Below are 44,291 nucleotides of genomic sequence, written 5' to 3' on the forward strand. Positions count from 1 at the left end.
CCGCTGGACCCCGTCACCGCCCGCTGGATCCCCTGGGTGGTGGCCATCGCCTTCTTCATGCAGTCGCTCGACGGCACCATCCTCAACACCGCGCTGCCGGCCATGGCTCGCTCCCTGGCCGAGGACCCACTGCGCATGCAGGGGGTGATCATCGCCTACATGCTCACCGTGGCCCTGCTGATCCCGGCCTCGGGCTGGATCGCCGATCGTTTCGGCACCAAGCGCATCTTCTTCAGCGCCATCCTGCTGTTCAGCTTCGGCTCGCTGTTGTGCGCCATGGCCAACAGCCTCGGTTTCCTGATCCTCGCCCGGGTCATCCAGGGCCTGGGCGGCGCGCTGATGCTGCCGGTCGGGCGCTTGGTGGTGCTGCGCGCCTACCCGCGCTCGGAGCTGGTGCGGATCATGAGCTTCATCACCATCCCCGGCCTGCTCGGCCCGCTGCTGGGTCCGACCCTGGGCGGCTGGCTGGTGGAGATCCTCAGCTGGCACTGGATCTTCCTGATCAACCTGCCGGTGGGGGCACTGGGCTGCTACGCCGTGTGGAAGTTCATCCCCGACCTGCGCGGCGCCGAACGCACCAGCTTCGATGGCCCGGGCTTCCTGCTGTTCGGCGCGGCGATGGTGCTGATCACCATCGCCATGGAGGGCCTGGGCGAACTGCACCTGCCGCACCTGCGGGTGATGCTGTTGCTGTTCGCCGGCATGGCCTGCCTGGCCGCCTACTGGCTGCGCGCCGGGCGTGACCCGGAGCCGCTGTTCTCGCCCTCGCTGTTCCGCGTACGGACCTTTGCCATCGGCATCCTCGGCAACCTGTTCGCCCGCCTGGGCAGCGGCGCCCTGCCCTTTCTGGTGCCGCTGCTGCTGCAGGTGGCGCTGGGCTATTCGCCGGCCCAGGCAGGCATGAGCATGATCCCGCTGGCGGCGGCGGCGATGCTCGCCAAGTCCGTCGCCCGGCCACTGATCGAACGCCTGGGCTACCGCATCGTGCTGACCGGCAACACCCTGCTGCTGGGCCTGCTGCTGGCCAGCCTGGGGCTGGTCGACGAGCAGACGCCCTATGCCGTGCTGCTGGTGCAACTGGCACTGCTGGGGGCGGTCAACTCGATGCAGTTCACGGCAATGAACACGGTGACCCTGATCGACCTCGACGATGCCAGCGCCAGCAGCGGCAACAGTCTGCTGTCGGTGGTCGCGCAACTGTCGCTGAGCCTGGGCGTGGCCTGCGCCGGTGCCTTGCTCGGCGGCTTCACCGCGGCCGGCAGCGGCGATGGCGTGGAGAGCACCTTGGGCGCCTTCCAGCTGACCTTCGTCACCATCGGCGTGATGGCCATGCTGGCGGCGGCGATCTTCCTGCAACTGGCGCCGACAGACGGAAGGCGCGCTCGTCGTCCGGAAGAGCACGTCGAGTCGTAGGGCGAATGGCCATGAGGCTGGTAGACTGTGCGACATTTTTCGCTCCAGCCGCAGGCCCGCCTCGTGACCGTTGAAACCACCGCTTTTGCCACCCTACCGCTGTCCGCCGCCATGCTGGCCAACCTGGACGCCCTGGGCTATGCCTCGATGACACCAATCCAGGCCCAGAGCCTGCCGGTCATCCTCAAGGGCCAGGACCTGATCGCCCAGGCCAAGACCGGTAGCGGCAAGACCGCCGCCTTTGGTATCGGCCTGCTCAACCCGATCAACCCGCGCTACTTCGGCTGCCAGGCCCTGGTGCTGTGCCCGACCCGGGAGCTGGCCGACCAGGTGGCCAAGGAGCTGCGCCGCCTGGCCCGCGCCGAGGACAACATCAAGATCCTCACCCTGTGCGGCGGCGTCTCGCTCGGCCCGCAGATCGCCTCGCTGGAACACGGCGCGCACATCATCGTCGGCACCCCGGGGCGCATCCAGCAACACCTGGACAAAGGCACCCTGGTGCTCGACGGGCTCAACACCCTGGTCCTGGACGAAGCCGACCGCATGCTCGACATGGGCTTTTTCGACGCCATTGCCAGCATCATCCGCAAGACCCCGTCGCGCCGCCAGACCCTGCTGTTCTCCGCCACCTACCCGGCCGGTATCGAGCAACTGGCCAAGGACTTCATGCGCCAGCCGCAGCAGGTCAAGGTCGAGGCGCTGCACAGCGACAGCCAGATCGAACAGCGCTTCATCGAGATCGACCCGCAGCAACGTCTTGAGGCCGTGACCCGCGTGCTCGGCCACTACCGCCCGCAGTCCTGCGTGGCATTCTGCTTCACCAAGCAGCAGTGCGAGGACCTGGTCACCCACCTGACCGCTAAGGGCATCGTCGCCCAGGCCCTGCACGGCGACCTCGAACAGCGTGACCGCGACCAGGTGCTGACGATGTTCGCCAACCGCAGCAGCTCGGTGCTGGTGGCCACCGACGTGGCCGCCCGCGGCCTGGACATCGACGGCCTGGACCTGGTGATCAACGTCGAGCTGGCCCGTGACGCCGAGATCCACGTGCACCGCGTCGGCCGTACCGGCCGCGCCGGCGAGAAAGGCGTGGCGATCAGCCTGGTGGCCCCGGCCGAAGGCCACCGCGCCCAGGCCATCGAAGACCTGCAGAACAAGCCGCTGCGCTGGGAACAGCTGGACAACCTCAAGAGCAAGGGCGGCGAGCCACTGCTGCCGGCGATGACCACCCTGTGCATCGGCGCCGGGCGCAAGGACAAGCTGCGTCCGGGGGATATCCTTGGCGCGCTGACCGGCGACGCCGGGCTGCCGGGCAAGCAGGTGGGCAAGATCGCCATCTTCGACTTCGTGGCGTTCGTGGCCGTGGAGCGGGCGGTGGCCAAGCAGGCCATGCAGCGGCTGAACAGCGGCAAGATCAAGGGGCGCGCCCTGAAAGTCCGTATTATCTAGATCCTGCACAGATCCCGTGGGAGCGGGCTTGCCCCGCGATAGCGTCAGGCCAGGCAATGATGTTGCCCCTGCTGGCGCCATCGCGGGGCAAGCCCGCTCCCACGCTGCCCTGACACTCAACTCCAATTGCAAAGGTTCACCCACGTGCACTCCACCGACGTGATCATCCTCGGCGCCGGCGCCGCCGGCCTGATGTGCGCCCAGCTCAGCGCCCGCCGTGGGCGCCGGGTACTGCTGCTCGACCACGCCAACAAACCGGGCAAGAAGATCCTCATGTCCGGCGGCGGGCGCTGCAACTTCACCAACATGTACACCGAGCCGGCCAACTTCCTCTCGCACAACCCGCACTTCTGCAAGTCGGCGCTGGCCCGCTACACCCAGTGGGACTTCATCGAGCTGGTGTGCAAGCACGGCGTGCCGTACCACGAGAAGAAGCTCGGCCAGCTGTTCTGCGACAACAAGTCCAGCGACATCCTCGACATGCTCCTGGCCGAGTGCGACGAAGCCGGCGCCGAGCTGCGCATGAACACCAGCATCGAACGCATCGACAAGACCGAAGGCGGCTACACCCTGCAGACCAGCGCCGGCCCGTTCGCCTGCCAGTCGCTGGTGATCGCCACCGGCGGCCTGTCGATCCCGACCCTGGGCGCCACCGGCTTCGGCTACCAGGTCGCCCGCCAGTTCGGCCATGAGCTGCTGCCGACCCGCGCCGGGCTGGTGCCGTTCACCATTACCGAGCCTCAGCTCAAGGCACTGTGCACCGAGTTGTCCGGCACTTCGCTCGATTGCATCGCCAGCTGCAATGGCTCGAGCTTCCGCGAGAATCTGCTGTTCACCCACCGCGGCCTGAGCGGCCCGGCGATCCTGCAGATCTCGTCGTTCTGGGAGGCCGGCGACACAGTGGAGATCAATCTGCTGCCCGATCGCGACGCGTTGGAGTGGCTACAGGGCCAACAGGTCGAGCGACCCAACAGCGAACTGAAGACCGTGCTGGGCGAGGTGTTCACCCGCAAACTGGCCAACCTGCTGGCCGAGCAGTGGTTCGTTTCGAAACCACTGAAGCAGTACACAGCGGCAGAATTGACCCAGATTGCCGAGCGACTGTCGGCCTGGCAGGTGGTGCCGGCGGGCACCGAGGGCTATCGCACCGCCGAAGTGACCCTCGGTGGCGTGGATACCCGCGAGGTGTCGTCCAAGACCATGGAATCGCTGAAAAGCCCCGGGCTGTACTTCATCGGCGAGGTGCTGGACGTGAGCGGGCACCTGGGCGGTTTCAACTTCCAGTGGGCCTGGGCTTCGGCCAACGCGGCGGCGCAGTTCGTGTAGAGTAGAATCCATTCAGCAGCACGGAACGCTTCTTGCTGGTCTGTGCTCGGAGTGCCATTTTTTGGGGCTGCTGCGCAGCCCTTTCGCGACACAAGGCCGCTCCTACAGAGGGACGCGATCTCCTGTAGGAGCGGCCTTGTGTCGCGAAAGGGCCGCACAGCGGCCCCGAATGGCCTAGAAGGTATTCATTCGATCTCAGCCCAGGGCCATCATGTCACTGACCTCGTTCCGCCATTCATTGCGTCGCCTGTGGGGCCAAGACAAGTTCAGCTACGCCATCCGCGTGACCATCGCCCTCACCGGCAGCATGGCCTGGTGCTGGTACCAGAACGAGATGAGCCTGCTGATCCCGCTGTTCCTCGGCATCATCGCCAGCGCCCTGGCCGAGACCGACGATGGCTGGCAGGGTCGCTTGAGCGCCCTGGCCGTCACCCTGGTGTGTTTCGCCATCGCCGCGCTGTCGGTGGAGCTGCTGTTCCCCTACCCCTGGATCTTCGTCATCGCCCTGGCCCTGGCGGCGTTCTCGCTGACCATGCTCGGCGCGCTGGGCGAACGCTATGGCGCGATCGCCTCGGCCACGCTGATCCTCTCGGTCTACACCATGATCGGCGTGGACCAGCGCGGCGGCGAGGTCAGCGACTTCTGGCACGAACCCTTGCTGCTGGTGGCGGGCGCCGCCTGGTACGGCCTGCTGTCGGTGCTGTGGCAGGCGCTGTTCTCCAATCAGCCGGTGCAGCAGAGCCTGGCCAGGCTGTTCTTCGAGCTGGGCAGCTACCTCAAGCTCAAGGCCAGCCTGTTCGAGCCGGTGCGCACCCTCGATGTCGAGGCCACACGCCTGGAACTGGCCAAGCAGAATGGCAAGGTGGTGGCCGCGCTCAACGCCGCCAAGGAAATCATCCTGCACCGGGTCGGCAACAGCCAGCCCAACTCCAAGGTCAGCCGCTACCTGAAACTGTACTTCCTGGCCCAGGACATCCACGAGCGGGTCAGCGCCTCGCACTACCCCTACAACGCACTGACCGACGCCTTCTTTCACAGCGACGTGATGTTCCGCTGCCAGCGCCTGCTGCGCAAACAGGGATCCTCCTGCCAGGAGCTGGCGCGCTCGATTCGCCTGCGCCAGCCGTTCGTGCTGGCCAGCGGCTACCCCGAGGCCCTGGAGGACCTCAACGCCTCGCTGGAGCACCTGCGCGGCCAGAACAACCCCGCCTGGCGCGGCCTGCTGCGCTCGTTGCGCGCGCTGGCGGCCAACCTGGCCACGCTGGACCGGCTGCTGAGCGCCGCCAGCAACCCCGACAGCCTGGCGGACACCAGCGACAGCAGCCTGCTCGATCGCTCGCCGCACAATATCAAGGATGTGTGGAAACGCCTGCGCACCCAGCTCACGCCCACCTCGCTGCTGTTCCGCCACGCCCTGCGCCTGCCGCTGGCGCTGGTGGTGGGCTATGGCATGGTGCACCTGATCCACCCGAAGCAAGGCTACTGGATCATCCTCACCACCTTGTTCGTCTGCCAACCCAGCTACGGTGCCACCCGGCGCAAGCTGGTGCAGCGGATCATCGGCACCGCCATCGGCCTGACCGTGGGCTGGGCGCTGTTCGACCTGTTCCCCAATCCGTTGATCCAGTCGACCTTCGCGGTGATCGCCGGCGTGGTGTTCTTCGTCAACCGCACCACTCGCTACACCCTGGCCACGGCGGCGATCACCCTGATGGTGCTGTTCTGCTTCAACCAGATCGGCGATGGCTACGGCCTGTTCCTGCCGCGCCTGTTCGATACCCTGGTCGGCAGCCTGATCGCCATCCTCGCGGTGTTCCTGTTCCTGCCCGACTGGCAGGGCCGACGGCTGAACAGGGTACTGGCCAACACCCTGGCCTGCGCCAGCGAGTACCTGCGCCAGATCATGCAGCAGTACGCCCATGGCAAGCGCGACGACCTGGCCTACCGCCTGGCCCGGCGCAATGCGCACAACGCCGACGCGGCGCTGTCCACCACCTTGGCCAACATGCTGATGGAGCCCGGACACTTCCGCAAGGAGGCCGATGTCGGCTTCCGCTTCCTGGTGCTGTCGCACACCTTGCTCAGCTACCTGTCCGGGTTGGGCGCGCACCGCGACACGGCATTGCCGAGCGAGGTCCACGAGCAGTTGATCGACGGCGCCGGCAAGACCCTGGCCACGAGTCTGGACGAAATCGCCAACGGCCTGGCCGCCCGCTTGCCGGTGGCGATCCACAGCGATGCCGAGGAAGCACTGGCCAATGCCCTGGAACAAATGCCCGAAGAACTGGACGAGCACCAGCGCCTGGTGCAGACGCAACTGGCGCTGATCTGCCGTCAGCTGGGGCCGTTGCGCACCTTGGCCGGGCATCTGATCAAGGAAGCCGAGCCGGCGTGAGCTTCAACGCCTTCGCGGATAAACCCGTTCCCACGGGCCTGGCACCGATCCCTGTGGGAGCCTTGCTCAAATTTTCAAACTGACGCGTCACCCTGGGAGCGGGTTTACCCGCGAAGGCGCCAGCGTCAAAACCCATGCTGACGCAACAGACGGTCGTAGCTGCCATCGGCCTTCATCGTGGCGATGGCCTTCTCGAAACGGGCCACGATCTTGCGGTGTTCCGGGTGCTTGAGACTGACCAGTATGTGCAGGCTGTTCTCGCTCAGTGGCGGATCGACGAAGGCCACCCCCTCACGCACCTCCTGTGGCTCACGCTGCAGGTTGTAGCGCGCCACGTACTCGTCCTCCACCGCCAGGTTCACCCGCCCGGCCGCCAGCATGCGTACCGCCGAGGAGAAATTGCGCACCAGCACCTTGTTCAGCCGCTCGTCGCTGTCGAACGCCGGCGAGTAGGCGTAATCGCGCACCACGGCGATGGTGTAGGGGTAAAGGTCGGACTGGCGCTGGTAGGAGAATGGCTCGCCTTGGCGCTTGAGCAGGCGAATGCGATTGACCAGGTAAGCCGAGGAGAACAGCCCGATCCGTTTGCGCTCATCGTTGTACCAGGCGTTGATCAATACATCGTAGCGCCCCTCGCCCACCCCCATCAGGGCCCTGGCCCAAGGCACCTCTTCGAATTCGACGGTGTAGCCGGCGCGGGTCAGCGCGGTGGTGACGATACTGGTGGCCAGGCCGCCGCCCGGCATGCCGGTATCGGTGAACGGCGGCCAGCTGTCGGCCACCAGCCGCAACTTGCCGTGGGCCAGGGCCGGTCCCGCGCACAGCAGTCCCAGCAATCCAAGAACGCAAAGCAGTGGCCGCATGCTCAAATCCTTTCGCAGTTGGGGTCCCACGCTGATGACTGGCGATCTCTACTAGCAACAGACTCCGCAGATTACACAAGCTGCCTGCCGGCGACAGCGGACAATAATGTCAATGTGCCTCTATTTTGGCCTAACGTTTCGTTGCAAGGTCGGCCTCGTTCTCGATGGCGGGATTTGCGATGATCGACCGCCAATTCCAGGAGCCGAAACTCATGTCCATCGAATGGATCTGCAAGCACCACAGCGACCTCGACAAGCAACAACTCTACGCCATCTTGCAACTGCGCACCGAGGTGTTCGTGGTCGAGCAGCGCTGCCCGTATCAGGAAGTCGACGGGCAGGACCTGTGCGGCGATACCTTGCACCTGATGGGCTGGGACGGTGATCGACTGGTGGCCTACCTGCGCTTGCTCGATCCGCAATCGCAGGACGGTGAAGTCGTCATTGGCCGGGTGGTGACGTCCCCCGAGGCTCGCGACATGAAACTGGGCCACCCGCTGCTGCTGAAAGGGCTGGAGGCCGCAGGGCATTGCTGGCCTGGCGTCGCGATCTACCTGTCGGCCCAGGCGCATTTGCAGGGGTTCTACGCTCGGCATGGTTTCGCAGCGGTCGGCGAGCAATACCTCGAGGACGATATTGCGCACATCGGCATGCGTAAAAGCTGAAATTGCCGGGGGCGCTGTGCGCCCCATCGCGGGACAAGCCCGCTCCTACGGGGAGCTGCGGGGTTGGCCGGTGATGAATCTTTTCAGGGGTAGCCCAACACTTCGCGCAACTGGCGCAGGTGCTGGATGATCCACTGCTTGTCGATCGCCCCCCAGTCGCGAATGCGGTAATGCCCGGCGTGGTTGCGCGCCCCGGCCTGCTGCTCGAACTCGCAGACGATATCCAGGTCGGCCAGCGCAGCGATGGTGTCCTGCGCCGTGCGTCGGGGCATGCCGGTGGCCTCCATCAGCGCCGGCACGCTGGTGGCGGTCTGGCTGTCGATCAGCCAGGCCACGTACAGGCGGCGGTAGAAGCTGCTGCGGGTCTTGCTCACTTCCGTGATCATGGGGTGCTTGTCCCTCAGGTGTTGCCCGGCAGCTCCCGATAGGTCAGGTAGACGCGCAGGTCGAATTCCAGTTGATGGTAGTCCGGCTCCATGTGCTGGCAGAGCTGGTAGAAAGCTTTGCTGTGATCGCGCTCTCTCAGGTGCGCCAGCTCGTGCACCACGATCATGCGCAGGAACTGCGGCGCGGCATCCTTGAACAGCGAGGCGACGCGGATTTCCTTCTTCGCCTTGAGATTGCCGCCCTGCACTCGCGACACCGCCGTGTTCAGGCCAAGGGCCCGGTGGGTAAGGTCCAGGCGGTTGTCGAACAGCACCTTGTCCAGTGGCGGCGCACTGCGCAGGAACTGCTGCTTGAGGTCCTGAGCATAGGTGTAGAGCGCCTTGTCGCTCTGCACCGCATGGCGCTCGGGATAGCGCTGGCGCAGATAGTCGCCCAGACGCTGGTTGGCGATCATCTGACGCACCTGCTCCTGCAGGTGCGGTGGGTAGGCTTGCAAGTAGCGTAAGGCGGTCATGGCAGGCAGATCGGCACAAGGAAACGCGAGTTTAGCCAATCAGCTCGCCCAAGGGAAAACCACCGGGAAGCGGCCGGCGTCGACGGCAGTCATCGGCCGGGCGACCAGGAAGCCCTGCACATAGGCGCAACCGCTGCGCTTGAGCCATTCGGCCTGGGCCTGGGTCTCCACGCCCTCGGCGATCACGGTGATATCGTAGGCCGCGCACAGATCGAGCACACTGCGTGTCAGGGCAATGTCCGCCGCGCAATCCGGCAGGCGAGCCACCAGATGGCGGTCGAGCTTGAGCGTGTCGATGGGCAGGTCGCGCAGCATGCGCAGCGAGCAGTCGCCGGCGCCGAAGTCGTCCAGCGCCACGCGGATGCCCAACCCCCGCAGCCGGTGCAGTTGCTTCACCGCCGCGTCGATGTTGTACATCAGCGAGGTCTCGGCCACCTCCACTTCCAGCTGGGTCGGCTGCAGCTGATGTTCATCGATCACCCGCGCCAGCTCGTCGACCAGCCCAGGCATGGTGAACTGGGCACGGCTCAGGCTGATACCCAGCACCACCTGGGGAGCGAAGCGTTCAGCCCAGGTCCTGCGCTGCGCGGCGCCCTTGCGGTAGATCCAGCTGGCCAGGCGATTGATCAGGTGCGCCTCCTCCAGCAAGGGGATGAACAACCCCGGCGGCACATCACCGACACTCGGGTGCTGCCAACGCAACAACGCCTCGAAGCCACGCAATCGGCCATCGGCGAACGCTACCTGAGGCTGGTAGACCAAGGTGAAGTCGTTCTGCTCGATCGCCGCGCGCACGCTGTCCTCCAGCATCAGCCGCGAGCGGGCCCGGCCGTTGAGCTCCTGATCGTAGAACCGGTACTGCTGTCGGCCGGCTTGCTTGGCCGCATACATCGCCACGTCCGCGGCACGCAGCAGGCCCTCCACCGTGGCGCCGCAATCGGGATACGTGGCGATACCGATGCTCACCCCCAGGTTGACCTCCAGGCCATCCACCTGCTGAAAGCTCGACATCCGCCCCAGCAGCGTCTCGGCATGACGTCCCGCCTGCTCGGGGTAGGGCAATCCATCGAACAGGGCGGTGAACTCGTCACCGCCCATGCGCGCCAGCAGCGCCTCGCTGCCCAGGCACTCCCTGAGCTGGTCGGCCACCCAGCGCAGTACCTTGTCGCCCGCCTCGTGGCCGAGCAGGTCGTTGATCCGTTTGAAACCGTCCAGATCCATATACATCAGGGCCTGGGCCTTGTCCGAATGCTCACTGCGCAACAGCACGCTTTCGGCGGCCTGGTAGAAACCACGGCGATTGAGCAGGCCGGTCAATGGATCGGTCACCGCCTGATACTCCAGCTGCTGGTGCAGGCTATGCACCACCGACATGTCCAGCACCGTCACCACCATGGATTTCTGCTCGGCCGGCAAAGGCGCGCAGGACAGCGCCACCGGCACCAGCTCGCCGCCGAGGGTGCGCAACTGGGCATCGTGGACGCGGAAGATCTGCCGCCCCAGGTAAGCCTGATAGAAGTCCGACTCATGCCATAGGTTGGCACAGGGCAGCTGGATCAGATCCAGCACGTGAGCGCCCCGCAGTCGGTCCACCGGAGCATCGAGCAGGCGCGAGATGGCCGGGTTGGCGAAGCCGATGGTGCCCGACTCGTCCACCACCAGGATGCCCTCGGCGGCGTTCTCCAGGATCGAGGCATTGAACGCCCGCGCCGACTCCAGCTCACGGGTCAGGCGCTGCAGCATGCGTCGGTTGCGCTGCTGCTCCAGCAATGCCTGGACCTTGGGCTTGAGAATCTGCGGGTCGAAGGGTTTGAACAGGTAATCCACCGCGCCGCTGGCATAGCCCTTGAGCACGGCGGCGTCGGACTGCTCGTTGGCGGTGAGGAAGATGATCGGCGTCAGCCGCGTGCGCTGGCTGCCGCGCATCAGGCGGGCGACTTCGAAGCCGTCCATCTCGGGCATCTGCACATCCAGCAAGACCAGGTCGACCTCGTGTTCGAGCAACGCGCTCAGGGCTTCCGTCCCTGAACTGGCCGTCAGTACCTGCCAATCCTGGCGAGCCAGCAAGGCCCGCATGCTGATGAGGTTCTCCGGATAATCATCGACCACCAGCAGCACCGAGCTGCTTTCCGGGGTTTGTGAATAAGCGCCATCCATGCTGCTTCTCTTGTAAGTCCGACTGCGACCTGCGATTGGATCCGATTGTTACTCTAGTCCCGACAGACAAAGACGCAATGGCTGCGGATGGCTATAAGCCATCCGTGAGGACGTTAGCCGACTAACGGTAGAACCGAGAGAAATGGCAGCTTGTGAGCAACTGTCTTGCCCGGTTACCTCGATCACGCACGCGCCTCCCGTAAAGACGCCCAGCAGATCGCAGGCACAAAAAAACCCGCATCGCTGCGGGTTTCTTCGTAAGACGGCGTCGGATCAGTTGATCTTGGCCGCCAGCTCGCCCTTGGCGTAGCGCTGGAACATGCCTTCGAGGGAGATCGGCTTGATCTTCGAGGCGTTGCCAGCGGTGCCGAAGGCTTCGTAGCGGGCGATGCACACGTCACGCATGGCCTTGACGGTTTCACCGAAGAACTTGCGTGGGTCGAACTCGCTCGGGTTCTGCGCCATCAGGCGACGCATGGCGCCGGTGGAGGCCAGGCGCAGGTCGGTGTCGATGTTGACCTTGCGCACACCGTACTTGATGCCTTCGACGATCTCTTCGACCGGCACGCCGTAGGTCTCTTTGATGTCGCCACCGTACTGGTTGATGATCGCCAGCCACTCTTGCGGCACCGAGGACGAACCGTGCATCACCAGGTGAGTATTGGGGATGCGCTTGTGGATTTCCTTGATGCGGTCGATCGCCAACACGTCACCGGTCGGTGGCTTGGTGAACTTGTAGGCGCCGTGACTGGTGCCGATAGCGATGGCCAGGGCGTCCACTTGGGTTTTCTTGACGAAGTCGGCCGCTTCTTCAGGGTCGGTCAGCATCTGGCTGTGATCCAGCACGCCTTCGGCGCCGATGCCGTCTTCTTCACCGGCCATGCCGGTTTCCAGCGAACCCAGGCAACCCAGCTCACCTTCCACCGAAACGCCGCAGGCGTGCGCCATGGCAACGGTCTGCTGGGTGACGCGAACGTTGTATTCGTACTCGGTCGGGGTCTTGCCGTCTTCACCCAGCGAGCCGTCCATCATTACCGAGCTGAAGCCGAGCTGGATCGAGCGCTGGCACACGTCCGGGCTGGTGCCGTGGTCCTGGTGCATGCACACCGGGATGTGCGGGAACTCTTCGATGGCCGCCAGGATCAGGTGGCGCAGGAAGGGGGCACCAGCGTACTTGCGGGCACCGGCGGAGGCCTGGACGATGACCGGAGAGTCGGTCTTGTCGGCGGCTTCCATGATGGCGCGCATCTGCTCGAGGTTGTTGACGTTGAAAGCTGGGACGCCGTAACCGAACTCGGCGGCGTGGTCCAGCATCTGGCGCATGCTAATGAGTGCCATGGTGTATCTCTCTCCCGACAAGCGTCGTTTGTTTCGTGCAAGCCTGCCGCAGGGGCGGTTGCTGTTCAAGTAGTGTGGGCCACCTTGGCGGCCCGGCCAGTCACGGTGCCTTGCAGCCCCGCCCAATCAGATCGTTGGTCGCCACCCAGTACACCAGGCCTTCGTCGCCCTTGGTGTGCAAGGCCAGCATGCCATCGCTGTACAGCGCGCCCGAGGCACCCGGCTCGGCCTTCAGCCGATGGACCTGGTCGCCGCCGCCAAGGCGTACATCGACCGCATCCTGCTGCGCATCGGCGAAACGCCACAGCACTTCGGCCTGGCTGTCGCAGACCCAGCGGGTCCAGTTGTCCGCCGGGGCGGGTTGGGCCGACTGCAGCAGCGAGCAACCTGCCAGGGTCGCCAGGGCCAGTGCGGCCAGAAGCGCTTTCATCCTAAAACCTCGTCATGGGTCCGCTGCGCGGCCCTTCGCGGGTAAACCCGCTCCCACAAGGTCAGTGCATTCCCTGTGGGAGCGGCGGTTCGCCGCTGCGATTTACCCGCGAAGGGCTGCGCAGCAGCCCCTCTTCCAAGACCACAAAACCCAGGCGTGGTTGCCAGCCGCCCGATCAAGGGCAGCCAGGCGCCTTGCGCTGGTGTTCGTCGTCGTACTTTTCCAGGCCGTCCGGGCCCAGGCGCTTGTTGATCACCGGCACCGTCTCGGCCTGCCACTGGGACTGGTAGCAGCCGCCCTTGGGCGGCTGCGCCGGATCGGCCTCGCTGCCCTTGTTGCTGGAACAGGCGCCCAGCAGCACGGCCACGATCATCACAGGCAATTGCTTGACCATCAGGTCGCTCCCTTTGCCAGGCGCCTTCACGCTCAGGCCTTGGCCCGTTCTTCCAGGATTGCCACGGCAGGCAGGACCTTGCCCTCGACGAACTCGAGGAACGCGCCGCCACCGGTGGAAATGTAGGAGATATCCTTGCTGACGCCATACTTGTCGATGGCCGCCAGGGTGTCACCGCCACCGGCAATGGAAAACGCGGCGCTGTCGGCGATGGCCTTGGCCAGTACCCGGGTGCCGTTGCCGAACTGGTCGAACTCGAACACGCCGACCGGACCGTTCCAAAGGATAGTCTTCGAGGTCTTCAGCAGCTCGGCGAACTGCTCGGCGGTTTTCGGGCCAATATCCAGGATCATGTCGTCGGCGGCGACGTCGGCAATCGCCTTGACGGTGGCTTCGGCGCTTTCGGCGAATTCCTTGGCGACCACCACATCCACCGGCAGCGGCACGCTGACCTTGGCGGCGATGGCCTTCGCGGTGTCGATCAGGTCAGGCTCGTACAGCGACTTGCCTACCGGGTGACCAGCAGCGGCGAGGAAGGTGTTGGCGATGCCGCCACCGACGATCAGCTGGTCGCAGACCGCGCTCAGGCTGTTCAGCACGTCCAGCTTGGTCGACACCTTGGAACCGGCGACGATGGCCGCCATCGGCTTGGCCGGGGCCTTCAGGGCCTTGCCCAGGGCATCCAGCTCGGCGGCCAGCAGCGGGCCGGCGGCGGCGACCTTGGCGAACTTGGCGACACCATGCGTCGAACCCTCGGCGCGGTGGGCCGTGCCGAAGGCGTCCATCACGAACACATCGCACAGGGCGGCGTATTTCTGCGCCAGCTCGTCGGCGTTCTTCTTCTCGCCCTTGTTGAAGCGCACGTTCTCGAACAGCACCAGGTCACCGGCCTTCACCTCGACGCCATCGAGGTAGTCAGCGACCAGCGGCACGTCGCGGCCCAGGGCCTTGCTCAGGTAGTCGGCGACCGGCTTGAGGCTGTTCTCGGCGGAGAACTCGCCTTCGGTCGGGCGGCCCAGGTGCGAGCAGACCATCACCGCCGCGCCCTTCTCCAGGGCCAGCTTGATGGTCGGCAGCGCTGCCAGGATGCGCGCGTCGCTAGTTACCACACCGTCCTTCACAGGGACGTTGAGGTCTTCGCGGATCAGTACGCGCTTACCTTGCAGGTCGAGGTCGGTCATCTTCAACACGGTCATGAATGCAGTCCTTCAGGGCTGTTTGCTGCGGGTTGGGTGAACGACGTGCAGATAGTGTTCGGCAACGTCGAGCATACGGTTGGCGAACCCCCATTCGTTGTCGAACCAGGCCAGCAGGTTCACCAGGCGAGGGCCTGAGACACGGGTCTGGCTGGCATCGACGATGGCCGAATGCGGGTCATGGTTGAAATCACAGCTGGCGTGGGGCAGCTCGGTGTAGGCCAGCAAGCCTTTCAGCGGGCCGTCCAGGGCGGCCTCGCGCAGCACCCGGTTGACCTCCTCGGTGCTGGTATCGCGGGAAGTCTGCAGGGTGATGTCCAGGCACGAGACGTTGACGGTCGGCACGCGTACCGCTTTGGCCTGGATTCGCCCGGCAAGTTCCGGCAGCAGACGCTCGATGCCACGGGCCAGGCCCGTGGACACCGGGATCACCGACTGGAACGCCGAACGGGTGCGGCGCAGGTCCTCGTGGTGGTAGGCGTCGATCACCGGCTGGTCGTTCATCGCCGAGTGGATGGTGGTGATCTGCACGTACTCGATGCCGAACGCCTGATCCAGCACCCGCAGCAGCGGCACGCCGCAGTTGGTGGTGCAGGAGGCGTTGGATACCAGCAGCTCGCTGCCGGTCAGACAATCCTGGTTGACGCCGTAGACCACCGTGGCGTCGATGTCCGCCTCGCTGGCCATGGGCTGGGAAAACAGCACCCGTGGCGCGCCGGCGTCGAGAAAACGCTGGCCATCGGCACGGGTGTGGTAGGCGCCGGAGCACTCCAGCACCAGGTCGATGTCCAGGGCGGCCCAGTCGATGCCTTCCGGGGTGGCGCTGCGCAGCACTTTCACGCAGTCGCCATTGATATGCAGACAATCGCCGTCGACCTTCACCTCGCCGGGAAAGCGCCCGTGGGTGGAGTCGAAGCGGGTCAGGTATTCCAGGCTGGCCTGGTCGGCCAGGTCGTTCAGCGCGACGATCTCGAAACCGGCCTTCGCCCCCCGCTCGAACAGTGCGCGCAGGACACAGCGGCCGATGCGGCCGTAACCGTTGAGTGCAACTTTGTAGGGACGCGGGTGGGGCATTCGATGGCTCGCTAACGCATGATGGCTTTGGGGGCCGCGTTGCGGCCCATCGCGACGCAAGGCCGCTCCCACAGGGTACGGTGTACGTCATACCTTGTAGGAGCGGCCTTGTGTCGCGAAACGAGGGCAACGCCCTCGCCTCGCACAGTCTGAATCAGTCTTCCAGCAGTTCTTCGGCGGTGCCCAGGATGTTGTCCAGGGTGAAGCCGAACTCCTCGAACAGCGCGGGGGCCGGGGCCGACTCACCGTAGGTGGTCATGCCGATCACGCGGCCTTCGAGGCCGACGTACTTGTACCAGAAGTCGGCATGAGCGGCTTCGATGGCGATACGCGCGCCGACTTCCAGCGGCAGCACCGACTGCTTGTACGCGGCGTCCTGGGCATCGAACACGCTGGTGCTCGGCATCGACACGACGCGGACCTTGCGACCTTCAGCGCTCAGCTTGTCGAACGCCTGGACGGCCAGGCCCACTTCGGAACCGGTGGCGATCAGGATCAGCTCAGGCTCGCCGGCGCAGTCTTTCAGCACGTAACCGCCACGGGCGATATCGGCGATCTGCTGGGCGTTGCGCTGCTGATGCTGCAGGTTCTGACGCGAGAAGATCAGCGCCGACGGGCCGTCCTTGCGCTCCAGGGCGTGCTTCCAGGACACGGCGGACTCCACCGCGTCGGCCGGACGCCAGGTGTCCAGGTTCGGCGTGCTGCGCAGGCTGGTCAGCTGCTCGATCGGCTGGTGGGTCGGGCCGTCTTCGCCCAGGCCGATGGAGTCGTGGGTGTAGACGTGGATCACGCGCTGCTTCATCAGCGCCGACATGCGCACGGCGTTGCGGGCGTATTCCATGAACATCAGGAAGGTGGCGCCGTAAGGCACCAGGCCGCCGTGCAGGGCGACACCGTTCATGATCGCGGTCATGCCGAACTCGCGCACGCCGTAGAACACGTAGTTGCCGCTGGCGTCATTGGCTTCGACGCCCTTGCAGCCTTTCCACAGGGTCAGGTTGGAGCCTGCCAGGTCGGCCGAGCCGCCGAGGAACTCAGGCAGCAGCGGGCCGAAGGCGTTCAGGGTGTTCTGGCTGGCCTTGCGGCTGGCGATGGTCTCGCCCTTGGCAGCGACTTCGTTGATGTAGGCCTGGGCCTTCTCGGAGAAGTCCGCTGGCAGCTCGCCGGCGGTACGACGCTTGAACTCGGCCGCCAGCTCCGGGTAGGCAGCGGCATAGGCCTCGAAGCGCTGGTTCCACTGCGCTTCGACCTTGGCGCCATTGGCCTTGGCATCCCACTCGGCATAGATGTCGGCCGGGATTTCGAACGGGCCGTGGTTCCAGTTCAGCTCTTTGCGGGCCAGGGCGATTTCGTCGTTGCCCAGCGGTGCGCCGTGGCAATCTTCCTTGCCCTGCTTGTTCGGCGAGCCGAAGCCGATGATGGTCTTGCAGCAGATCAGGGTCGGACGGTCGCTCTTGCGCGCGGTGTCGATGGCCATCTTGATCTCGTCGGCATCGTGACCGTTGACGTTGCGGATCACTTGCCAGTTGTAGGCTTCGAAGCGCGCCGGGGTGTTGTCGGTGAACCAGCCGTGGACTTCGCCGTCGATGGAGATGCCGTTGTCGTCGTAGAAGGCGATCAGCTTGTTCAGGCCCAGGGTGCCAGCCAGCGAGGCGACTTCGTGGGAGATGCCTTCCATCATGCAGCCGTCGCCGAGGAACACGTAGGTGTTGTGGTCGACGATGTCGTGGCCTTCACGGTTGAACTGGGCGGCCAGCACTTTTTCCGCCAGGGCGAAGCCCACGGCGTTGGCGATGCCCTGGCCCAGCGGGCCGGTGGTGGTCTCGACGCCCGGGGTGTAGCCGTACTCCGGGTGGCCCGGGGTGCGGCTGTGCAGCTGGCGGAAGCCCTTGAGATCGTCGATGGTGACGTCGTAGCCGGTCAGGTGCAGCAGCGAATAGATGAGCATCGAGCCATGGCCGTTGGACAGCACGAAGCGATCACGGTCGGCGAAGCTTGGGTTGCTCGGGTTGTGCTTCAGATAGTCACGCCAAAGTACTTCGGCGATATCCGCCATGCCCATGGGGGCACCTGGGTGGCCGCTGTTGGCCTTTTGCACGGCATCCATGCTGAGGGCACGAATGGCGTTGGCGCGTTCACGACGGCTGGGCATCGCTGAGTCTCCTGAGGCTTGAAATAGGTGGTGAAGCGAAAAAGGCGGCCATTTTCGCCCACTGGGGGGGCCGGGGGCAAACTTTTAAGCGGCAAGCGGCAAGCTTCAAGCTGCAAGCCACGATAGACGGGCACCGATCTGCTCTTTCTCTTGCCGCTTGCCGCTTGCCGCTTGCCGCTTGCCGCTTGCAGCCCATCGGCAATATCAAAACTTTTTGATATTGGTCTTGCTAGGGCAACGATGCCTGTCTAGACTCCCGCCCCATGAACCTCAATGCGCCCATCACCCCGCAACGCAGCGACGAGCTGTCCGCCCTGTGCAAGGCCGGCGGCGATCCTCTGCGTCTGAACGTGCTGCGCGCATTGGCCAGCGACTCGTTCGGCGTGCTGGAGCTGGCGCAGATCTTCGACATCGGCCAGTCGGGCATGAGCCACCACTTGAAGGTGCTGGCCCAGGCCGACCTGGTGGCGACCCGTCGCGAAGGCAATGCGATCTTCTACCGCCGCGCCCTGCCCGACAGCCAGCGTCTCGGTGGCCGCCTGCACTCGGCGCTGCTCGAGGAAGTCGACGACCTGGCGCTGGCGCAGGACGTGCAAGCGCGCATCGCCCAGGTCCAGCAGCGCCGCGCGGCGACCAGCCAGGACTTCTTCCTGCGCGTGGAAGAAAAATTCCGCGCCCAGCAAGACCTGATCGCCGGGCTGCCACAGTACCGCGAAAGCCTGCTGGCGCTGCTCGACAAGCTCAGCTTCGACGACGGCGCCAGCGCCCTGGAGGTAGGCCCAGGCGACGGCGGCTTCCTGCCCGACCTGGCCAGGCGCTTCGAACAGGTCACGGCGATGGACAACAGCCCGACCATGCTCGAGCTGGCCCGCCAGGTCTGCGAGCGCCATCAACTGAACAACGTCAACCTGCAGTTGGCCGATGCACTGGGTGCAACGGATGTACAAGCCGACTGCGTCGTGCTGAACATGGTCCTGCACCATTTCAGCGACCCGGCCCTGGCCTTGCGCCTGCTGGCCAAACGGGTGAAGGCAGGCGGCAGCCTGCTGGTCACCGAGCTGTGCAGCCATGACCAGGGGTGGGCGCGCGAAGCCTGCGGCGATCTCTGGCTCGGCTTCGAGCAGGACGACCTGGCCCGTTGGGCCAACGTAGCGGGATTGGTCCCCGGAGACAGCCTCTACGTGGGCTTGCGTAACGGTTTCCAGATCCAGGTCCGGCATTTCCAGCGGGCCGCTGGCGACATACAACATCGGTAAATTTCAGGAACCCATCGAGATGAGCGAATACTCCCTTTTCACCTCCGAGTCCGTGTCCGAAGGGCATCCGGACAAGATCGCCGACCAGATCTCCGACGCGGTGCTGGACGCCATCATCGCCCAGGACAAGTACGCCCGCGTGGCCTGCGAGACGCTGGTCAAGACCGGTGTCGCCATCATCGCCGGTGAAGTCACCACCTCGGCCTGGGTCGACCTGGAAGAGCTGGTGCGCAAGGTCATCATCGACATCGGCTACAACAGCTCCGACGTCGGCTTCGACGGCGCCACCTGCGCCGTGATGAACATCATCGGCAAGCAGTCGGTGGACATCGCCCAGGGCGTCGACCGCTCCAAGCCGGAAGACCAGGGCGCCGGCGACCAGGGCCTGATGTTCGGCTACGCCAGCAACGAGACCGACGTGCTGATGCCGGCGCCGATCTGCTTCTCGCACCGCCTGGTCGAGCGCCAGGCCGAAGCGCGCAAGTCCAAGCTGCTGCCGTGGCTGCGCCCGGACGCCAAGTCCCAGGTCACCTGCCGCTACGAGAACGGCAAGGTAGTCGGCATCGACGCCGTCGTCCTGTCCACCCAGCACAACCCTGAAGTGTCGCAGAAAGACCTGCAGGAAGCGGTGATGGAGCTGATCGTCAAGCACACGCTGCCGGCCGAACTGCTGCACAAGGACACCCAGTACCACATCAACCCGACCGGCAACTTCATCATCGGTGGCCCGGTGGGCGACTGCGGCCTGACCGGTCGCAAGATCATCGTCGACTCCTATGGCGGCATGGCCCGTCACGGTGGTGGCGCGTTCTCCGGCAAGGACCCGTCCAAGGTCGACCGCTCCGCCGCCTACGCCGGCCGCTACGTGGCCAAGAACATCGTCGCCGCGGGCCTGGCCGAGCGTTGCGAGATCCAGGTGTCCTACGCCATCGGCGTGGCCCAGCCGACCTCCATCTCGATCAATACCTTCGGCACCGGCAAGGTTTCCGACGAGAAGATCGTGCAGCTGGTACGCGAGTGCTTCGACCTGCGTCCGTACGCCATCACCACCATGCTCGACCTGCTCCACCCGATGTACCAGGAAACCGCTGCGTACGGTCACTTTGGCCGCACCCCGCAGCAGAAGACCGTGGGTGACGATACCTTCACCACCTTCACCTGGGAGCGCACCGACCGCGCCGCCGCCCTGCGCGACGCCGCAGGCCTGTAAGCGTCCTACAGCGTCACAGGAAAGCCCCTGCCGAGTGATCGGCAGGGGCTTTTTCATGACATATCGCCTGACAATCCGCCGCCACGCGCAGCGGCGGCAGTGCCTAGGCTGAGCATTCCCTTTCGCCTAGCAAGGATGCCGGCCATGCCGTTCGGGCTACTGTTGTTGCTGTTGTTTGCGTGGTCACCCGCCAGCGCTCGAGCCTGCCCCGACTGGTCAGGGCAACGCGCCCAGGCCGAGGTGCAGCAGCTGCGCCAGACCCTCGCCGACTGGGACGATCACTACCATCGCCAGGGCGTGGCGCTGATTGACGATGAACTCTACGACCAGAGCCGTCAGCGCCTGCAGGACCTGCTGGCCTGCTTCTCCTACCCCGACGACGCTGACAATCCGCTGGCTGGCGCCCGCGGCACGATAGCCCACCCCGTCGCTCATACCGGTGTCGCCAAGCTGGCCGATGAACAGGCCGTGCGCCGCTGGCTGCAAGGCCGCCAGGGCGTCTGGATTCAGCCGAAAGTAGATGGCGTCGCCGTCTCGCTGATTTACCGGCAAGGGCGCCTGACCAGCGTGCTCAGCCGCGGCGACGGGGAACGCGGGCACGACTGGAGCAGGCACATCACCGTGCTGAGCGGCATCGTGCGCCAGCTGCCGCAGCCGCTGGACACCGTGTTCCAGGGCGAGCTGTACTGGCGCCTGGACGATCATGTGCAAGCCAAGGACGGCAGCGCCAACGCCCGCGGCATCGTCGCCGGGCTCCTGGCACGCAAGCAGCTGAGCGAGGCACAGGGCGCGGGCATCGGCCTGTTCGTCTGGGACTGGCCGGACGGACCGAACAACCAGGCCGAACGCCTCGCCCGTCTCGACACCCTGGGTTTCAGCGACAGCCAGCGGCTGAGCGTGGCCATCGAAAGTTTCGACGACGCTGCACGCTGGCGTCAGCACTGGTACCAGCATGCACTGCCCTTCGCCACCGACGGCGTGATCCTGCGCCAGGACCACCGCCCACCCGCGCGGCGCTGGCAGGCCCAGGCACCCTACTGGATCGCGGCCTGGAAGCACCCTTTGCGCCAGGCACTGGCCGAGGTTCGCGACGTACGCTTTCGCATCGGCCGCACCGGGCGCATCACACCATTGCTGCAACTGGAGCCGGTGACCCTGGACGACCGCCGGATCGGCCGGCTGAGCCTGGGTTCGCTGGCCCGCTGGCAGTCCCTGGATATCCGCCCGGGCGATCAGGTCGCGGTGAGCCTGGCCGGGCTGGCCATCCCACGCCTGGAGCGCGTGGTTCATCGAAGCCCCGTGCGCGCCGCCGTGCCGGCGCCGGACCCGGCAGCGCATCACGCCTTGAGCTGCTGGACGGCCAGCACTGCCTGTCGGCCGCAGTTCCTTGCCCGCCTGGCCTGGTTGAGCGGCAAGCATGGCCTGGACATGCCCGGCACCGGCCCGGGCCTGTGGAAAACCTTGGTGGACAGCGGACGGGTCACCACCTTGGCCGACTGGTTGAAACTGGACCGCGACGACCTGCTCGGCGTGCCAGGCATTGCCCAGGCACGCGCGGATCGGCTGCTGCAAGCCTTCGAGCAGGGACGCCGGCAGCCGTTCCAGCGCTGGCTGCGCGGCATCGGTCTACCCGCGCCGGCCAACACCAGGCTAGAGGCGGACTGGTTCGCCCTGACTTCCAGAAACATCGAGCAATGGCTTGCCGAACCCGGCGTCGGACCCGGACGGGCCGGCCAGTTGCTGGCGTTTTTCGCCGATGACCAGGTGCAGGCATTGGCCCTGCAACTACGTACCCATGCAATCGAGGGTTTCTAATTTGCGCGGATCAGGGCAGCATTTCGCTTTCTGCCGCCCCGCCCCGAATGGAGCCCCCGATGAAACTGCTTTCGTCCCTCGCCCTGTCCACCCTGCTCGGCTTCGCCGCCAGCCCGCTGCTGGCCGCCGAAGAGCAGCCGGGCCTGACCGGCTGCGCGGCCAAGCGCCAGGCCATCAGCGAACAGATCGAACAAGCCCGCGCCCATGGCAACAGCGACCAGCAGGCCGGCCTGGAAAAGGCCCTGAGCGAAGTCACCGAGCACTGCACCGACGCAGGCCTGCGCAAGGAGCGCGAGCAGAAGGTGCTCGACGCCCGTCACGAAGTGAACCAGCGCACCAAGGACCTGGACAAGGCCATGAAGAAAGGTGACGCGGAGAAGATCAACAAGCGCAAGGACAAGCTGGCCGAGGCGAAGAAGGAGCTGCAGGAGGCCGTGGACGAGCTCGAACGCTAGCCTGACAGCCTCATGTGTGCGAACGCTTGTGGGAGCGGGCTTGCACTCACAACAGCCCATTCGCTCAGTGATTGCGAAACTCGCTATGACAGGCCTTGCACGCCGCCTCGACCTTGTCCATCGGCGCCTTCACCTGCGCCGCGTCCAGTGGCTGGGTACGGGTGACCGCGACCAGCTCGCCGGTAACGCCTTCCAGTTGCCGTGCCAGGTCCTGGAACCGCGCCTGGCGCTCCCAGACCTCGGCCCGCGCACTGCTGTCACCGTTGTCGCGGACCTGTGGGAAGTGCTGCCAGGGCTCCTGGGCCAGGGTATCGAGCTTCACCGCACCATCGGCGAACCTGACTCCGTCGAACGGCAGGCGACCGCGCAGCATGCCGCCCATGTCCTCGCTGGTCTTGAGCATCTGCTTGAAGATCGCCTTGCGCTGGCCCAATGGCGAGTTGGGGTCGACGCCGTCACAGGCACTCAAGGCCAGGGCGGCGAGCAGTACTACGGTCAATCGCTTGAACATCACGGTCTCTTCGGCCAGGAAAACGGGCGGCCAGTATCGCCGCGTCCTGGACAAAGACCAATAGCCACACAGAAAACAGGGGTGAATCTTCATCCTTCCCCCCTTACAGGATCGACGACATGAAATCTGCATTGCGCCATCTCGCCTGGGCGCTGCCCACCCTGGTGCTGCTGGCCGGCTGCAACGGCGGCGAGAGCACCAAGCCCGAGCCGCACGCCATCGCCACCTACGCCCCGGCCACCTGGAAGGACCTGCCCCAGGTCAGCGACGAAGACCTGCTGGCCGGCTTCTACGCCTGGCGCAACGGCTGCCAGAAGCTCACCCGCGACCCGGTCTGGGCCGCCACCTGCGAAGCAGCGGGGTCGGCAACGGCCAGCGCCGCCCAGGTGCGCACCTTCCTCGAGCACAACCTCGAGGTCTACGGCCTGCGCTCGGCGCAAAACAGCGCCAGCGGCCTGATCACCGGTTACTACGAGCCGGTCTACCCAGGCAGCCTGGAACGCAGCGACAGCGCCCACGTGCCGGTGTACGGCGTGCCTGACGACATGATCGTGGTCGACCTGGCCAGCGTGTACCCCGAGCTCAAGGGCAAGCGCCTGCGCGGGCGCCTCGAAGGGCGGGTCCTCAAGCCCTACGACACCGCCGAGGTGATCAACCGCGATGGCGCCAAGGCACCGGTGCTGGCCTGGCTGACCGACCCGATGGACCTGCAGTTCCTGCAGATCCAAGGCTCGGGGCGCATCCAGCTGGAAAACGGTCGCCAGTTGCGCCTGGGCTATGCCGACCAGAACGGCCATCCTTACCGGCCAATCGGTCGCTGGCTGGTGGAGCAGGGTCAGTTGCCAAAGGAAGAGGTGACCATGGGCAGCATCCACGCCTGGGCCCAGGCCAATCCGCAACGCGTTCCGCAGTTGCTGGCCAGCAACCCGAGCTACGTGTTCTTCAGCACTCGTCCAGACAGCAACGAAGGCCCGCGTGGCTCGCTGAACGTACCGCTGACCGCCGGCTACAGCGTGGCCATCGACCGCAAGGTGATTCCGCTGGGCAGCCTGCTGTGGCTGTCCACCACCCGCCCGGATGGCTCGCCCGTGGTACGCCCGGTGGGGGCGCAGGACACCGGCGGCGCGATCACCGGCGAGGTTCGCGCGGACCTGTTCTGGGGCACCGGGCCCGAGGCCGGCGAGCTGGCAGGGAACATGAAACAGCAGGGGCAGATCTGGATGCTGTGGCCCAAGGGCCAGGCGCTGCCAGAAGTACCTAAGGTGCCTTGATCGACGCTGGAGTCTTCGCGGGTAAACCCGCTCCCACAGATTGGCGGCAGCGCCCCTGTGGGAGCGGGTTTACCCGCGAAACAGGCGACTCGGCCTCAGATGGACACCACGAAGAACGACACGATCAGCGCCAACCCGGCGAACCACACCAGCGAGCGCAATGCCGCCCAGTCCGCCAGGTAGCAGATGATGTAGAGCAGGCGACTGGTGATGTACAGCACCGCCAGCACATCCTGGGTCACCTGCTCGGCATTGCCGACGACATCGGCCACCAACACCGCCGCCGCGAACGCCGGAAATGCCTCGAAGCTGTTCTGCTGCGCCGCGTGCGCGCGCCTGGGCAGGCCGGACAGCGTTTCCAGGAACGCCCGCGGGTCGTGGTTGTCACGCAGGCCGAAGCGCCCACTGCTGACCTTGGCGATCAGCGCGCACAGCGGCGCCAGGCACAGGGCGATGAGAATGCACCACAGGGCAACGGTCATGGACAGGACTCCTTGTTCGCAGAGGATCGGTTCAGAGCTTCATCACCAGCATGCCTGCCAGGACCAGCCCGCAAGCTAGGAGTCTCGGCCCACCAAAAGGTTCTTTGAGGTAGCGCATGCCCAGCAGCACCACCAGGATCACGCTCAGCTCGCGCAGCGCCGCCGCCTCGGCCACCGACCCCAGGTGCATGGCCCACAGCACCAGAGCGTAGCTGAACAGTACGCACAGCCCCACCGCCAGGCCCAGGCGCCACTGCGTGCGCCAGAACGACACGAACGGCGCCCGCCGCGCCACGCTGGCCACCAGCGGGAACGGCCAGGCACTGAGCAGGGTCAGCCACACCAGGTAGTCCCACGGTTTACCCCACAGCCGCACGGCCTGGCCGTCGAACCAGGTGTAGCAGCCGATGCACAGGCCGATCAGCGCCACCACCGGCAGCATCGACCAGGGCAGGCGATCGCCGCCCCCGCCCTGCCACAGCAGGCAGGCCATGCCGCAGGGGATCAGCAGGATGCCGACGATCTGTTGCTGGCTCAGCGACTCGCCGGCAAAGGCCAGGGTCAGGCCGAGCACGACCAAGGGCGACAAGCCACGCATCAGGGGATAGACCAGGCCCAGGTCGCCGACCCGATAGGCCTTGATCAGCAGGTAGCGGTACAGCTGCTCGGCCAGCGCCGAGGCCAGCAGCCAGGGCCAGATCCGTGCGGGAGGGAAATCGACGAAGGCCACCGCCAGCACGGCGAACACCAATGCCACCAGATCCATGCTGGCAATCACCAGCAGGCGTTCGCCGCTGAATTTGATGAGGGTGTTCCAGGTGGCGTGCAGCAGGGCTGCGACCAGTACCAGGGAAGTTGCCAGCACGCCGTCTTATCCTTGTGACTGTCCAAGGCTGTGAATATATAGCGTTTGGAAAAGCTCTGCGGGAGCAGTTGCTCGCGAAGAATGCGACTGGGTAGATGGCACCGGCTGCGCCGCTGTTCGCGGGGGAACCCGCTCCCACAGGGTATGCGGTGTACCCACTGAATGGGAACGATTTGGACTGATTCGGTCAAAGCCTGTGTCCCGAGCACCGCGCCAGATCATCCAAGAACTGCCCGAGTCACTCGGGAAACGACTTGGAAGCCACTGTTACAGGATTCGGGATGCTTGAATTAGTTGCCGCGTTTATCTGCCTCACCACCCTTCTCACCTATGTGAATTACCGCTTCATCGGCCTGCCGCCGGCCATCGGCGTGATGGTCACCGCACTGTTGTTCTCCCTGATCCTGCAGGGCCTGAGCCTGATCGGCTTCCCCGGCCTGGAAGAACGCGTCGAAGGCCTGATGAACCAGATCGACTTCAACGACCTGCTGATGCACTGGATGCTGTCGTTCCTGCTGTTCGCCGGCGCCCTGCACGTCAACCTCAGCGACCTGCGCAGCTATCGCTGGCCGATCGGCCTGCTGGCCACCCTTGGTGTGCTGATCGCCACCGTGGTGATTGGCTACCTGGCGCACTGGGTGTTCGCGCTGTTCGGCTGGAACGTGCCGCTGATCTACTGCCTGCTGTTCGGCGCGCTGATCTCGCCGACCGACCCGATCGCCGTGCTCGGCGCGCTGCGCACCGCCAACGCCTCCAAGCCGCTGAAGACCACCATCGTCGGTGAGTCGCTGTTCAACGACGGCACCGCGGTAGTGGTGTTCACCGTGCTGCTGGGCATCATCCAGCTGGGCGAGACGCCGAGCGTCGCCGACACCGCCCTGCTGTTCGCCCGCGAAGCCATCGGCGGGGTGGTGTTCGGCGGGGTGATCGGCTATGCCACCTATCGCATGATCAAGAGCGTCGAGCAGTACCAGGTAGAGGTGATGCTGACCCTGGCCCTGGTGATCGGCGGCTCGGCCATGTGCTACGAGCTGCACGTCTCGGCGCCGATCGCCATGGTGGTGGCCGGTCTGATCATCGGCAACCTGGGGCGCAACCTGGCGATGAACGACATGACCCGCCGCTACATGGACGGTTTCTGGGAACTGATCGACGACATGCTCAACGCCCTGCTGTTCGCCTTGATCGGCCTGGAACTGTTGCTGCTGCCGTTCAACTGGCTGCACTTGGCGGCGGGCGGCGTGCTGGCGGTGGCGGTGCTGGCTTCGCGCCTGCTCACCGTGGCGCCGGCGATCATGCTGCTGCGCCGCTGGCGCGCGGTGCCGCAAGGCACCATTCGCGTGCTGACCTGGGGTGGCCTGCGCGGCGGCGTGTCGGTGGCCCTGGCGCTGTCGCTGCCGCAGGGCGACGAGCGCGACCTACTGCTGTCGATCACCTACATCGTGGTGCTGTCGTCGATCCTGGTGCAGGGACTGTCGATCGGCAAGGTGGTCAAGGGCGTAAGCCAACAAGCCTGATGCATCGAGCTGGCTGCTTCGCGGGCAAACCCGCTCCCACAGGATGGCAGGACCTGTGGGAGCGGGTTTGCCCGCGAAGGGCGAACGCCGGTCTCACTCCACCGCGCTGTCCGGGAACTGGTCCTGGATGTACTTGATCTCGGTACGCCCGTGCGGCGCTGGCTGGCCATCCTCGCCCAGGTTGACGAAGACCATCTTGTCGACGGTGAGGATCGCCTTGCGGCTGATCTTGTTGCGCACTTCGCACTTGAGGGTGATCGAGGTGCGGCCGAACTCGGTGGCGGTGATGCCCAACTCGATGATGTCGCCCTGGCGCGAGGCACTGACGAAGTTGATCTCCGAGATGTACTTGGTCACCACGCGCTGGTTGCCCAGCTGGACGATGGCGTAGATCGCCGCTTCTTCGTCGATCCAGCGCAACAGGCTGCCGCCGAACAACGTGCCGTTGGGGTTGAGGTCTTCGGGTTTTACCCATTTGCGGGTGTGAAAATTCATCTGTACTCCTGACCGGCTTGGCTGACGTGCGGTAATGATGGCAGACCGCTCGCGCGCCCTCCATTGAACATCGACTATCGTCTCGATTAATCGACAGAAAGTCTTGGGTGTGTCACACGGCCCTGGCTATAATCTCGCCGTTTCACCTGGCCACCCGCAGTGGCGGCCATCCCGCCACCCGACCGAGGGGCGCTGCAGCAGGTTCACCCTGTCAGGCTCGGTCGGGGCGTTGTCCGCGCAAGCGGACGCTCAACGCACAACGGCGCCCATTCGCACACTACGAATGGAGGCTCTCGATGAGCGCTGTAAACACGCCTGCAGGTTTTTCCGACTTCAAGGTCGCCGACATCTCTCTGGCCGACTGGGGCCGCAAGGAAGTCATCATCGCCGAATCGGAAATGCCGGCACTGATGGGCCTGCGCCGCAAGTACCAAGCCGAGCAACCGCTCAAGGGCGCGAAGATCATCGGCTGCATCCACATGACCATCCAGACCGCCGTGCTGATCGAGACCCTGGTCGCCCTGGGCGCCGAAGTGCGCTGGTCGTCGTGCAACATCTTCTCCACCCAGGACCAGGCCGCCGCCGCCATCGCTGCCGCCGGCATCCCGGTGTTCGCCTGGAAAGGTGAAACCGAGCAGGAATACGAGTGGTGCATCGAGCAGACCATCCTGAAAGACGGTCAGCCATGGGACGCCAACATGGTGCTGGACGACGGCGGTGACCTGACCGAAATCCTGCACAAGAAATACCCGGCCATGCTGGACAAGATCCACGGCGTGACCGAAGAGACCACCACCGGCGTGCACCGCCTGCTGGACATGCTGGCCAAGGGCGAGCTGAAAGTCCCGGCGATCAACGTCAACGACTCGGTCACCAAGAGCAAGAACGACAACAAGTACGGCTGCCGCCACAGCCTGAACGACGCCATCAAGCGCGGCACCGACCACCTGCTGTCGGGCAAGCAGGCCCTGGTGATCGGCTACGGCGACGTGGGCAAGGGCTCGGCCCAGTCGCTGCGTCAGGAAGGCATGATCGTCAAGGTCACCGAAGTCGACCCGATCTGCGCCATGCAGGCCTGCATGGACGGCTTCGAAGTGGTCTCGCCGTTCAAGGACGGCATCAACACCGGTACCGAAGCCGGCATCAACAAGGACCTGCTGGGCCGCATCGACCTGATCGTCACCACCACCGGTAACGTCAACGTCTGCGACGCCAACATGCTCAAGGCCCTGAAGAAGCGCGCCGTGGTCTGCAACATCGGCCACTTCGACAACGAGATCGACACCGCCTTCATGCGCAAGAACTGGGCCTGGGAAGAGGTCAAGCCACAGGTGCACAAGATCCACCGCACCGGCGCCGGCACCTTCGATCCGCAGAACGACGACTACCTGATCCTGCTGGCCGAAGGCCGCCTGGTGAACCTGGGCAACGCCACCGGCCACCCAAGCCGCATCATGGACGGCTCGTTCGCCAACCAGGTCCTGGCGCAGATCTTCCTGTTCGAGCAGAAGTTCGCCGAGCTGCCAGCCGCGAAGAAGGCCGAGCGCCTGACCGTGGAAGTGCTGCCGAAGAAGCTGGACGAGGAAGTGGCCCTGGAAATGGTCCGCGGCTTCGGCGGCGTGGTCACCCAGCTGACCCCGCAGCAGGCCGAGTACATCGGTGTGACCGTCGAAGGTCCGTTCAAGCCGGACGCCTACCGCTACTAAGCGGCAAGCTTGCAGCTGCAAGCGGCAAGATACGGCAGACCGTGTCGTTGCTGCTTGCGACTCAGCCTTGGAAGCTCTTGAATGTACCCAAGCCAGATCGGCCATCACCGGTCTGGCTTTTACTTGCAGCTTGCCGCTTGAAGCTTGCTGCTTGAGGAACGAGTGATGTCCCAGGAACGCCGCTACAGTTTCGAGTTCTTCCCCACCAAGACCGACGCCGGTCACGAAAAGCTGATGGGCGTCGCCCGCCAGCTGGCCAGCTACAACCCCGACTTCTTTTCCTGCACCTACGGTGCCGGCGGCTCGACCCGCGACCGCACGCTGAACACCGTGCTGCAACTGGAAAGCGAAGTGAAGGTCCCCGCCGCTCCGCACCTGTCGTGCGTGGGTGACAGCAAGGACGACCTGCGCGCCCTGCTCGCCGAATACAAGGCCGCCGGCATCAAGCGCATCGTCGCCCTGCGCGGCGACCTGCCATCCGGCATGGGCATGGCCAGCGGCGAGCTGCGCTATGCCAGCGACCTCGTCGAGTTCATCCGCCAGGAAACCGGCGATCACTTCCACCTGGAGGTGGCCGCCTATCCCGAGATGCACCCACAGGCGCGCAACTTCGAGGCGGATCTCGCCAACTTCGTGCACAAGGTCAAGGCCGGTGCCGACAGCGCCATCACCCAGTACTTCTTCAACGCCGACAGCTACTTCTACTTCGTCGAGCGCGCGCAAAAGCTGGGCGTGGACATCCCGGTGGTGCCCGGCATCATGCCGATCACCAACTACAGCAAGCTGGCGCGCTTCTCCGATGCCTGCGGCGCCGAGATCCCGCGCTGGATCCGCAAGCAGCTGGAAGCCTATGCCGACGACAGCGCCAGCATCCAGGCGTTCGGCGAGGAAGTGATCACCCGCATGTGCGAACAGCTGCTGCAAGGCGGCGCGCCGGGGCTGCACTTCTATACCCTCAACCAGGCCGAACCGAGCCTGGCGATCTGGAACAACCTGAAGCTGCCACGCTGATGGCCATGGACAAGGCTTTGGCCCAGATCAAAGCCTTGTCCATTTGCGTTGCCGGCCTGCTTCGCGGCGACCATGGGTCACTGGCGCCCGCCAGAGCGGCAGCGTACTCTGCCGCCATGCGCACGCTCATTCCCTCCTTTCTGCTGTTGCTGCTCGCCTGCCTGGGCTCGCCTGCCCACGCCGAGCGCCTGCGCATCGTCAGCGATGACTGGGCCCCCTACATCTATCAGCACAACGGCCAGCCCAAAGGCATCGACTACGAAGTCGCCAGCGAGGTGTTCAAGCGCCTGGGTGTCGATGTGCAGTGGGAATTCCTGCCCTGGAAACGCTGCCTGGCCATGATCGAGCAAGGCCTGGCGGATGCCGTGATGGATATTTTCACGGTCGAGTCGCGGCGCTCATTCATGATCTATCCGGACGAACCCATGTCGCCGGTCGAGTTCGTGCTCTACCAGGCCCGCGCCCGTCCGCATCCGGTCGAACGGCTGGAGGACCTGGCCGGGTTGCGCGTGGGCACCTCGCCTGGCTACGTCTATGGCGACGGCTTCGCCGACTCGCCGCTGTTCCAGCGCGAACCGGCACCCAACCACGAGGCCAATTTCGGCAAACTGCTGCTCGGGCGCATCGACCTGCTGGTGACCGATCGCCGGGTTGGCCGCTACCTGAGCCGACAACTGGGGCTGGAGCACGAAGTCGAGGAGCTGCCACTGCTGATCAGCCATCGCCAGCAATACCTGGGATTGGCCCGCAAACCCGGCCGCGAGCACCTGGCCCAGGCGTTCAGCGACGAACTGCGGCGCTTCAAGCAGGAGCCGGCCTACGCCGCGATCAACGCCCGCTACCTCGGCGATCAGGTTTTTCCTTTCGCCGTTGAGCAGCAGGAACACAGCACACGCTGATTGCTCTGTTATACTCGGGCCTTCCCGCCCGGCTCACGCCCGGACGCTCGGCCTCGCAACAGGCATCTCGACCCGCTGCCGCGCACCTTCGGTGCCCGCCCACCGGGCCCCCGGATGCGCCGTGAACGCCCAGCTGGACCGGACGCGATCGCATCCCTCCGATGCCCGTCGCGCCAGGCAGAACACCCCATCGGGCCCAGCCCCCACGAGAACAGGATTGCCCATGTCCTTTGCTTCCCTCGGTCTCTCCGAGGCTCTTGTCCGCGCTATCGAGGCAGCGGGCTACACCCAGCCCACTCCGGTGCAACAGCGGGCCATTCCCGCCGTGTTGCAAGGTCGCGACCTGATGGTCGCCGCCCAGACAGGTACTGGTAAAACCGGCGGCTTCGCGCTGCCGATCCTCGAGCGCCTGTTCCCGGGCGGCCACCCCGACAAGTCGCAACGTCACGGCCCGCGTCAACCGCGCGTGCTGGTGCTGACGCCGACCCGCGAGCTGGCTGCCCAGGTGCATGACAGCTTCAAGATCTATGCCCGCGACCTGAACTTCATCAGCGCCTGCATCTTTGGCGGCGTCGGCATGAACCCGCAGGTCCAGGCCATGGCCAAGGGCGTCGACGTGCTGGTCGCCTGCCCGGGTCGACTGCTCGACCTCGCTGGCCAGGGGAGCGTCGACCTCTCGCACGTCGAGATCCTGGTATTGGACGAAGCCGACCGCATGCTCGACATGGGCTTCATCCACGACGTCAAGAAGGTACTGGCGCGCCTGCCGGCCAAACGCCAGAACCTGCTGTTCTCGGCGACCTTCTCCAAGGACATCACCGATCTGGCCGACAAGCTGCTGCACAACCCCGAGCGTATCGAGGTCACGCCGCCGAACACCACCGTCGAGCGCATCGAGCAGCGCGTCTACCGCCTGCCGGCCAGCCACAAGCGCGCCCTGCTGGCGCACCTGATCACCCTGGGTGCCTGGGAACAGGTACTGGTGTTCACCCGCACCAAGCACGGCGCCAACCGTCTGGCCGAGTACCTCGAGAAGCACGGCCTGACTGCCGCGGCGATCCACGGCAACAAGAGCCAGAACGCCCGCACCAAGGCCCTGGCCGACTTCAAGGCCAACACCGTGCGCGTGCTGGTGGCCACCGACATCGCCGCCCGTGGCCTGGACATCGACCAACTGCCGCATGTAGTCAACTTCGAGCTGCCCAACGTCGAGGAAGACTACGTTCACCGCATCGGCCGCACCGGTCGTGCCGGACGCTCGGGCGAGGCCATCTCGATGGTCGCACCGGACGAAGAGAAGCTGCTCAAGAGCATCGAGCGTGTCACCCGCCAGAAAATCCCGGATGGCGACCTGATGGGCTTCGACGCCTCCAAAGTCGAGGCTGAAAAGCCTGAAGTCCGCGAGCGCCCGCAGAACAGCGGCCGCGGTGGCCGCAACCAGCAACCTCGCGGCGAAGGCAGCAAGGAAGGCAGTGGCGGGCGCAAGGACAAAGGCAAGGACAAAGGCCGCAACAAGCCTGCGGGCGAAAAGCCGGCCGACAAGGAAAAGTCCGGCGAGAAACAGCAGCAAGGCCAGCAGCAGCGCAAGCCGCGTGACAAGAAACCACGTCAGCAGCAGGCCGCGCAGGGCCAGAAAGCCATCCCGTCGGCCCCCGCCGATCGTGATCCGGAAGAGTTCCTGGATGACGATGTGGATAACTTCGGCAACCGCGCCGACTACGTCAGCCCTTACCAGAACGCCAAGAACCAGGGCCGCAATCGCCGTCCAGGTGGTAATGGCGGACAAGGCCAGGGCCAGCGTAGCGGCGGCGGCCAGAACCAGGGTCAGGCCCAGGGCCGTGGCAATGGCCAGCAACGCCAGGGGCAGGGTTCCGGCGAGAAGCGCCCGCGCAACGCTGGCGGCAGCAACGGAGGCGCCCGTCGCGACAACAACGGTGGTCGCAACCGCCGCGACGAATCGGCTCGCCAGGAACCGGCCGTGCGCAACCCGCGCGAATCGCAGAGCGCGCCGGTGATCATCCGCAAGGAGTCCAAGCTCGACCGTTACCCGACGCCCGAGCAGCTGGACGACCTGCCTAGCCGCCCACGGGGCGAGCGCCCGGCGCTGCTGACCCGCAAGGGCTGAGCAGAACCGCAGCCAATGAAAACGCCGCCCTCTGGGCGGCGTTTTCATTGGTCTTGATTAAGGCTGACCTCTTCGCGGGTAAACCCGCTCCCACAAGACGCAATGCTTGAACTGTGGGAGCGGGTTCACCCGCGAATGGATCTTGAGGCTTACTTCTGCTTCACGCCTTCGACACTGATATCCAGGTCCAGGGTCTGGGAGGTCGGGCCCGGGCCCTTGATGCCGAAGTCGTTCAGGTTCAGGGTGGTCTTGGCGTTGAAGCCGGCACGCTCGCCGCCCCACGGGTCCTTGCCCTCGCCGTTGAACACGGCCTTGAAGGTGACTGGCTTGGTCACGCCGTGCATGGTCAGGTCGCCGGTGACGTCAGCGGTCTTGTCGCCAGTCGACTTGACGCTGGTGGAGACGAACTTGGCATCCGGGTACTTCTTCACATCGAGGAAGTCGGCGCTGGCGATGTGCTTGTCACGCTCGGCGTGGTTCGACCACAGGCTGGCGGTCTTCAGGTCGACGCTGATCTTGCTGGCTTCGGGCTTGGCGCTGTCCCAGGTGAAGTTGCCGTCGAAGTCCTTGAAGGTGCCGTGGATGAAGCTGTAGCCCAGGTGGCTGATCTTCCAGTCGACGAACGCGTGCTGGCCTTCCTTGTCGATCTTGTACTCGGCGGCCATGGCCTGGCCGGCGGAGATCAGGGCGGTACCGAGCGCCAGAGCGGCAAAAGTCTTTTTCAACATCCTTTCTTCCTTCCTATGCAATTGAGGGTGAGAGTCAAGCTTTGCGGCCCAGCATGCGGGTGAGGGTCGCGTCACGGTCGATGAAATGGTGCTTGAGCGCCGCCAGCCCGTGGAGCACGGCGAAGATCACCAGGCCCCAGGCTAGCCACAAGTGGATCACCCCGGCCGTATCGGCCTGGTCCGGCAGGTCGCTGACCAATGCCGGCACTTCGAACAGCCCGAACACCGGGATGCCGACACCGTCGGCGGTGGAAATCAGATAGCCCGCGATCATCACCGCGAACAGGCCCAGGTACAGCGCCAGATGACCCAGCTTGGCGGCCAGGCGAGTCACCTTGCCGTGGTTGGCCGGGGCCGGCGGTGGCGGGCTGGCCAGACGCCACAGTACACGCAGCAGCATCACCGCCAGCAACACCAGGCCAATGCTCTTGTGCAGGTCGGGGCCGGACTTGCGCCAGGGGCTGTAATAATCCAGACCGACCATCCACAGCCCAAGGCCGAACAGACCGAAGACCGCCAGCGCCACGCCCCAGTGCAGGACGATGCTGACCAGGCCATAGCGAGAAGATGAGTTGCGCAGTTGCATGTTGGCGTATTTCCCCGTGAAAGCTGTGCACAAGACTAACGCGTAACGTATCGAATAAAAGCACAAAAAATTGCTTTGGATTATCGAAAAATCCGATATTTAGTGTGAAAGCTTCCTATTAAGCAAACATTAACGATAGACGTTAGGGATGAGCTTGCCAGCACCGTCGCTTCGGCAAGCCTGTGTGAGCAACTGTCTTGCTGAGATTTCTTAACTGGCGTGATCTCTGTAGGAGCGGGCTCGCCCGCGAACACCGGCAAAGCCGGTGCCAAGCACCGCGGTGCCTGCTTGGCGGCGGGTTCAGCGCACCGCCAAGCTCGCTCCCACAAGAGACAGGGCAATTGCCTGTGGAAGGGTCAGCCGGCCTTGGCCTGGCTATTGGCCGCCGGCTTCTTGGCCGGTTCCGACTTGGCGGTGGCCTTCTTCACCGGAGCCGGTTTGGCTGCGGGCTTGTGTGCCTGCTTGACCGCAGGCTTGGCTGGCGCTGGCTTGGTGGCGGCCGGTTTCACCGGTTCCTCCTTGGCCACAGGCGCCGGAGCGACCGGTGCTGGGGCAGGCACGGGTGCTACCTCCTCGGCCTTGGCGATCGGCGCCGCCTTGGCCTCGGGCTTGTCACCACCCCCGAACAGGCGCGAGAAGAAGCCCGGCTTGTCCTGCTTGGCCTCCTCGACCTTCACTGGCTCAGGCTTGGCCGGGGCCTTGTCGGCGGAGCCACCGAACAGGTTGGAGAAGAATCCGCCCTTGTCCTTCGCTGCGGCTGCACCTACCGCTCCGGCAGCGGCTGCGGCGGCAACCGGCGCGGCCTTGACCGGGTCGAACGACTTGCCTGCGGCCAGGTCCTGGACCTGGCTCGCGGCGCGCTGGCCGCTGCGCAGGGCACCTTCGAGGGTGCCTGGGTACAGCGCGTCGGTGTGCTCGCCGGCAAAGGCGATGCGCTGCACCGGGCGCTCCCACAGCCGCCAGTACTTGCTGATCTGGCCCGGCCCATAGGCCAGGTAGGCACCGCCCATGCCGGCATCAGTGCTGTAGCGGCGCACTTCGTAGCCAGTGAAGGCACCACGGGCCTGCGGATAGAAGGCGTGCAGGCGGATCAGCACCTGGTCGACCATCTGCTTGTCACCGAAGGCTTGCAGCAGGCGCGCATTGTCGCCGGACAGGTTGATCACCACGTTGGCGCCGCCCTTGAGCGCCGGCTCGATCCACAGCATGCCCAGGCCGGTGTTGCTGAAGATCTCGCCGGACATGCGCGCACGGCTCTCCCACACCGGGTTCTTGAACTTGAGCATCAGCTGGTCGCGCCAGCCGTAATTGGTGCCCTTGAGGGCGGCCAGGCGCTGGCCGTCCAGGCCTGGGGTCATCTGGATCCTGGCCAGGGCACGCAGCGGCACGGCCATGACCAGGTAATCGGCCTGGTAGCCGACGGCGCCGACCTTGACCGTCACCCCATCCTTGTCCTGGATGATGGCAGTGACCGGCGAGCTGGTCTTGATGGTCTTGAGCTGCTTGACGAAGGCCTGGGCCAGCACCGGGCTGCCACCTGGCAGGCGCGCCGCGCGCAGGTCGCGGTCGCTGACGTTGCGGTACACGCGGCTCTGCTGGGCGAAATACAGCAGCGACAGGCGCGACGGCTCGTCATAGCGGGTACGGATCTGCTGGTTCACCAGCTGACGGGCGGTAGCCGGCAGTTGCAGCTTGTCGAGCCAGGTGGAGACGTTCATCTGGTCAAGGGCGAACAGGGTGCTGTTGGCCGCGGGGTTGAGCGGATCGTCGATGGAACGGGCCAGATCGTCCAGGGTTTTCTCGTAGCGCTTGAGCGCCTCGGCCGTCGCCGGCTGCTTGGTGGCGAGGTCAGCGGCGCTGAAATATTCGCCGTCGATCAGGTAGCCGGGGGTGCGCACGAACTCGGGCGCCGGCAGGGTGCCGACCTTGAACTGCTCGAGGTACTGATTGAGCACCGGCTGGGTCTTGCTGTTGCCGACCCACTCACTGGTGGCCAGGCCCGAACGCCCGCCCATGCCTGACTTGGCCTCCAGCAGGGTGACCTGCCAGCCCTTGCTTTGCAGCTCGTAGGCCGCGGTCAGGCCCGCCAGGCCGCCACCGACGACGATCGCCGTCTTGTCCTTGGCCAGCGCGGCACCGCTGGACACCCCGATCAATACCAACGCGCACAGGCGCACCCAAGCAGCAGCCATGATGGCGAACTCCGGTTAGAGAAGCGATAGAAGAGACGGGGAAGAATGCCCCGGGAGAGATGCGTTAAGAATACGTCACCTCCGCCCACCCTGCCACCGCAGTGACATCAAGTGCTTTTGGCAACTGGTATTTTTGTCAGTAGCGAGCAGGCGCAAGACCGTTCAGGCTTGGCAGGCACTCCAGAGGCAGGCCGGGGACCCGACGGTGATCTACACAGAGGATTTTGCCAAGTGGACGCCGTCAGCGCCGATGCCCGAGGTCATCTGGCACACGCCAACCGGCCTGAGCATCGTGACCAACGGCATCGCCTACAGCGCGCGCTACGAATCCGACGAAGGGTACGTCGGCACGGAGCTGATCGTGCTCGGCCAGAGCGATATCGAAATCAGCTTTGGCCAGACGATCGATTGCCTGCTGCTCGAAGTGGACATCAAGACGCTCGGCAAGGCGGCCTCGACGTCCTACTGGCTGACCCTGCACGAGGGCGCCTACATCGAGTTCACCCCTGGTCCGTGCAGCCTCGGCCCCTTCTGGCACGACGTGCCCGGTCCGCTCGACCGCCTGACCCTGTCGACCCTGCCCCAGTGCAGCGTGCATATCCGTCAGCTGGAGTGGCGCCCGGCCTGGCGTCATTGAGCGGTTGTCCTGCCCCCCGGCATTGCTTAGGCTTACGCGGTCAAACCGAGCCGTAACGCCAGGAGAAGTGCCCATGGGCCTCAACGATCAGTGGATGCAGCGCGACCTCAAGGTCCTGTGGCACCCCTGCACCCAGATGAAAGACCACGAGCAGCTGCCGCTGATCCCGATCCGCCGCGGCGAGGGCGTATGGCTCGAGGACTTCGAGGGCAAGCGCTACCTGGACGCCGTCAGCTCCTGGTGGGTCAACGTGTTCGGCCACGCCAACCCGCGTATCAACCAGCGCATCAAGGATCAGGTCGACCAGCTGGAGCACGTGATCCTCGCCGGTTTCAGCCATCAGCCGGTGATCGAGCTGTCCGAGCGCCTGGTCGCCATGACGCCCACCGGCCTGGACCGGGTGTTCTACGCCGACAACGGCTCGTCGTGCATCGAAGTGGCGCTGAAGATGAGCTTCCACTACTGGCAGAACACCGGCAAACCGCAGAAAAAGCGTTTCGTCACCCTGACCAACAGCTACCACGGCGAAACCATCGCGGCGATGTCGGTGGGCGATGTGCCGCTGTTCACCGAGACCTACAAGGCCCTGCTGCTGGACACGATCAAGGTGCCCAGCCCCGACTGCTACCTGCGCCCCGAAGGCATGGGCTGGGAGGAACACTCGCGGAACATGTTCGCTGCCATGGAGCAGACCTTGGCCGAACACCACGCCAGCATCGCCGCGGTGATCGTCGAGCCGCTGATCCAGGGCGCCGGCGGCATGCGCATGTACCACCCGGTGTACCTCAAGCTGCTGCGCGAAGCCTGCGATCGCTACGACGTGCATCTGATCCACGACGAGATCGCCGTGGGCTTCGGCCGCACCGGCACGATGTTCGCCTGCGAGCAGGCCGGCATCCGCCCGGACTTCCTGTGCCTGTCCAAGGCCCTGACCGGCGGCTACCTGCCATTGGCCGCCTGCCTGACCACCGACAAGGTGTACCAGGCTTTCTACGACGACTACCCGACCCTGCGCGCCTTCCTCCATTCGCACAGCTACACCGGCAACCCGCTGGCCTGCGCCGCAGCCCTGGCGACCCTGGACATCTTCGAGCAGGACAACGTGATCGAGGCCAACAAGGCTTTGTCGGCGCGCATGGCCAGCGCCACCGCGCACCTGGCCGACCATGCCCATGTCGCCGAGATCCGCCAGACCGGTATGGCCCTGGCGATCGAGATGGTCCAGGACAAGGCAAGCAAGGCCGCCTACCCCTGGCAGGAACGTCGCGGCCTGAAGGTCTTCGAACACGCCCTGACCCGTGGCGCGCTGCTGCGTCCGCTGGGCAGCGTGGTGTATTTCCTGCCGCCTTACGTGATCACCCCGGAGCAGATCGACTTCCTGGCCGAGGTGGCCACGGAAGGGATCGACATTGCCACCCGCGATAGCGTCAGCGTGGCGGTGCCGGCCGACTTCCACCCCGACTTCCGCGATCCGGGCTAGCCTGCGGAGCAAAGCACATACCCTTGCAGGAGCGGCCTTGTGTCGCGAAAGGGCCGCAAGGCGGCCCCAGCAATCTATGCGTCGTCGCTAAAATCCTGGGGCTGCTTCGCAGCCCTTTCGCGACACGAGGCCGCTCCTACAGAAGTCGAGTTAATCCTTTCAATGAGCCCCCCATGAGACTCTCCCGCTTCTTCATCGACGCCCCTCTGGCCCTCGGCGAGCACGACCTCCCCGAAGCCCAGGCCCACTACATCGGCCGCGTGCTGCGCATGGCCCCCGGCGACGCCGTGCAGCTGTTCGACGGCAGCGGCCAGGAATACCTCGGCCAATTGCTCGAAGTCGGCAAGAAAAGCGTGCGCGTCAGCCTCGACCAGGCCCTGCCCGGCCAGGCCGACTCGCCGCTGCACATCCATCTTGGCCAGGGCCTGTCCCGCGGCGAGCGCATGGACTGGGCAATCCAGAAGGCCACCGAACTGGGTGCCAACGAAATCACCCCGATCGTCAGCGAACGCTGCGAAGTGCGCCTGAAGGACGAGCGCGCCGACAAGCGCCTGGCGCACTGGCGCCAGGTGGCGATCAGCGCTTGCGAGCAATGCGGCCGCTCCACCCTGCCGGTCATCCACCCGCCGCTCACCCTGGCCGAGTGGCTCAAAGACACCGAGGCCGATCTCAAGCTGGTGCTGCACCCGGTGGCCGAACCACTGAGCAGCCATGACAAGCCGGCGAAGCTGGCCTTCCTGATCGGCCCCGAAGGCGGCCTGAGCGAGACGGAAGTCGAGCAGGCCAAGGCCAGCGGCTATCACGCCGCCCGCCTCGGCCCTCGGGTGCTGCGCACCGAGACCGCGCCGGTGGTGGCGCTGTCGGTGGCCCAGCAGCTGTGGGGCGACTTCTAGCGGACGTAGAAGAACACCGCGACGAAGTGCATCAGGCTGCCGGCGATGACGAACAGGTGCCAGATGCCGTGCCAGTGGCGAAAGCGGCTGTCGAAGGCGAAGAAGATGATGCCGACGGTATAGAACACTCCGCCGGCCGCCAGCCAGGCGAACCCCGCGGCCCCCAGGCTGGACAGCAGCGGCTTGACCGCCACCAGCACGATCCAGCCCATCACCGCGTAGATGACGATCGACAGGATCCGCGCCTCCGAGCGCGGCTTGATCTCTTGCAGCATGCCGATCAGCGCCAGCCCCCAGACCACCCCGAACAGGCTCCAGCCCCACGGCCCGCGCAGGCTCACCAGGCAGAACGGCGTATAGCTGCCGGCGATCAGCAGGTAGATGGACAGGTGGTCGAGCTTGCGCATGACCCGCTTCGCCCGCCCACGGGTGCTGTGGTAGAGGGTGGAGATGCTGTAGAGCAGCAGCAGGGTGAAGCCGTAGATGGAGAAACTGACGATCTTCCAGGGATCGCCTTGCAGGCCGGCCGCGACGATCAGCCAGACCGCGCCAATGCAGGCCAGGACCGCACCGACCAGGTGGGTCCAGGCGTTGAAACGTTCACCGTAGTACATGCAAGCACAGACCTCCCCCGCGGCCTCAAGTTTCAAGCTGCAAGCTGCAAGCTGCAAGCTGCAAGCTGCAAGCTGCAAGCTGCAAGCCTCAAGCCTCAAGCCTCAAGCCTCAAGCCTCAAGCCTCAAGCCTCAAGCCTCAAGTGAAAAGCAGATTGCACCAACCTGGGCCCGATTCAAATGGCGAGCCCACCACTAATCAGCTTGCCGCTTGCAGCTTGCAGCTTGCAGCTTGCAAAGCTCAGCTTCGCGTACCAACCTTTCCAACCCCGCCAGGTCAGGCACCCGCGCCACCTGCTCGCCCACCTGCACCGCCGCCAGCTCCAGCGCGGCCAGCGGCACATCCACATAGTTGAGCTGGCTATCGAGCTTGCACGAGCGCGGAATGCCCTGCAGCAGCACCGCCAGGTAGCGCAAGCCGGTATCGCCCAGCGCGTTGAGCACGACGATCCGCGCCCGCTCGCCACACACGGTCTGGCCGCCACAGGCCGCCTCGAAGCCGATCAGCGGCAAGCGCTGCTGGCGCCAGTCGACCCACCCCAGATGCCAAGCCGGATCGCCCGGCTCGCAGGCCAGGGCGCGATGGCCGATCAGCTCGGCCACCGCCACATTGGGCAGCACCAGGGTACGGTCGCCCAAGGGCAGCAGCAACCCGGTCAGGCTGCTGCGCTGGCCGGCGATATGCTCAAGCATGAGGCTGGCTCCAGTGGGCGATGCTCTGCAACAGGACCGACTCCTGATAAGGCTTGCCAAGGTATTCGTTGACGCCGATGGCCATGGCCCGGTCGCGATGCTTCTGCCCGGTGCGCGAGGTGATCATGATGATCGGCAGCTGCTTCAGGCGCTCGTCGCGACGGATCCGCGTGGCCACCTCGAAGCCGTCCATGCGCGGCATCTCGATGTCCAGCAGCAGCACATCCGGGCGATGCTCCTCCAGCTGGGCCATGGCATCGACGCCATCCTTGGCGGTCAGCACGCTCATGCCGTGGCGTTCGAGCAAGCGGCTGGTAACCTTGCGCACGGTCACCGAGTCGTCCACCACCATCACCAGCAACGGCCGCCGCGGCGCCGGCCCGGTCAGCGCGTGCTGGCCGTCGGCTGCGCCCGGCAGCCGCGCCAGGCGCCGTTGCTGGCCACGCAGTTGGCCGAGCAGGTCGAGAATCAGCACCACCCGGCCGTCACCCAGCAAGGTTGCGCCCGACAGCCCCGGCACCGCGGCGAACTGCGGGCCGAGGCTCTTGACCACGATTTCGCGGCTGGGCGACAGGCTGTCGACCTGGATGGCAAACGACTGTTCGTGGGAATGGGTCAGCAGCACCGGCAGCGGCACGCTCTGGCCCAGCAGGCTGGAGTGGCCGCTGCCCTGCAGCAGCTCGCCCAGATAGCGCAGCGCGTAGTCGTGCCCGGCGTAGGTGTAGCGCGGCGGATCGAGCCGGTAGCAGGCCTCGAGTTCCGCCGGCGGCACGCGCACGATCCCCTCGATGGTGTTCAGCGGGATGGCGTACTGCTCATCCTCGACATGAACCATCAGCGCCCGGTTCACCGACACGGTGAACGGCAGGCGGATCAGAAAACGCGCGCCTTTGCCCGGGCTGGACTCGATGCTCATGGCACCGCCCAGCTGCTTGACCTCCTCGTGGACCACGTCCATGCCCAGGCCGCGCCCGGAAATCTGGGTGATCTTCTCGGCGGTGGAAAACCCCGGGCGCAGGATGAACTGCAGGATCTCGTGGTCGCTCAGGCGCGCCTGCGGATCGAGCAGGCCGCGCTTGATCGCTTTGTTGCGCACCGCCTCCAGCGGCACCCCGGCGCCGTCGTCGCTCATCTCGATGACGATGTCAGCGCCTTCGTGCAGCAGGTTCAGGTGGATGGTGCCCTGCTCCGGCTTGCCTGCCGCCAGGCGCGCCTCGCGCGATTCCAGGCCGTGGTCGACGGCGTTGCGCAGCATGTGCTCGAGCGGCGCGACCATGCGCTCCAGCACGCTGCGGTCCAACTCGCCCTCGGCGTTGCCGACCACCAGCTCGACCTGCTTGCCCAGCTCGCTGGCCACCTGCCGCACCACCCGCTGCAAGCGCGGCACCAGGCGCTCGAACGGCACCATCAGGGTGGCGGTCAGGCCTTCCTGCAGCTGGCTGTTGACCCGTGCCTGCTGCTGCAGGAGACCGTGCGCTTCCTGGGCGCGCTGGAGCAGGGTCTCCTTGAGGTCGAGCAGGTCCGAGGTCGACTCGAACAAGGCGCGGGACAGCTGCTGCAACTGCGAGTGGCGATCCATCTCCAGCGGGTCGAAATCGTCGTAGGTGTCGCCTTCGAGCTGCTGGCGGCTGGAGATCCGCCCCTGGGTCTCGATGTCCAGGCGCAACAGCTGGTCGCGCATGCGCTCCAGCGTGGTCTCCATCTCGTTGAGGGCGAACTGGGCGTCGTTGACCTGTTGCTCGATGCGTCCGCGGATCACCGAGTGTTCGCCGGCCAGGTTGCCCAGGTCGTCCAGCAGCTCGGCATCGACCTTGACCATGTCCCCGGTCCGCTCGGGGGCGGCGGCGGGCGCTTCGGCGGGGGCCGACTCGGCCTGGGGCTGGCCAGCGACACTGTCGGTCAGCGCGGCGCTGGAGAAATTGCGGATATAGTCGATCAGCGCCGTCGCCGCGTGCAGCGGCTGGCCCAGCCGCGCGGCATCGAGCATGTGCGCCAGACGGTCATGGCAGTTCTGCAGCAGGCTGAACAGCGGCGCGGTCGGTGGCAGGCGCCCGGCGGCCAGCAGCTCGTAGAGGAACTCCAGCTCGTGCGCCAGGTCGCCGATCGCGGCGATCTCGACCATGCGCGCGCCACCCTTGAGGGTATGCAGGTCGCGCAGCAGGTTCTCCACCTCGACCGTGCCACGCGGATCGGCCTGCCAGCGCGCCAGGGACTCGGCGGCGCTTTCGAGAATGTCCGAGCTCTCCTCGAGGAACACCTCGAGCAGCTCCTTGTCACTGGCGGCCTCTTGCTGGTCGCCCGGCGACTCGACCACGCCGGGAGGCGGCGCGCCGTGGCGGAATTCACGCAGCTCGCCGAGCAACGCCGCCGCCGATACCGGTGGCTGCCCCTGGCGCAGGCTCTGCAGCATCTCGGCCAGGGCGGCATGGCTACGCCCGAGCAGCTCGAACAGTGCCGGGCTGGCGCCCAGGCGGCGGTCCACCAGCGCTTCGTAGAGCAGCGCGAGTTCCTGGGCCAGCACCTCGACCGCGCCGATCGCCGCCATCTGCGCGCCGCCCTTCAGGGTCAGCATGTCGTGCTGCAGCACGGACAACGCCGAGACACTGTCCGGGTCCTGCCGCCACTGGTGCAATGCCTGGTTGGCGCCATCGAGAATGTCCCCGGCTTCCTCGAGGAACAGCTCGACGACGGCAGGGTCAGGCAACTCGCCCGCGACGATCAGCGGCGTCACCGCGTCGGCGCCGACCAAACCCATGGCGGCCGGGTCTAGGGCATCGTCGAGCAGGCCGTAGAGGGCCGCCAGGCATTCCGGGCGGGCGCTGGGGTCCTGCCCGGCGGCGATCTCGTCGAACAGATCGAGCAGCGCTTCGTGGGCCTGCCGGGCGACGTCGAAGAAGCGCGGCGTCACCGCCAGGCTGCCCTCCTCCACCGCGCCGTACAGGTCCAGCAGGCCTTCGCAGACCTCGTCCACCTGCCACAGCTCGGCCTGGTGCGCGCCGTGGCCCAGGGTGGTCATTTCATCGAGCAGCAACTGCAGTTCGTGGTGCTGCGTGGGATCGCCCTGCCAATGCGCCAGGCGGGCCTCGGCGTCGAGCAGGA

The 44,291-nt window shown here is 65.5% G+C and carries 38 protein-coding genes and 1 riboswitch; of the genes, 18 read left to right on the forward strand and 20 right to left on the reverse strand.

Annotated elements, in window-relative coordinates:
• The 4 genes from mdtD to yccS form a co-directional block, all read left to right on the forward strand.
• The coding region (gene mdtD / locus N5D48_RS11965) for a multidrug transporter subunit MdtD (protein ID WP_279884359.1) at window positions 1–1,413 on the forward strand (1,413 nt) is incomplete at its 5' end.
• Between the two features lie 111 nt (window positions 1,414–1,524).
• Entirely contained in the window at window positions 1,525–2,862 is a 1,338-nt protein-coding gene (gene dbpA / locus N5D48_RS11970; protein ID WP_279884423.1) for an ATP-dependent RNA helicase DbpA, read from the forward strand.
• Between the two features lie 144 nt (window positions 2,863–3,006).
• Window positions 3,007–4,188 (forward strand): NAD(P)/FAD-dependent oxidoreductase, encoded by a 1,182-nt coding sequence (locus N5D48_RS11975; RefSeq protein ID WP_279884362.1) that lies wholly within the window; start codon window positions 3,007–3,009, stop codon window positions 4,186–4,188.
• A gap of 211 nt (window positions 4,189–4,399) precedes the next feature.
• Window positions 4,400–6,583 (forward strand): YccS family putative transporter, encoded by a 2,184-nt coding sequence (yccS, locus tag N5D48_RS11980; protein WP_279884364.1) that lies wholly within the window; start codon window positions 4,400–4,402, stop codon window positions 6,581–6,583.
• A gap of 125 nt (window positions 6,584–6,708) precedes the next feature.
• Here the strand turns inward: yccS and N5D48_RS11985 are convergent, their stop codons facing one another.
• Window positions 6,709–7,446, reverse strand: a complete 738-nt coding sequence (locus N5D48_RS11985; RefSeq protein WP_279884366.1) for a transporter substrate-binding domain-containing protein — start codon at window positions 7,444–7,446, stop codon at window positions 6,709–6,711.
• Window positions 7,447–7,658: 212 nt separating this feature from the next.
• Here N5D48_RS11985 and N5D48_RS11990 point away from each other — a divergent pair, with 212 nt between their 5' ends.
• On the forward strand, window positions 7,659–8,111 hold the full coding sequence (locus N5D48_RS11990; protein WP_279884368.1) for a GNAT family N-acetyltransferase: 453 nt from the start codon (window positions 7,659–7,661) through the stop codon (window positions 8,109–8,111).
• 83 nt (window positions 8,112–8,194) lie between these two features.
• Here N5D48_RS11990 and N5D48_RS11995 read toward each other — a convergent pair whose 3' ends face one another.
• From N5D48_RS11995 to tkt, 9 genes are all read right to left on the reverse strand, one after another.
• The gene (locus tag N5D48_RS11995) at window positions 8,195–8,497 is read right to left on the reverse strand and encodes a winged helix-turn-helix domain-containing protein (RefSeq protein ID WP_279884370.1); all 303 of its coding nucleotides are present in this window, start codon (window positions 8,495–8,497) and stop codon (window positions 8,195–8,197) included.
• Between the two features lie 14 nt (window positions 8,498–8,511).
• Window positions 8,512–9,012 carry a M48 family metallopeptidase gene (locus N5D48_RS12000; RefSeq protein WP_279884372.1) on the reverse strand — a complete coding sequence of 167 codons (501 nt, stop codon included), beginning with the start codon at window positions 9,010–9,012 and terminating at the stop codon, window positions 8,512–8,514.
• Window positions 9,013–9,051: 39 nt separating this feature from the next.
• Window positions 9,052–11,169 carry an EAL domain-containing protein gene (locus N5D48_RS12005; RefSeq protein ID WP_279884373.1) on the reverse strand — a complete coding sequence of 706 codons (2,118 nt, stop codon included), beginning with the start codon at window positions 11,167–11,169 and terminating at the stop codon, window positions 9,052–9,054.
• A 273-nt stretch (window positions 11,170–11,442) separates the two neighbouring features.
• Window positions 11,443–12,507, reverse strand: a complete 1,065-nt coding sequence (fba, locus tag N5D48_RS12010; RefSeq protein WP_011536013.1) for a class II fructose-bisphosphate aldolase — start codon at window positions 12,505–12,507, stop codon at window positions 11,443–11,445.
• Between the two features lie 100 nt (window positions 12,508–12,607).
• The gene (locus tag N5D48_RS12015; protein WP_279884376.1) at window positions 12,608–12,937 is read right to left on the reverse strand and encodes an MliC family protein; all 330 of its coding nucleotides are present in this window, start codon (window positions 12,935–12,937) and stop codon (window positions 12,608–12,610) included.
• A 175-nt stretch (window positions 12,938–13,112) separates the two neighbouring features.
• Window positions 13,113–13,331, reverse strand: coding sequence for a hypothetical protein (locus N5D48_RS12020; protein ID WP_279807962.1), 219 nt, complete (start codon window positions 13,329–13,331; stop codon window positions 13,113–13,115).
• A 32-nt stretch (window positions 13,332–13,363) separates the two neighbouring features.
• Window positions 13,364–14,527, reverse strand: a complete 1,164-nt coding sequence (locus N5D48_RS12025; protein WP_279884378.1) for a phosphoglycerate kinase — start codon at window positions 14,525–14,527, stop codon at window positions 13,364–13,366.
• A gap of 12 nt (window positions 14,528–14,539) precedes the next feature.
• Window positions 14,540–15,601 carry an erythrose-4-phosphate dehydrogenase gene (epd, locus tag N5D48_RS12030; RefSeq protein ID WP_050707217.1) on the reverse strand — a complete coding sequence of 354 codons (1,062 nt, stop codon included), beginning with the start codon at window positions 15,599–15,601 and terminating at the stop codon, window positions 14,540–14,542.
• Window positions 15,602–15,755: 154 nt separating this feature from the next.
• Entirely contained in the window at window positions 15,756–17,753 is a 1,998-nt protein-coding gene (tkt, locus tag N5D48_RS12035) for a transketolase (RefSeq protein ID WP_279884380.1), read from the reverse strand.
• Window positions 17,754–18,016: 263 nt separating this feature from the next.
• On the opposite strand from tkt, the gene N5D48_RS12040 reads away from it, so the two are divergent.
• The 4 genes from N5D48_RS12040 (at window position 18,017) to N5D48_RS12055 (ending at window position 22,489) form a co-directional block, all read left to right on the forward strand.
• Window positions 18,017–19,009 (forward strand): metalloregulator ArsR/SmtB family transcription factor, encoded by a 993-nt coding sequence (locus N5D48_RS12040; protein WP_279884382.1) that lies wholly within the window; start codon window positions 18,017–18,019, stop codon window positions 19,007–19,009.
• A gap of 19 nt (window positions 19,010–19,028) precedes the next feature.
• Window positions 19,029–20,219: a methionine adenosyltransferase gene (gene metK / locus N5D48_RS12045; RefSeq protein WP_279884384.1), complete on the forward strand. Its 1,191-nt coding sequence runs from the start codon at window positions 19,029–19,031 to the stop codon at window positions 20,217–20,219.
• A gap of 144 nt (window positions 20,220–20,363) precedes the next feature.
• Window positions 20,364–22,034, forward strand: coding sequence for an NAD-dependent DNA ligase LigB (gene ligB, locus N5D48_RS12050; RefSeq protein WP_279884386.1), 1,671 nt, complete (start codon window positions 20,364–20,366; stop codon window positions 22,032–22,034).
• A gap of 59 nt (window positions 22,035–22,093) precedes the next feature.
• The gene (locus N5D48_RS12055) at window positions 22,094–22,489 is read left to right on the forward strand and encodes a DUF1090 domain-containing protein (RefSeq protein WP_186733341.1); all 396 of its coding nucleotides are present in this window, start codon (window positions 22,094–22,096) and stop codon (window positions 22,487–22,489) included.
• Window positions 22,490–22,553: 64 nt separating this feature from the next.
• On the opposite strand, the gene N5D48_RS12060 is transcribed toward N5D48_RS12055, so the two are convergent.
• Entirely contained in the window at window positions 22,554–23,000 is a 447-nt protein-coding gene (locus tag N5D48_RS12060; RefSeq protein ID WP_279884388.1) for a cytochrome c, read from the reverse strand.
• A gap of 119 nt (window positions 23,001–23,119) precedes the next feature.
• Between N5D48_RS12060 and N5D48_RS12065 the strand changes: the two genes are divergently transcribed.
• Window positions 23,120–24,271: an MltA domain-containing protein gene (locus N5D48_RS12065; protein WP_279884390.1), complete on the forward strand. Its 1,152-nt coding sequence runs from the start codon at window positions 23,120–23,122 to the stop codon at window positions 24,269–24,271.
• A 95-nt stretch (window positions 24,272–24,366) separates the two neighbouring features.
• On the opposite strand, the gene N5D48_RS12070 is transcribed toward N5D48_RS12065, so the two are convergent.
• Together N5D48_RS12070 and N5D48_RS12075 are read right to left on the reverse strand one after the other, a co-directional pair.
• A complete protein-coding gene (locus tag N5D48_RS12070; RefSeq protein WP_279884392.1) occupies window positions 24,367–24,753 on the reverse strand; it encodes an MAPEG family protein in 387 nt (128 codons plus the stop codon).
• A gap of 31 nt (window positions 24,754–24,784) precedes the next feature.
• Window positions 24,785–25,618, reverse strand: a complete 834-nt coding sequence (locus N5D48_RS12075; protein WP_279884394.1) for a DMT family transporter — start codon at window positions 25,616–25,618, stop codon at window positions 24,785–24,787.
• 281 nt (window positions 25,619–25,899) lie between these two features.
• Here N5D48_RS12075 and N5D48_RS12080 point away from each other — a divergent pair, with 281 nt between their 5' ends.
• Window positions 25,900–27,135: a sodium:proton antiporter gene (locus N5D48_RS12080; RefSeq protein WP_279884396.1), complete on the forward strand. Its 1,236-nt coding sequence runs from the start codon at window positions 25,900–25,902 to the stop codon at window positions 27,133–27,135.
• Between the two features lie 93 nt (window positions 27,136–27,228).
• On the opposite strand, the gene N5D48_RS12085 is transcribed toward N5D48_RS12080, so the two are convergent.
• Complete coding sequence (locus tag N5D48_RS12085; RefSeq protein ID WP_125465821.1) at window positions 27,229–27,630, reverse strand: hotdog domain-containing protein; 402 nt, start codon at window positions 27,628–27,630, stop codon at window positions 27,229–27,231.
• Between the two features lie 178 nt (window positions 27,631–27,808).
• Window positions 27,809–27,905, forward strand: a riboswitch (S-adenosyl-L-homocysteine riboswitch).
• A 21-nt stretch (window positions 27,906–27,926) separates the two neighbouring features.
• Between N5D48_RS12085 and ahcY the strand changes: the two genes are divergently transcribed.
• From ahcY to N5D48_RS12105, 4 genes are all read left to right on the forward strand, one after another.
• On the forward strand, window positions 27,927–29,336 hold the full coding sequence (gene ahcY, locus N5D48_RS12090) for an adenosylhomocysteinase (RefSeq protein ID WP_186656321.1): 1,410 nt from the start codon (window positions 27,927–27,929) through the stop codon (window positions 29,334–29,336).
• Window positions 29,337–29,501: 165 nt separating this feature from the next.
• Window positions 29,502–30,347 (forward strand): methylenetetrahydrofolate reductase [NAD(P)H], encoded by an 846-nt coding sequence (gene metF / locus N5D48_RS12095; protein WP_279884399.1) that lies wholly within the window; start codon window positions 29,502–29,504, stop codon window positions 30,345–30,347.
• Window positions 30,348–30,463: 116 nt separating this feature from the next.
• Window positions 30,464–31,246, forward strand: coding sequence for a transporter substrate-binding domain-containing protein (locus tag N5D48_RS12100; protein ID WP_279884401.1), 783 nt, complete (start codon window positions 30,464–30,466; stop codon window positions 31,244–31,246).
• A gap of 223 nt (window positions 31,247–31,469) precedes the next feature.
• Window positions 31,470–33,371 (forward strand): DEAD/DEAH box helicase, encoded by a 1,902-nt coding sequence (locus tag N5D48_RS12105; protein ID WP_279884403.1) that lies wholly within the window; start codon window positions 31,470–31,472, stop codon window positions 33,369–33,371.
• Window positions 33,372–33,520: 149 nt separating this feature from the next.
• On the opposite strand, the gene N5D48_RS12110 is transcribed toward N5D48_RS12105, so the two are convergent.
• The 3 genes from N5D48_RS12110 to N5D48_RS12120 all read right to left on the reverse strand — a co-directional run bounded on the left by N5D48_RS12110 (window position 33,521) and on the right by N5D48_RS12120 (window position 36,877).
• Window positions 33,521–34,099 (reverse strand): YceI family protein, encoded by a 579-nt coding sequence (locus N5D48_RS12110; protein WP_279884405.1) that lies wholly within the window; start codon window positions 34,097–34,099, stop codon window positions 33,521–33,523.
• Window positions 34,100–34,133: 34 nt separating this feature from the next.
• Window positions 34,134–34,685 (reverse strand): cytochrome b, encoded by a 552-nt coding sequence (locus tag N5D48_RS12115; protein WP_279884407.1) that lies wholly within the window; start codon window positions 34,683–34,685, stop codon window positions 34,134–34,136.
• A gap of 356 nt (window positions 34,686–35,041) precedes the next feature.
• Window positions 35,042–36,877 carry an FAD-dependent oxidoreductase gene (locus tag N5D48_RS12120; protein ID WP_279884409.1) on the reverse strand — a complete coding sequence of 612 codons (1,836 nt, stop codon included), beginning with the start codon at window positions 36,875–36,877 and terminating at the stop codon, window positions 35,042–35,044.
• 205 nt (window positions 36,878–37,082) lie between these two features.
• Here N5D48_RS12120 and N5D48_RS12125 point away from each other — a divergent pair, with 205 nt between their 5' ends.
• The 3 genes from N5D48_RS12125 (at window position 37,083) to N5D48_RS12135 (ending at window position 39,887) form a co-directional block, all read left to right on the forward strand.
• Complete coding sequence (locus tag N5D48_RS12125; RefSeq protein ID WP_279884411.1) at window positions 37,083–37,514, forward strand: hypothetical protein; 432 nt, start codon at window positions 37,083–37,085, stop codon at window positions 37,512–37,514.
• Window positions 37,515–37,587: 73 nt separating this feature from the next.
• Window positions 37,588–38,994, forward strand: a complete 1,407-nt coding sequence (locus tag N5D48_RS12130) for an adenosylmethionine--8-amino-7-oxononanoate transaminase (protein WP_279884413.1) — start codon at window positions 37,588–37,590, stop codon at window positions 38,992–38,994.
• A gap of 173 nt (window positions 38,995–39,167) precedes the next feature.
• Window positions 39,168–39,887: a 16S rRNA (uracil(1498)-N(3))-methyltransferase gene (locus tag N5D48_RS12135; RefSeq protein ID WP_279884415.1), complete on the forward strand. Its 720-nt coding sequence runs from the start codon at window positions 39,168–39,170 to the stop codon at window positions 39,885–39,887.
• Here the strand turns inward: N5D48_RS12135 and N5D48_RS12140 are convergent.
• The 3 genes from N5D48_RS12140 to N5D48_RS12150 all read right to left on the reverse strand — a co-directional run.
• A complete protein-coding gene (locus N5D48_RS12140; RefSeq protein WP_279884417.1) occupies window positions 39,884–40,501 on the reverse strand; it encodes a hemolysin III family protein in 618 nt (205 codons plus the stop codon). The genes N5D48_RS12135 and N5D48_RS12140 overlap by 4 nt on opposite strands.
• A gap of 193 nt (window positions 40,502–40,694) precedes the next feature.
• Window positions 40,695–41,192 carry a chemotaxis protein CheW gene (locus N5D48_RS12145; protein WP_279884419.1) on the reverse strand — a complete coding sequence of 166 codons (498 nt, stop codon included), beginning with the start codon at window positions 41,190–41,192 and terminating at the stop codon, window positions 40,695–40,697.
• Window positions 41,185–44,291, reverse strand: a 3,107-nt coding sequence (locus N5D48_RS12150) for a response regulator (RefSeq protein WP_279884421.1), incomplete at its 5' end; no start/stop codon positions are given. The genes N5D48_RS12150 and N5D48_RS12145, both read right to left, overlap by 8 nt.

The sequence above is a fragment of the Pseudomonas sp. GD03858 genome, from assembly GCF_029840925.1.
Classification (GTDB): Bacteria; Pseudomonadota; Gammaproteobacteria; order Pseudomonadales; family Pseudomonadaceae; genus Aquipseudomonas.

Excerpts from the sequence above, each read along its gene's own strand:
- N5D48_RS12000 (WP_279884372.1), bottom strand. The coding sequence starts at position 9,012 with ATGACCGCCTTACGCTACTTGCAAGCCTACCCACCGCACCTGCAGGAG.
- N5D48_RS12085 (WP_125465821.1), bottom strand. The coding sequence starts at position 27,630 with ATGAATTTTCACACCCGCAAATGGGTAAAACCCGAAGACCTCAACCCC.
- N5D48_RS12110 (WP_279884405.1), bottom strand. The coding sequence starts at position 34,099 with ATGTTGAAAAAGACTTTTGCCGCTCTGGCGCTCGGTACCGCCCTGATC.
- N5D48_RS12060 (WP_279884388.1), bottom strand. The coding sequence starts at position 23,000 with ATGTTCAAGCGATTGACCGTAGTACTGCTCGCCGCCCTGGCCTTGAGT.
- N5D48_RS12025 (WP_279884378.1), bottom strand. The coding sequence starts at position 14,527 with ATGACCGTGTTGAAGATGACCGACCTCGACCTGCAAGGTAAGCGCGTA.
- N5D48_RS11990 (WP_279884368.1), top strand. The coding sequence starts at position 7,659 with ATGTCCATCGAATGGATCTGCAAGCACCACAGCGACCTCGACAAGCAA.
- ligB (WP_279884386.1), top strand. The coding sequence starts at position 20,364 with ATGCCGTTCGGGCTACTGTTGTTGCTGTTGTTTGCGTGGTCACCCGCC.
- N5D48_RS12140 (WP_279884417.1), bottom strand. The coding sequence starts at position 40,501 with ATGTACTACGGTGAACGTTTCAACGCCTGGACCCACCTGGTCGGTGCG.
- N5D48_RS12100 (WP_279884401.1), top strand. The coding sequence starts at position 30,464 with ATGCGCACGCTCATTCCCTCCTTTCTGCTGTTGCTGCTCGCCTGCCTG.
- yccS (WP_279884364.1), top strand. The coding sequence starts at position 4,400 with ATGTCACTGACCTCGTTCCGCCATTCATTGCGTCGCCTGTGGGGCCAA.
- N5D48_RS12105 (WP_279884403.1), top strand. The coding sequence starts at position 31,470 with ATGTCCTTTGCTTCCCTCGGTCTCTCCGAGGCTCTTGTCCGCGCTATC.
- fba (WP_011536013.1), bottom strand. The coding sequence starts at position 12,507 with ATGGCACTCATTAGCATGCGCCAGATGCTGGACCACGCCGCCGAGTTC.
- N5D48_RS12130 (WP_279884413.1), top strand. The coding sequence starts at position 37,588 with ATGGGCCTCAACGATCAGTGGATGCAGCGCGACCTCAAGGTCCTGTGG.
- metF (WP_279884399.1), top strand. The coding sequence starts at position 29,502 with ATGTCCCAGGAACGCCGCTACAGTTTCGAGTTCTTCCCCACCAAGACC.
- N5D48_RS12145 (WP_279884419.1), bottom strand. The coding sequence starts at position 41,192 with ATGCTTGAGCATATCGCCGGCCAGCGCAGCAGCCTGACCGGGTTGCTG.
- metK (WP_279884384.1), top strand. The coding sequence starts at position 19,029 with ATGAGCGAATACTCCCTTTTCACCTCCGAGTCCGTGTCCGAAGGGCAT.
- N5D48_RS12005 (WP_279884373.1), bottom strand. The coding sequence starts at position 11,169 with ATGGATGGCGCTTATTCACAAACCCCGGAAAGCAGCTCGGTGCTGCTG.
- N5D48_RS12020 (WP_279807962.1), bottom strand. The coding sequence starts at position 13,331 with ATGGTCAAGCAATTGCCTGTGATGATCGTGGCCGTGCTGCTGGGCGCC.
- N5D48_RS11995 (WP_279884370.1), bottom strand. The coding sequence starts at position 8,497 with ATGATCACGGAAGTGAGCAAGACCCGCAGCAGCTTCTACCGCCGCCTG.
- N5D48_RS12120 (WP_279884409.1), bottom strand. The coding sequence starts at position 36,877 with ATGGCTGCTGCTTGGGTGCGCCTGTGCGCGTTGGTATTGATCGGGGTG.
- N5D48_RS12115 (WP_279884407.1), bottom strand. The coding sequence starts at position 34,685 with ATGCAACTGCGCAACTCATCTTCTCGCTATGGCCTGGTCAGCATCGTC.
- N5D48_RS12080 (WP_279884396.1), top strand. The coding sequence starts at position 25,900 with ATGCTTGAATTAGTTGCCGCGTTTATCTGCCTCACCACCCTTCTCACC.
- N5D48_RS12070 (WP_279884392.1), bottom strand. The coding sequence starts at position 24,753 with ATGACCGTTGCCCTGTGGTGCATTCTCATCGCCCTGTGCCTGGCGCCG.
- dbpA (WP_279884423.1), top strand. The coding sequence starts at position 1,525 with ATGCTGGCCAACCTGGACGCCCTGGGCTATGCCTCGATGACACCAATC.
- N5D48_RS12135 (WP_279884415.1), top strand. The coding sequence starts at position 39,168 with ATGAGACTCTCCCGCTTCTTCATCGACGCCCCTCTGGCCCTCGGCGAG.
- N5D48_RS12040 (WP_279884382.1), top strand. The coding sequence starts at position 18,017 with ATGAACCTCAATGCGCCCATCACCCCGCAACGCAGCGACGAGCTGTCC.
- ahcY (WP_186656321.1), top strand. The coding sequence starts at position 27,927 with ATGAGCGCTGTAAACACGCCTGCAGGTTTTTCCGACTTCAAGGTCGCC.
- N5D48_RS11985 (WP_279884366.1), bottom strand. The coding sequence starts at position 7,446 with ATGCGGCCACTGCTTTGCGTTCTTGGATTGCTGGGACTGCTGTGCGCG.
- N5D48_RS12015 (WP_279884376.1), bottom strand. The coding sequence starts at position 12,937 with ATGAAAGCGCTTCTGGCCGCACTGGCCCTGGCGACCCTGGCAGGTTGC.
- N5D48_RS12055 (WP_186733341.1), top strand. The coding sequence starts at position 22,094 with ATGAAACTGCTTTCGTCCCTCGCCCTGTCCACCCTGCTCGGCTTCGCC.
- N5D48_RS12065 (WP_279884390.1), top strand. The coding sequence starts at position 23,120 with ATGAAATCTGCATTGCGCCATCTCGCCTGGGCGCTGCCCACCCTGGTG.
- tkt (WP_279884380.1), bottom strand. The coding sequence starts at position 17,753 with ATGCCCAGCCGTCGTGAACGCGCCAACGCCATTCGTGCCCTCAGCATG.
- epd (WP_050707217.1), bottom strand. The coding sequence starts at position 15,601 with ATGCCCCACCCGCGTCCCTACAAAGTTGCACTCAACGGTTACGGCCGC.